Here is a 48,819-nt window from a genome sequence, read left to right as displayed (position 1 = left end):
GAGGGCGGCGAGGAAGCGGGTGGTGAGGTTTTGCAGGCGGGTCCAGATCAGATTGACCATCGGGACGGGGACGTAACCGGCCGGGCCGTGTTCGGCCACGGCGTCGCACAGCGCGTTCATCATGACGATGAAGCAGCGGATGACGAACGGGGGATTGGTTGGGGTTGCTGGCACGCGAGGATGATAGGACGCGGGACGGGGGGTGGGAAAGCGTTTTGTTAGAATTATTGTTAGCTATTGGGCCGGGGCTATTTTAGCCCCAAGCCCAAGTCCTAGATTAATAAAAGTTTTTTGCTTCTTTTTTACAAAAAAGAAGCCTTACTTCCTCCGCCGCCCCCCTGATCGATCCATTGCCGTGTGGCCGGCGGGTTGCCGTGATGCGGGAGGGTCGTGTGGGGTGATTGCGGGCGGTGCGGCCCGACGATCGGGACGCACCGCGCGCGGTGGGGCTGGTCAGGTGGTTTTGCGGCGGCGGCGGAGTACCAGGCCGAGACCGATCAGGCCGGTGCCGAGCAAGGCGAGAGAGCCGGGTTCCGGGACGTTCACCTTGTTGTCGACTTCGGCGAGCAGGATGTTGCCTTTGAGGGCGGTAACGTCGAGATAGCGGTAGGTGCCGATGATGTTGCCGGCGAGATTGCCAACGAGCTTATTATTGGTGCCGGTGGCGAGCTCAGTCGTGCCGAACCCGCCGGCGGCGTTGGAGCCGTAGACCGCCCATTCGTCGCTGCCGGTGGTGCTGCCGGCCTGGAAGCTGAGCGCCATGTTGGTGATCTGCGAAGAATCGGCCAGATTGATCAGGTCGAGCTGGATGAAGCTGCCGGGCGTGATTTCGTGATCGCCCGTCGGATCGTTCGTTAGGCCGACACCTTGTTCGCCGCTGTTGGGGCCGCCGTTTTTGCCGTAGAGGTCCTGAGCGACAACGCCGCTGTCGGAGCTGGTAAAGCCGCTCGCGGTGATGTCGATCGGCGGGTTGAGGACAGGGGTGCTTGCGTAGGTCTGGGTGGTTCCAAGGTTGGAATTGTTGCCGACGAAGTTCCAGACGACGTCGATCGTTCCGGCCTGAGCGGCGCCGAGGCTGACGACGGCCAGCGACGCTGACGCGGCAGTCAGAAGAAGCAGTTTTTTCAAATTTCGCATTCAATTAACCTTCCATTGTATTCGGCATGCAACCATGCACACTCGCAACGAAATCGTTGCAATTTATGTACCAATTTTTCATTTCAGTAAAAACAATGACATAAGCGTGTGCAATAATTTAGATGTAAAAGATTCCGACACTCAGGGCGTATGGGGATTGGTCCTTGTCGACCAACGACGACGATGAGCAGGCCGGCTTCGCTGCCGAGGCCGTCGGGCGGTTGCCGGATTTGGCGCGCGTGGCCAGCGCGCCGGACGGGGAAACGGTTTCTTTCAAAAAGAAGCGTTGATCTGCCTCTATTCCTGAAACACCCGCGCGAAGATGGTTTCGATCCGGGCGAGGTGGAGGTGCGGGTTCATCGCGGTGTCGATCGCTTCGGGGGTGATGCGGCCGGCGACTTCGGGGTCGGCGAGGAGGTGGTCGCGGAAGCGTTTGGCGTCGGGGTGGCCGAGGGTGATCCAGGTGGCCATGGCGTTGCGCTGGATGATTTTATAGGAATCTTCGCGCGAGATGCCGGAGCGGGCGAGGAGGAGGAGGATTTCGCCGGAGTGGACGACGCCGCCGAGGCTTTCGAGGTTTTCGGTCATGCGGTCGGGGTAGATGGTCAGTTTGTCGATCATGCCGGCGAGGCGGTTGAGGGCGAAGTCGAGGGTGATGGTGGCGTCGGGGGCGATCACGCGTTCGACCGAGGAGTGGCTGATGTCGCGCTCGTGCCAGAGGGCGACGTTTTCGAGGGCGGGGAGTGCGTAGCCGCGCACGATGCGGGCGAGGCCGGTGAGGTTTTCCGACAGGACCGGATTGCGCTTGTGCGGCATGGCCGACGAACCTTTCTGGCCGGGGTGGAAGAACTCCTCGGCTTCGCGGACTTCCGAGCGCTGGAGGTGGCGGATTTCGGTGGCGAGGCGTTCGATGCCGGAGGCGATCACCGCGAGGGTGCAGAAATAGGCGGCGTGGCGGTCGCGCGGGATGATCTGGGTCGAGACCGGTTCGACCGCGAGGCCGAGTTGGGCGGCGACATGGGCTTCGATGCGCGGGTCGAGATGGGCGAAGGTGCCGACGGCGCCGGAGATGGCGCAGGTGGCGATTTCGGTGCGCGCGGCGAGCAGGCGGGCGCGATTGCGGGCGAATTCGGCGTAGTGGCCGGCGAGTTTGAGGCCGAAGCTGGTGGGTTCGGCGTGGATGCCGTGGCTGCGGCCGATGGTGGGGGTGAGTTTGTGTTCGAGCGCGCGTTTTTTCAGCGCCGCCATGACGGCATCGATGCCCTGGAGGAGGAGGTCGGTCGCCTGGGTGAGCTGGACGGCGAGGCAGGTGTCCAGCACGTCCGAGCTGGTCATGCCGAGGTGGACGAAGCGGCTGTCCGGCCCGATCGGTTCGGCGAGCCAGGTGAGGAAGGCGATGACGTCGTGGCGGGTGACGGCTTCGATGTCGGCGATTTTGGTGACATCGGCCTTGGTCATCGCAGCGATCGCGGCGCCGCCGTGGGCGCGGATGGCGGCGGCGGCTTCGGCTGGGACATCGCCGGTGGCGACCATGGCTTCGGCGGCCAGCGCCTCGATTTCGAACCAGATGCGGTAGCGGTTCAGATCCTGCCAGATCGCCACCATGAGGGGGCGGGAATAACGCGGTACCATCGGGGTCTCCTTGCTCGCGCGGCGGTTTTGGGCGGGGGCGGTTGGGTTGGCAAGGGGTGGGCGCGGGAAAAGGGAAGGCTTCTTTTTTGGAAAAAAGAAGCAAAAAACTTTTTGACTCCGGGGCACGGGCGTTTGAGGCGGCACGGGCTCAGATTGGTGAAGTTTTTTTGCTTCTTTTTTGTTCGCAAAAAAGAAGAGCTACGCTGCCGTGACCTTGTCCTGCGGTGACCCGGTGTTGCCCGTATCGAGGATGATACGGTTTCGTCCCTGGTCTTTGCCGCGATAGAGGGCTTGATCGGCGCGGGCGACGGCGGCATCGAAGGATTCGCCGGGGGCTAGGGTGCTGATGCCCATGGTGAGGCTGATGCTGACGTTGTGCTCGCAAATCTGCGGCTTGAAGGCGGTGAAGCGTTCCTGAAACCGGGTTGCGAGTTCGGCGGCGCCTTCGATTGGTGTGTCGGGCAGGACGACGAGAAACTCTTCGCCGCCCCAGCGGGCCAGGATATCCTCGCCGCGGATCAGCTCGCTGAGTTCGGCGGCGACCGTGGTCAGGATGCCATCGCCCGCTTTGTGGCCGAACCGGTCGTTGATGAGTTTGAAATGATCGATATCGACGAGGATGAAGGATAGATCGGCACTGCCGCGCTCGGCGGCGGCGATGCTGCGGGCGGCCATTTCGATGGTAGAGCGGCGGTTGAGCAATCCGGTCAGGGGATCGGTGGTGGCGAGGCGCTGGAGTTTCTGTTCGGCGGCGATGGCGAGGCGGCGGTACATCAGGGTGAAGTAGGTGACCATGCCGATCAGGACCGTGGCGTTGTAGGCTTGCAGGAACACGAGGGCGGCGTGGCCGATCGGCGCGAGCGGGTGCAGTGTTGCGGCGAGGATCATCAGGGCGATGAAATAGGCCCATAGCCAGGCGATGAGGATGATGGCGCGCCGGCGCGGCATGCTGATGGCGATTGTGGGCACGAACATGAGGAGATAGAAGAAATAGCCGCTGTTCCATCCGCTGAGCAGGGTTCCGATGGTGGCGTGGCCGAAGACTTCCGCCCAGATCAGCGCGACGGCGAGGCGGTTGCGCCTGTGCTTGAGCAGGCGGTGGATGACGGCGTAGAGGCCAGCGCTGAACAGGTTCATCGCGGCCTGGGTGAGTGAATGCTCGGCGAGGAAGAAGGGGACGAAGAGCAGATCGTCGAGCCCGGCTACGATGACGATGCGTGCGAGCAGGACCCAGTTGTTTTTGGCGATGGCCGATCCGCGTACCTGGTGTGGCGGAGCCGCTTTGCTCGATTGGCCTGCCGCTGCGGAAGCGGTCTTCATCGGTCGCGCCCCTGGGGTTCGGAATCATCGCTGGTCTCATTTTGCTAGCACAGAATCTCAAGATCGGGTAAACAATATTGAGTTTGAGACGGTCGATCGGCACGGGCGCGAACGAACGAAGTTTTTTTTGCTTCTTTTTTGTTCACAAAAAAGAAGACCTTCCTGCCCCTGCCCTGGCGTTCCGGTTGACAACCAAGGACGCAGACGCGAACCACGCTGCATGAACATGGCTCTCGCCGATCTTGCCGTGCTGGCGCAGGTTTTGCTGATCGATCTGGTGTTGGCCGGGGACAATGCGATCGTGATCGGGCTCGCGGTGGCGCGGTTGCCGAAGGCGCAGCAGCGGCAGGCGATTTTGATCGGGGTGGGGGCGGCGACGGTCATTCGGATCGGGTTGGCGTTGGTGGCGTTGCGGCTGCTGGCGGTGATCGGGCTGACGTTGGCGGGCGGGATTCTGCTTTTGTATGTCGCGTGGAAATCGTGGCGGGAGTTTCGGCGCCAGCCGCTTGCGGTGAATGAGGCGGCGCCGTCGCGGCTGCGGGATGCGGCGATCCGGATCGTGATTGCCGATCTGTCGATGAGTCTGGACAATGTGCTGGCGGTGGCGGGGGCGGCGCGGGATCATCCGGTGCTGCTGGCGGGCGGGCTGGTGTTTTCGGTGGCGTTGATGGGGTTGGCCGCGAATATCGTGGCGCGGTTGTTGACGCGGCATCGCTGGCTGGTCTGGGTTGGGCTTGCCATCGTGCTATATGTGGCATTGACGATGATTCACGCTGGCGGCCTGCAGGTCGCTCATCATATGGGATTGCACGTGCCTGCATGGCTCGGATGACGGCGGTTCAGCTTGAGGTTGCCAGCGAGGGCGGCGGCACGGTGATCAGCCTGGCCGGGCCGCTGACCGCGACGGCGTTGGCGCCGGTATGGATCCGCGCGGTGGATGCGGCGCGGCGGGCGGGGGGTGGGCTCGCGATCGATGTTGCCGGGGCTGAACTGATCGATACATCGGGGGCGGCGCTGCTGCTGGCGCTGGAGCGGGATCATTCGGGGCGGATCGAGTGGCGCGGGCTGGGCGAGAAGCCGGCGCAGTTGATGGCGCGGCTGCGCCTGGCGGTGCCGGACGGGGTGACGGCGAAGGTGCCGGCGCGGACGGTGGCGCGCACCAGCGTATGGCGGACATTTTTGATCCGGGTGACGTTTTTCGGCCAGACGATTCTGGCGACGGCGCGCCTGCCGGGCAAGCTGCGGTTTTTGCGGGGGGGTAATTTTTTCCGGCTGGTGGAGCGGGCGGGGACGCAGGCGATGCCGCTGGTGGGGATGATGGGATTTCTGATCGGGATGATCCTGGCGTTCCAGTCGGCGATTCCGATGAGGCAGTTCGGGGCGGACATTTATGTGGCGGCGCTGGTGTCGCTGTCGTTGTTTCGGGAGTTGGGGCCGCTGCTGGGGGCGGTTATTCTGGCGGGGCGGACCGGGTCGGCGTTCGCGGCCGAATTGGGCACCATGGTGGTCAACGAGGAGGTGGCGGCGCTGACGACCATGGGGATCGATGCCGAGACGATGCTGGTGATTCCACGGATGGCGGCGGCGATGGTGGTGATGCCGGCGCTGGCGCTGGGGGTGGACATTGCCGGGGTGCTGGGCATGGGGCTGGTGATGATGATCCTGGGGTTTCCGCCTTCGGCGATTCTCAATCAGATCCAGATGGCGACCGGGCCGTATGATCTGTTGCTCGGGCTGTTCAAGGCGGTGGTGTTTGGGGCGGCGATCGGGTTGATCGGGTGCCGGGCGGGGTTGACCGCGGGGGGCGGGCCGCGCGCGGTGGGCGAGGCGGCGACATCGGCGGTGGTGGGCGGGATCGTGGTGACGATTTTGCTCGATGGGCTGTTCGCGGTGATTTTTTATCGGTTGGGCCTGTGAGCGCGGCTTGCGGGCCGGCGATCGTGGTGGATCATGCCGGGCAGAGTTTCGGCGGGCGGGTGATTTTCGAGGATGTGAGTTTTACGGTTGCGACCGGCGAGGTGTTCGTGGTGCTCGGCGGGTCGGGGTGCGGCAAATCGACGCTGCTCAAGCAGATGATCGGGCTGCTGACGCCGACCAAGGGGCATATCAGCGTGGGCGGCTATGATGTGGTGGAGCGGGTCGCAGCGGTGCGGCGCGAGATTGGCGTGATGTTTCAATCGGGCGCGCTATTCGGTTCGATGACACTGCTGGAGAACGTGATGTTGCCGCTGGCGATGTTCACGGATTTGCCGGCGCGGGCGCGGGCGGAGATTGCGCGGATCAAGCTCGCGATGGTCGGGCTGGCCGAGGCGGTGAATTTGCTGCCATCCGAGATTTCGGGCGGCATGGCGAAGCGGGCGGCGATTGCGCGGGCGCTGGCGCTGGACCCGCCGATTTTGTTTCTCGATGAGCCTTCGGCGGGGCTCGATCCGATCACCGGGGCGGGGTTGGACCGGTTGATTTTGGATTTGCGGGCGACGCTGGATTGCACGTTTGTGGTGGTCACGCATGAGTTGCAGTCGATTTTCGCGATCGCGGACCGGTGTGTCATGCTCGATCGCGAGGCGCGCGGCATGATCGCGCTCGGGGTGCCGCGCGATTTGCAGCAATCGAGCACGCACCCGACGGTGCGCGCGTTTTTCAACCGGGATGCCCCATGATGGATTGCGAGAGGAACGGCGGCGATGGAGGGTAAGGGGGCGGCGCTGCGGACCGGGTTGTTCGTGCTGGGCGGCATTGTCGTGCTGATCGCCGCGATTTTCATTTTGTCGGGCAATGCGTTCCGCTCGGGGCTGAATTATGAATCGTATTTCGCGGAATCGGTGCAGGGGCTCGATGTCGGCTCGGCGGTGAAGTTCCGGGGGGTGACGATCGGCAAGGTGACGGATATCGGGCTGGTTTCGGCGGAGTATCCGCCGGCCAATCCGGCAGATCTGGTCAAGCCGGTGTATCATCAGGTGGTGGTGCGGTTTCGGGTCGATCCGAAGAAGATCGGGCCGGATGCGAATTTCGGCGGGGCGATCGATCATGGGTTGCGGGTGCAGGTGGCACCGCAGGGGATTACCGGGCTTGCGTATCTGGAGCTCAGCTTCGTCTCGCCGACGCAGCATCCGGTCAAGCCGATCGCGTGGCATCCGCGCAGCGTGGTGATCCCCTCGATTCCGAGCACGCTGACGCAGGTGCAGGATGCGGTGCAGAATTTTCTGACCAATATGAACGGGGTGAAATTCGATCAGACGGTGAAGCTGCTGACCTCGACGATCGATACGCTGAATCAGGAGATTACCACCGGGGATGCGCATCAGGCGATCGCGAATGCCAACGGGTTGCTGGCGGAGTTGAAATCGCAGGTGGCGCAGGCGGATCTGCCGGCGACGACCGCTTCGATCCGTAATCTGGCGGATGGGGCGAAGACCAATGCGATTCTGGATCAGCTGGATCGGACCAGCCGTGAATTGGCGACCGCGACCGCCGCGATGCCGGCGCTGCTGGCGGATACCAAGGCGACGGTTGCGACGGCGAACCGGGCGACGGCGACGCTGACGCGGCAGATGATGCCGATTTTGCGCAATCTGGATCAGGCATCGTCCAACCTCGATGAGCTATCCGAGACGTTGAAGAATAATCCGGCGGTGGTGTTGCGGGGCGCGCCGCCGCCGCCGCGGACGCCGCGCTGATGTTTGGGAGCCGACGCATGATGAGCCTCGATCGCCGCCATTTTCTGCTTGCGACACCGCTGGCGCTGGCCGGGTGCGGCGGCATTCTGGCCAAGCAGCCATATGTCGCGCGGAGCGATTGGCCCTTGGCACCGCCGCCGCCGGTGGGTCCCGGGGTGGGTGGACGCGGGGTGGTGCAGGTGCAGGGGATTGCCGCCGGGCCGACGCTGAGCCAGCGCGGGCTGATCACGCTGCTGGCCGATGGCAGCATTCATCAGGGGTATTACAATCGCTGGGCGACCGCGCCGGCGCAGGCGAGCACCGCCGCGCTGATCGCCTGGTTGGAGGCTTCGGGCGCGTTTGCCGCCGTGGTGGGCGAGGGTAGTTCGCTGACGCCGGATCTGATCGTGGAGGGGACGCTGGATACGCTGTTGGCTGATCCGGCGGCTCATGTCGCGCGGGCGGCGTTGACGCTGGTGGTGGCCAAGCCGGTGGGGATCGGCGAGCGGCCGTTGGCGCAGCGGCGGCTGCGGGCGACGGCGCCGCTGGCGGGGGTGACGGCGCCCGATCTGGTTGCCGCGCAACGGGCGGCGCTGGCGGGGGTGCTGGGGCAGGCGGTGGCGCTGGTGCGGGGGTTGGGTGCTGCGGGTGGCGCGGACTCGCACTAAAAAATTGTCTTTGTGCTTTTTTTGTTCACAAAGCGCAGGACTTCTCATGATCTGTCGGTTACATCGTATCTCTGACATCTTTGAGCCAACGAGGGAGCGACAATGGCGGCAGGGTTCAAGCTACGGGCGGTACAGAAATCGGTGCGGGCTGCCTGGCAGGCATTGCCGGAACCGCGATCGACCGCCGAGCGGATTGCGGTTTATCAGGAAATCAAGGCGCAATACGAGGTTGGTGGCGCGCTGACGCGACGCCAGGATGCGGCGTTGGCGCGGATGGTTGCACTGCTGCCGGCGGCACCGCAGGCGCCGGCGGTGCCGCGCGTGGCGATGACGCTGGCTGTCCTTTGCATTATTTATGCCCTGTTGCTGTCGCTCAACGTGCTGGTGGTGGCTGATGCGCCGATGCTGCCGCCGGTCGCGCAGATTTTGCTTTCGCTGTTCATTCTGGGGTTTGCCGCGAGCATCGCGATGACCGGCTGGGGGGTTTACCGCCAGCCGACCGGCGTGGCGTTTGCCGGGCTGGTCGCGGTGTCGCTCATGTTGCTCGCGATGTCGCTGCGGGCGGGGCTCGGGCTGGTCGAGATCGATGGTGGTTCGATCGGGGCGATCGGGCTTCTGGTGAGCGTCGGTCTGCTGATCACGATTCAGGTGATGGCGCGGCGCGGCCGGGGGCTGGTGGCGGCGGATGTGACGTTTTTGATCGGCAATGCGCGCAAGGCCAGCGGCGGCGGCTGGGATTTCCGTACGAGGGCGGAGCGCGCGGCGTGAAGCCGGCAACAACGCGGGCGGACCGGATTTTCTACGCGCTGGTTGGGCTGTGGTGCCTGATGATCGCCGGTATTGCGGTTGTGAGCGGGCGGCATGGTCCGGCGGGATTGCCGAAACCCTATCCGGTCGCGGTGTGGCATCGCAGTGCGCTGTACGCGCCGAATGTTTCGGGCAAGCAGGCGCTCGCCATGGCACATTCGCCGGATGCACGGACCCGGGCGCTGGCCGATGTGTTCATCGCGGCGCAGCAGGTTTACGGCTATCGGCACGCGATTCCGGCCGATCGGGCGACGGGGCTTGCAACGCTCGCTTCACGCTGCGCGGCGGGGGATGATCGGGTTGTGCGAGTGGCGGCCTGTTCGTCGCTGGGGGACATCCGGCTGTTCGGGGCCGGTTCCGATCGGACGGTGGTCGATCTGGCGGCGGCGCAGCGGGCGTATGCCGCGGCGATTGCCGCCGGTTCGGCGCGCAGTGCCGCGCAGGCGGCGGTTCTGCTGCAACTTCATCCCAAGGTCGCGGTGCTGCCAGTGTTGAGCGCGGCGGCGGCGGGGGCATTGTCGGGCGCCGCCGCGGCGCCGACGGCCGGATCGCTGAGAGATGCACTTTATCATGTGTCGGCACTGCGCGGGTATCACAGGGGATGCTTTGCCTATGCGTCGCTGCTGATCCGCCGATACGCCCGGCTGAAAACCACCGACCCTACCCGTGCCGCCAAGCTGCATGGCGAGGGCGAGCGCTGGATGGTGACGGCGGCCACCCTGCCCTATCCTTCGGAGAGCGCCGAGCGATTCGTCGGGGATGCGTGGTTGGAGGGGTTTTGGAACCTCACGCGGTCGGATCGAGAGGCGGCGGTGTGGTACACGCGGGCGATGCACGACGGCAGCGCACGGGCGGCGTTTCAGCTTGCGCGGCTGTATGCGCTGGGCAAGATCGTGCCGGATGGGCCGCCCACGGCACCGGTGCGGGCGATCGCGGCGGCGGAGCTTGCGGCGCAGATGACCAAAAAAGGTACCGGGCTGCACCACCGGGCATCGGCGCTGGCGGTTGCGGTTGCGACTGATCAATCATCGGGCGTCGGCGACGAGGCGGCAAAATATGGCGCTACGTTGTTCAGGACATATCCGCGGCTGTCGTTCGCACTGAACGATTGAGCGCGGCGGGAGGGATCGACATGACCGTTGCACCAAGTCAGACTTCGCTAGTTCGTCTGGCCGGATTGATGGTGGCGGTGCCGGTGGCGTTGCTCGCGTTCGGCCTTTGGCAGGTGCCGGTGGTCGGGCATGGCGTGGCGCAACGCGTGCGGATGGCGCAGGGGTTCGACCGTGAGGTTGGGCAGATCGGCGCGGTGGTGACGCGTGATCCGCACACGGTGCTGACGTTTCGGGATGGTAGGCGGCTTGCGGCGTCGGACGCGCTGGCGCTGGTGCGCGGTGCGCGTGATCGGACCGGCGGGCGGGTGGTGATGGCGCGCATCCGGTTCGGGTTCACGGTGCTTGCGGTGGTGGCCGGCTTGGTGGCGCTGATCGCCGGATTGGCCGGGTGGCTGGTGGCCGCCGCGCTCAAGTTTGGCAGCGTGGTCTCGCGTGAGCGCCTCGTGATGGTGGCGGCGCTGACGTGGCGCACGCTGCCGGCGGTGCTGGGCGTGCAGTATGTCGCGATCGCGCTGGGTGTTGCCGGGGTGGTGTTCAGCCTGGTGATGGCGCTGTTCGGTGATCCTGGGGCGATCCTGGATGATCCGCGCGCGCTGATATTGGCGATTGCGCTGGCGGGGGTGCTGCTGGCGGCGGCGTGGAAAATCCTGCTGCGGCTGCGCGCGGCGTTCAGCCTGTTCGCCGCCGAGCCCTATCCGCTGCTGGCGCGCGAATTGGCCGATGCCGATGCGCCGGGATTATGGGCGCTGGTGCGCGATGCGGCGCAGCGGCAGGCGGCGCTGGCACCCGATCATATCGTGGTGGGGGTGACCGATGGGTTTCATGTGACATCGGGCGGGGTGCGTCTGCTGCCGGAGGAACGGGTGATCGAGGGGCGCACGCTGCATGTGCCGCTCACCACCCTGTCGCTGCTGGGGCGGGAGGAGACGCTTGCGGTGATCGGGCATGAACTCGCGCATTTCGCCGGGGAGGACACGGTTTACAGCCTGCGCTTCCTGCCGACCTACGCCAGCCTGCATCGCAGCGCGCTGGCCATGATGGTGGCGCAGCGCCGGCCACCGCGGACGCTGGTGCTGCTGCCCGGGCTTGCGCTCAGCCTGTTCGTGACCGCGTGTTTCGACGAGGCGGTGAGCCATTGGAGCCGGCAGCGCGAGTTGCAAGCCGACCGTGCCGGTGCGGCGCTGGTGACGCCGCTGCACGCGGGGAGCGCGCTGATCCGGATTGCGGCGAGCGATGATCTGACCACTTCCGTACTGCGCGACGATGCCGCACGGCCAATGGCGGATGCGCCGCATCTGATCGAAATCCTGTCACGCCGGATGGCCGCGTTCGGCGTGCCGGCGGCGGATGGGCATTTGCAGACGCGCCAGCCGCACCCGACCGATCGGTATGTGCGCGCGGCTTATGCGCGGGCGGCGCTGCGCGCGCGGGGAGCCGAGGGCGTGTGAAGGTAAGGTCTTCTTTTTTGTAAAAAAGAAGCAAAAAACTTTTTTGATCTGTGGCGGGGGCGGTTTCACCGGCACGGACTCTAATTGACAAAGTTTTTTTTGCTTCTTTTTTGTTCACAAAAAAGAAGTTCTTTCTTACCTCTCGCGCCGCCCTGAAGGGCTGGATGATTTGACATCACGGCCGTTCTGCGACACCCGACACCCATGCGTCATTTTCTCGATTTCGAAAAACCGGTCGCCGAACTGGAGGCCAAGATTGAAGAGCTGCGCCGGATGACCGATCCGGGCGAGTTGAACATCGCCCAGGAGGTATCGCAGCTTTCCGACAAGGCCGAGCGGCAGTTGCGCAATTTGTACGGCAAGCTCACGCCCTGGCAGAAGACCCAGGTGGCGCGGCATCCGGAACGGCCCAAGGCGAAGGACATGATCGCCGGGCTGATCACCGAGTTCACCCCGCTTGCCGGGGACCGGGCGTTTGCCGAGGATGCCGCGATCATCGCGGGGCCGGGGCGGTTTCAGGGTGAGCCGGTCATGGTCATCGCGATCGAGAAAGGGTCCGATCTCGATAGCCGGCTCAAGCATAATTTCGGCTCGCCGCGGCCGGAGGGCTATCGCAAGGCGCGGCGGATGATCGAGCTGGCGGGGCGGTTCGGCCTGCCGATTTTATCGTTCGTCGATACTTCGGGGGCGTATCCCGGCATCGATGCCGAGGCGCGCGGCCAGGCGGAGGCGATTGCGCGCGGGATCGATGCGTGTCTTGCGGCTCCGGTGCCGTTCATTGCGACCATCATCGGGGAAGGTGGTTCGGGCGGTGCGATTGCGATCGCCGCCGCCGATGTGGTTCTGATGTATGAGCACGCGATCTATTCGGTGATTTCGCCGGAGGGCTGTGCGGCGATTCTGTGGGAGGACCGGGCGATGGCCCCGCAGGCCGCCGAGGCGATGAAGGTGACGGCGCAGGATTTGAAGCGGTTGGGCATTATCGACCGGATCGTGCCCGAGCCGCTTGGCGGCGCGCATCGCGCGCCGGATGCGGCGGTCGCGCAATTGGGCGAGGCGATCGCCACCGCGCTCGCGCCGCTCAAGACGATGGCGCCGGAAGCGCTGCGCGCCAAGCGCCGGGAGAAATTCCTGGCGATGGGGCAGAGCGCGGTAGTGTAGCGCCGCGTGAGCGGCCGCGGTCAGCGGCCGGTCATGATCCGTTCGAACAATTGCTTCACGGTGGGGATGAAGCCGTTGGAATAGAACGGGTCGGTGGCGAAGCGGTAGCCGTTGTGGCCGCTGAACATCAGGTTGCGTTCGACCGATTCCGGGTTTTCGCCATCATGGGCGATGTCCTGGAGGGTTTTCTGGATGCAGAAGCTGCGCGGGTCGGCTTTTTTGCCGGTCGAGAACTCCGGGCCTTCCTGCGACCAGTTGGAAAACCGGCAGTGCGACAGGCAGCCCATGCAATTGACCTGATCGCGCTGGATGTCTTCGAGGGCGGCCTGGGTTTCGAACACCAGCGTCGAGTCGGGGGTGCGCAGGGCTTCGACGAAGCCTTCGCGTTCCCAGCCGCGCACGCGGGCGAGGTCGGTCGTGGTGAGCCAGACCGGGCGTTTGCGCGGGCCGACGCCGTATTCGGCGGTGTGGGCGCCGACCGGCTCGCCGGTGTAGGCGACCTGGCGTTCGGAGCGGGCGCGCAGGCTCTGGATGAAGTCGTTGTTGACCGCGCTGGAATAGAACCCGGTGGGCGAGAAGCGGTTGAGGAAGATGTCGCCTGCCTTGAGGGTGAGCAGGCGCTGTTTCCAGACATCGCTGATCGGGCTTTCCTGGGTCAGCAGCGGGCGGGTGCCGAATTGGAAGGCGATCGGGCCGACATCGGGGTTGTCCAGCCAATCCTCCCATTCTTCGAGCCACCAGACGCCGCCGGCCATGATGATCGGCGTGGCGTCGAGGCCGAATTCGCGCATCTGCTTGCGCAGCGCGATGACGCGCGGCAGCGGGTTTTCGGGTTTGGTGGGATCTTCGGAGTTCGACAGGCCGTTGTGGCCGCCGGCGAGCCAGGGGTCTTCATAGACGACGCCGCCCATCAGATCGGCCGCCTTGTGATAGGCGCGGCGCCACAGCGCGTTGAAGGCGCGGGCGGAGGAGACGATGGGATAGTAGTGGACGTTGAATTTGGAGGCGATTTCGGACAGTTTATAGGGCATGCCGGCACCGCAGGTGATGCCGCTGATCAGCCCCTTGGCACCTTCGAGAATGCCGGTGATGACGCGCTCGGCGGCACCCATTTCCCACAGGATATTGGCGTGGATACGGCCCTGGCCGTTGGATTCCTCGTGCGCGCGCTGGGCCTGGGCGATGCCGCCTTCGATCGCGTAGGTCACGAGTTCCTCGTGGCGGGCGCGCCTGGTGGTGCCGTGGTAGAGTTGCGGGATTGGCTTGCCGTCCGCATCGTAAGAATCGGCATTGACCGCGCTGAACGTGCCGACGCCGCCCGACGCCGCCCATTGGCCGGCCGAACGCCCGTTCGAAATTGCGACGCCTTTGCCGCCTTCGACCAGCGGCAGCACATCGGCCCCGCCCATCCGGATCGCGTTGATCGTTTTCATCGTGTCGGCAACCTGTTCATCGCGCTGCGATTGTTCCTGAAGTTCAAACCGGCCAGCCGGGGCAGCCGATCGGTGGTGATTTCGTCCCTGACGTTGATATGGTGCGTCGGCAGGTTGTGGAAACCATCGCCGTCCGTCCTTATCCTGTCCTACGTGTGCGTAGCACGGATCGGATGCGCCATACAGCGCCCGGGTGGCGCTGGTTAAACAAAATTGTCATGTTCCGTCCATGGTATCGCCGCCGGGCACAGCGCCGGCGCGATAGCGCGCCCAGCCGGCGGCCCGGAGATCGCACGCCGGGCAGGCGGCGCAGCCATAGCCCCAGTCGTGCAGGACCGCGCGATCACCCTTGTAGCAGCTATGGCTTTCGGTGCGGATGGTCTCGACCAGCGCGGCGCCGCCGAGGGTTTCGGCGAGGCGCCAGGTGGCGGCCTTGTCGCGGTACATCAAGGGGGTGTCGATGATGATCGGGCGGTCGAGCCCGAGGCCGAGGGCGGATTGCATGGCGCGCATCGTGTCGTTGCGGCAGTCGGGGTAGCCGGAATAATCGGTCTCGCACATGCCGCCGACCAGCACGCCGAGGCCGCGCCGGTAGGCGAGTGCGGCGGCATAGGTGAGGAACAGCAGGTTGCGCCCCGGCACGAAGGTGTTGGGCAGGCCGGCGGTGGTGGTGGCGATTTCGATATCCGCCGTCATCGCGGTTTCACCCAGCGCGGCGAGGGCGGCGGCGATGTCGAGCATGTGGTCGGGGCCAAAAGTGGCGCGCCAGGGTTGCAGCGCCGCGATCGTGCGGCGGAGCGGGGCGCGGCATTCGAGTTCGACGGCGTGACGCTGGCCGTAGAAAAACCCGATGGTCTCGACCCGGTCGAACCGGTCGAGCGCATCGGCGAGGCAGGTGGCGCTGTCCTGGCCGCCGGAGAACAGCACGAGTGCCGCTTGGCTTGTCATGGGCAGGCTTGTGCCCGCTCATTGTGGGGCAATCAAGGCGAAAGGCGGTCGGTTTCGGTGTTTTTCAACAACCGAACCCGTGCCGCCCTTCGCTCCACTTTTAGTAGACGGCGAGTGGCCCAGCCGTGTCAGCCTGGATCAGCCGTTCCGCGCGATCGCCTGCATCTGCTGGGCGTGGGCGGTGCGGCCGCTGGTGTTGACCGCCTTGTGCTGCGGCTGGGCATGCACGATCAGCGGGCCGGGCTGGTACATCGAGGTGCCGACCGAGCTGGCATTGGCGGCGAGCGGTGCGAAAGCGCCGGCAACGGCGAGGATGGTCAACAAACGGGTCATTTTACGCATGGTAGAAACTCCTGAAAACAAAACATTGGTGCAGGTGGTGTCCTGCTCGCTGCCAGAATTGGGGGTTATGCTGCGCTGCAATAACCCGCAGTTGCGGCGTAAGACCTATTCGGCCGGCGTATGAAACCAAACGGCGGGGTGCGGAAAGGCTTGGCGTGATCGAACTGGTGCGGTTATGCTGGCGCGCATGAACATCGACCCGCAATTGCACGACTGGACGCCCGAATTCGCCGCCTGGCGGCAGGATTTTCATGCTCACCCTGAAATTGCTTATCAGGAGCATCGCACCGCGGCCCTGGTGGCCGAGCGGCTTGCTTCGTTCGGGATCGAGGTGACCACCGGGGTTGGCGGCACCGGGGTGGTGGGCACGCTGCGGGGTGGCCGCTCGTCCGCGGGGGGCAACCGGGCGATTGCGCTGCGGGCGGATATGGACGCGCTGCCGATGGATGAGGCGAACGATCTGCCGTATAAATCGCAGAATCCGGGACGGATGCATGCCTGCGGCCATGACGGCCACACCACCATGCTGCTCGCCGCCGCGCGCTATTTGGCGGCGACGCGGGATTTTGCCGGGACGATCCATTTCATTTTCCAGCCCGCCGAAGAGGGTGGCGCCGGTGCGTTGCGGATGATCGAGGATGGGTTGCTGGAGCGGTTTCCGTTCGATGCGGTGTTCGGCGCGCATAACGACCCGACGCTGCCGGTGGGTGCGATTTCGGCTTCGACCGGGACGGTGCATGGGGCAACCGATGATATCGTGATCCGCCTGACCGGGCGCGGCGGCCATGCGGCACGGCCGCATGCGGCGATCGATCCGATCGTGGCGGGGGCGCAGATTGTGCTCGGGTTGCAGTCGATCGTGTCGCGCCGGGTCGATCCGCTGGAATCCACCGTAGTGTCGATCTGTACGTTCCACGCGGGTAGTGCGACCAATGTTATTCCGGAGATCGCGACGCTGAGCGGCACCGTGCGCAACCTGACGCCGGCCAATCAGGTGCGGCTGGCGCGCGAGATTCCCGAGCTGATCCGGCATCTGGCGCGGGCGGCGGGGGTTGAGGCGGAGGTGGATTACCAGAGCGGCTATCCGCCGGTGGTGAATGACGGCGCGATGGCGGGGGTTGTCGCGCGGGCCGCCGGGGCGGTGGTGGGGGCTGCGAACGTGCATACCACGCTGCCGCCGACGCTGGGGGGCGAGGATTTCGCCTATTACGCGATGCAGCGGCCGGGGTGTTTTTTCCGGATCGGGCAGGCGGATGGCGACAAGGGGGCGATGCCGCTGCATCATCCGCGCTATGATTTCAACGATGCGATCCTGCCGGTCGGGGCGGCGGTGTTTGCGTCCATCGCGGCCAGCGAATTGCCGGGCTGATGAACCTGCTGGCCGAGGCGGCGGACGCGTTTCTGCTCGCGTTCCCGGCCCTGCTCTCGATTGTGAACCCGCTGGGCGGGGCGATTATTTTCAACGAGATCACCGAAAGCCGCAGCCATCGGGTGCGGCTTAATCTGGCGCGCCGGGTTGGGCTGAACAGCGCGCTGGTGATGCTGATTTCGTTGTGGGCGGGCAGTTATATCCTGAGTTTTTTTGGCATTTCGCTGAATGCCCTGCGGTTGGCGGGCGGTGCGGTGGTGGCGGCGCGGGCGTTTCAGATGCTGAATGCGCCGGAAGAGCATGAGGAGCGCAAGCAGGCCCAGGCCGCGCACGCGACCGCGCAGGTGAGCGCGGGGGCCGAGGCCGAGGAGACCGCGGAAGATATATCGGGGTTTGCGTTCTTTCCGCTGACCCTGCCGTTTACCACCGGGCCGGGGACGATTGCGGTTGCCGTGGCGCTCGGCACGCAGCATCCGGCCTCGGGGGCGACGCTCGCGATGTTCTTTGCCGGCCTGTCGCTCGCGGCCATTGTCATGGCGCTGTTGATCTGGCTGTCCTACGCCACGGCGGATCGACTCGGGGCATTGCTGGGGCCGACCGGGCGGCGGGTTTTGTCACGGTTGGCCGCTTTTATTCTGCTGGGCATTGGCGTGCAGATCATGCTGTCTGGCGCGGTGCCGGTGCTGCATCAGGCGCTGCACGGGTGACGGTGCCAGCAAAAAGGCCAGGGGCTGTGCCACCTGGCCTGGTTGGGTTCACGCTGTAGCGAACACCGGGGGGATCAGAAATCCTCCCATTTTTCGGCGGTGTTGCCGACCACTTCGAGTTTGCGTCCACCGCCGGCGGCGGCGGCTTTTGGCGCGGCGGCGCGTACTGGTGGTGCGGGGCGGGGGGCAGGTTTGCGGGGTGCGTGGCGCACCGGTTGTTCGCTCATGGCTTCGCCGATTTGGAACTTGGCGATCAGGGCTGACAGATCTTGGGTTTCCTGGGCCAGAGCGTGGCTTGCGGCGGTGGATTGTTCGACCATTGCGGCGTTCTGCTGGGTGACCTGATCCATCTGGTTGACCGCCACGTTGACCTGATGCAGGCCGGTTGCCTGTTCCTGGGCGGATGCGGCGATCTGGACGACGACGCTGTTGATTTCGCCGACCTGGGTGACGATGCGCTGCAGGGCCTTGCCGGTCTGGCCGACCAGGTCGACGCCGGAGCCGACCTGCTGGGTCGAGGTCGAGATCAGGGCCTTGATTTCCTTGGCGGCGTCGGCCGAGCGTTGGGCGAGGGCGCGGACTTCGGAGGCGACGACGGCAAAGCCGCGCCCGGCATCGCCCGCGCGGGCGGCTTCGACGCCGGCGTTGAGTGCCAGCAGGTTGGTCTGGAAGGCGATTTCATCGATCACGCCGATGATGTTGCCGATCTGCTGGGAGGAGGTTTCGATGCCGCTCATGGCGGCGACGGCTTCGCGCACCACGACGCCGCTGCGTTCGGCATCGGCCTGGGCGGTGCCGACCACTTCGCGGGCGTGGTTGGCGCCTTCGGCGGTGCGGCGGACGGTTGCGGTGATCTGATCGAGGGCTGCGGCGGTTTGTTCGAGGCTGGCCGCCTGTTGTTCGGTGCGGCGTGACAGATCATCGGCCGCGACCGAGATTTCGCCGGTACCGGCGCGGATGGCGGCGGTGTTGGCGGTGATGATCTTCATGGTGTCCTGAAGCTTTTCCATCGCCGCGTTGAAGTCGCTGCGCAGGCGTTCGTATTCGGGTGCGAAGCTTTGGCCGAGCCGGAAGGTGAGGGCGCCGGCGGCGAGTTTTTCGAGGCCGGTGGCGAGGGATTCGACCACGAAGGCGAGCTGCTTGGCGGCGGTTTCACGTTCCGCTTCGCTGCGCTGGCGCAGGATTTCGGCCTCCTGGCGGGCTTGCGAAGCCTCGGCTTCGATGCGGACTTTCTCCAGGCCGGCGTCCTTGAAGACCTGCACCGCGCGTGCCATGCCGCCGACCTCGTCGCGACGGTCGCCGCCGGCGACTTCGGCGGTCAGGTTGCCGCCGGACAGCTCGATCATGACGTTCTGCAGGGCCTTGATCGGGGTGACCAGCCAAGTCCGGATCGCCAAGAAGCCACCGATGAGCACGACGGCCAGACCGATCAGGATTGCGGCGAAGGTGAGCAACACCGCGTGGGCGGCGTCTGCTTTCAGAGTGCCCGCTTCGGAATCTGCTTTCTCGCCCAGCCCCTTTGCGATGGCGGCGGCGCGCGCGACGATCGGCCCGAACGCTGGCTCGCAACCGGTCATGTAGGTTGCCTGCGACGCGATGACGGCCGCCGCCGCGGTGGCGGCGGCACCCTGTTTGATCGCGATGTCACAGGTCTGACTGAGCAGGTGATCCGCATCGGTCTTGATCGCGTTGAGCGCGGCGGCCTGGGATGAGCTAAGGGCGGCGGCCCGCGTATAAAAATCGTCCAGCTGGCGATGTGCCGCATCGAGCGTGTGGAGTGCGTTTTGATTGTCGGCCGTAGTCGTCGAGATCAAGAGGTTGCCGATCGAGGCTTCTGCCTCCGTCATTGCGCGATTGCCCTTGGCGACAAGAAAGGACGCTTTGTCGTCGTGGTTAATCAGATTGTCGTAGGATCGGGCTGTGCTGGAGAGTTGGCCGGTGGCGTAGAACGCCATGGCGATGGTGAAGACGCCGAACGCGCCCATGATGGAGAGGAATTTCAGGATGATCGACAGGTGCTTCATCAACGGCGCTCCGAATGCGGGCGGGCTTGCCCGGGGTTTCTGCGGATTGGAGACTACGGCAGAAGAGTTATGGTGCGGTTAACAGGTATGCATGGAAATGCGGGCTGACACGCGTTTTCACGCCAATGGCGGCCGCCGGCCGCCATTTTTCCGCCTATCGCGCCGCCGCAGAGCCCAATGCGAAAAACGCAGAACTGGGGCAGTGGCGCTTACTCGTATCAATCGCTATTATCACACGTGTAATGGACCCGAACACTTCCTGTGCGCCGCCGGGCGCCGAGACTGAGCCTGACATTTTGTATCTGCTGCATGATGTCGCGCGTTTGCTGCGTCGCGAGATCGACCGGCGGGCGCGGATGCATGACATGAACCGGGCGCAATGGGTGATGATGATCCGCCTGTCGCATAATCCTGGTTTGTCGCAGAAGGATCTGGCGGAGATCATCGAGGTCGAGCCGATGACGGTGGCGCGGCTGACGGATCGGCTGGAGGCGCGCGGGTTGGTGGAGCGGCGGGCGGACCCGCGGGATCGGCGGATCTGGCGGCTGCATCTGACCCCGCTGGCGGACCCGTTGCTGCGCGATATCCAGGCGCAGCGCGGCATTATTTCGGAATTCGTGACGAAGACCCTGTCGCCTGAAGTGATCGAGGCGACGATCGATGGATTGATGCGGATGAAAACAATTTTACTCACGGCCGATCGTGCGGCCGACACCTATATGATCAGTGCCGCCAAGGCCGAACAGGAGATGGCTTGATGTCGCAGACAAGTTCAACCGCCGGGGTCGTGACGCGCGATGCCGAGGGCCGCGAGACCACGGGGCGCGACAAGAAGACCCGGTCTGAGGGGCGTAGCCGGGGCGGCTCGAAGCTGCTGCGGCCGGTCTTGATGATCGGCGGGGTGCTGCTGATTTTGTTGGCGGTGCTGCTGTACTGGCTGTTCAGCGGCGGGTCGGTTTCGGTGACGGATACCTATATCAAGGCGGCGCGGGTCAATTTATCGACCGATGTGTCCGGCCTGGTCGATCAGGTCGATGTGAAGGACCATCAGACGGTTACCAAGGGTCAGATCCTGTTCCGGTTGCAGCCGACGCGGTTTGTGGTGGCCGAGGATCAGGCGCAGGCGAAGCTGGCCGAGGTGAAGCAGCAGATCGAGGGCGCGCGGCACGGCTATCAGGCGCAGATCGCGAAGATCAAGGTGCAGCAAGCGGTGGTCGAGAACGACCGGCTGAATTATCAGCGCTATGCCTCGCTGGTGCATGGCGGCGGCGTGACGCAGTCCGACTATGACAATGCGAAGTATAAATACCAGGGTGCCGAGGCCAATCTGGCGGCGATGCAGGCGCAGGCCGGGGTTGATCTGGCGAAATTGTCCGGCGATCCGAAAATCCATCTGGCCGATACGCCCCAGTACAAGGCGGCGGCGGCGGCGCTTGCGGCGGCGCAGTTGAACTACCGGCATTCGATTGTGCGGGCCCCGTTCGATGGCGTGGTGACCGAAACCGAGCAGTTGCAGCCGGGGATGTATTTACAGGCCGGCACGGCGGCGTTCGGGCTGGTTTCGAGCACGGATGTGTGGGTGCGCGCCCAACCGAAAGAGACCGCGCTGACCTGGGTGAAGCCGGGCGACAAGGTGAAGATCCATGTCGATACCTATCCGGGCAAGCTGTGGCACGGGGTGGTGGCGAGCATCGCACCGGCCAGCGGTTCGAGCTTTTCGATTTTGCCGGCGCAGAATTCATCGGGCAATTGGGTGAAGGTGGTGCAGCGGATTCCGCTGCGGGTAAACATTACCAATGGGCCCAAGCATCTGGTGCTGCGCAACGGCATGACGGCCGAGGTGGATATCATCACCGGCCATCAGCACAAACTGTCGAACCTGTTCTGATCGGCTGAATTTTCATGGCCGCAGGTGAGTCCAACAAAAACGAGGTGATGCAGGTTTCCGGCATGCCGCGGTTGATCGTGACCGCAGGATGCATGATCGGCACGTTGATGCAGGCGCTGGACGCGACAATCGCCAACGTGTCGTTGCCGTATATGCAGGGTTCGCTCTCGGCCTCGTATGACGAGATTACCTGGGTGCTGACCTCGTATGTGGTGGCGGCGGCGATCATGACCGCGCCGGTCGGTTGGCTGGCCGGGCGGTTTGGGCGCAAGAACGTGTTCATGGTGTCGATCATCGGGTTCACCATCACCTCGATGATGTGCGGCATCGCCACTTCGCTGGGTGAGATGGTGGTGGACCGGCTGCTGCAGGGCATGTTCGGCGCGGCGCTGGTGCCGCTCAGTCAATCGACCATGCTGGACATCTATCCACCGGAGAAGCGTGGGCAGGCGATGGCGATCTGGGGCATCGGCGTCATGGTCGGGCCGATCCTGGGGCCGACGCTGGGCGGGTATCTGACGTATTTTTACGACTGGCGCTATGTGTTTTTCGTCAATCTGCCGTTCGGCATCGCCGCGGTTCTGGCGCTCGGGTTTTTCATGCCGAAGCGCGGTGCGGCCAACCGCTCGACCGGGCATTTCGACTGGATCGGCTTTGCCGTGCTCTCGCTGTTTCTGGCGGCGTTGCAGATTCTGCTGGATCGGGGCGAGGAGAAGGATTGGTTCAGTTCGACCGAGATTGTGACGTATGGCGTGCTTGCGGCGATCGGGCTTTATCTGTTCATCGTGCATATGTTCACGGCCAAGCAGCCGTTCATTCCGCGCGGGGTGTTCAAGGATCGGAATCTGAATGCCGCGCTGGTCGCGATGTTCGCGGTGGGTTCGGTGCTGCTGTCGTCATCGACGCTGATGCCGCCGTTTCTGGAAAAACTCGGCAATTATCCGGTCGAGCTGGCGGGGCTGGTGATGGCGCCGCGTGGGTTGGGCACGATGGGGGCAATGGTGATCGCCGGGCGGCTGACCAACAAGGTCGATCCGCGCTATCTGATGTTCGTCGGGTTCTTGCTGCTGATCGTGTCGTTCTGGATGATGATGCAGTGGCTGCCGTCGTCGCCGCAATCGTATCTGATCGAGAGCATCGTGGTGCAGGGGGCGGGGCTTGGCTTCGTGTTCACGCCGTTGCAGGTGGTGGCGTTCTATACGCTCGATCCGGCATTGCGGACGCAGGGGACTTCGCTGCTCAGCCTGATGCGCAATGTCGGTATGGCGGTGGGGATTTCGGTGACCGAGGCGGTGCAGGTGCAGATGTCGCAGGTGGATCACCAATCCGTCTCGAACGCGATCACGCCGTTCAACCGGGCGCTGCAGGTGGGCGGGGCGGTGAGCCATTACCTCAACCCGATGACGAGCCGGGGTGCGGCGATGCTGAATACGATGATCGTGCAGCAATCGGACATCATTTCGTATCTCGATGCGTTCAAATTCATGCTGATGGTGAGTGTTCCCGCGATCTTCACGCTGCTGCTGATGCGCAAGCCGCCGGCACAGGCGGGGGTGAAGGCGGAGAAGCATGAGATGGCGGTGATGGAGTAAGGGTAGGAGAAGAAGGCTTCTTTTTTGTAAAAAAGAAGCAAAAAACTTTTTGACTCTGGGGCACGGGCGCTTTCACTGACACGGGCCCAATTTGAGGGAGTTTTTTTGCTTCTTTTTTTGCAAAAAAAGAAGTACTTCCCTATCCTTTACTTTGCTTCAGCCGACCACGCTCCATAACAAACACCCGATCCACCAGCCGCAAGCTCTGCGGCCGATGCGTGATCATGATCGTGGTACGCCCCTGCATCAGCACTTCGAGTGCGGCGAGGACATCGCGTTCCGACACGGCGTCGAGCCCTTCGGTCGGTTCATCGAGAATCAGGATCGGCGCGTCTTTCAGGAAGGCGCGGGCGATGGCGATGCGGCGGGCCTGACCGCCGGACAGGCGCATGCCGGTTTCACCGACGATGGTATCGAGCCCGGCGGGGAAGTTGCGGACTTCGTCGAGGATTTGCGCCTGGCGGAGGGCTTCGTGCAGTTCGGCCTCGGTCGCGCCGGGGCGGGCGAGGTGCAGATTGGCGCGGATGGTGGTGTTGAACAGATAGGTCTGCTGCGCGAGCACGGCGCAGACGCCGCGCGTGGTCTCGCCGCGCAGATCGCGCAGCGCGACGCCGCCGAGGGTGATGCTGCCCTCCTGAAACGCCCAGAAGCGGAGGATCACGTTGAGCAGGCTGGTCTTGCCCGAGCCGGTTTCGCCGATGATGCCGATGCGCCCGCCCTGCGGGATGGCGAGATCGATGTGTTGCAATGCCCAGGGGGCATCCGGCGTGTAGCGCATCGACAGGTCGGTGATCCGCAGGTCGAACCGGGTGGGCGGGTCGGCCGGGTGCGCGGGTTCGGCGATGGTGGGCTCGGTGTCGATGATGGAAAAGATGCGGCGCGCGGCGGCGAGCGTTTCGCCGAGCGCCTGGAACGCGATGGGCAGGGGTGCGACGGCTTCGAAACTGCCGAGTACGAACAGCGCGATCATCGGGAGATCGGGGCCGGTGAGATCGCCGCGGCGGACCAGCGGGATGGCGATGATGAGGGCGAATCCCATGGCGAGATTGGCGGCGAGGCCGGCGAGGCCGGCGGCGGGGCCGGCGATCCATGCCTGGCGGCGCTGGCTGGTGATCAGGCGATCGCTCAGCGCGGCGATGGTTTCGGTTTGGCGGGAGGCGGCCTGATAGACCAGCAATTCGCCGAGGCCGCGCGCGGTATCGGTGACGCCGGCGCGCAGATCGGCGCGGATGGCGACCGCCCGGCGGCCGGACCAGCGGGCAAGGCGCTGGGTGGCGAGCGGCAGGGCGACGCCGGCGAGAACCAGACCAGCGAGGTCGATCAGCGCGATTTTGACGCTGAAGGCGGCCATGAAGGCGACGATCAGGATGATGGTGACGGCGGCGGCGATGGTGGGGGCGAGGACGCGGAGATAGAGGTTATCGAGACTGTCGATATCGGCGCGGATGCGGCTGAGCAGGTCGCCGCCGCGATAATATTGCAGCCGGGCCGGCGCCAGCGGTTCGAGATGCTGGTAGAACCACACCCGTAACGCGGCGAGCAGGCGCAGCGTGGCCTCATGCGTGACCAGGCGTTCGGCATAGCGCCCGCCGGTGCGCAAAATGGCGAGGGCGCGGATGCCGGCGGCGGGGGTGAAATACTCGATCAGATGGCCGCTGAGGCCGGACAGCGCCATGGCGGCGATGAACCAGCCGGCGAGTGCGACCAGGCCGACATTGGCCAGGATGACCACAACCGACAGGCCGATGCCGGCGAGCAGCCACAGCGCGTAGGGCCGGAACAGGCGCAACAGGCGCAGCAGATCGGTCATGCCGGGACATCCTGACGCAGCGCGCTCATGGTAGCGTACAGGCCGTGGCGGGCGAGCAGGCTGGCGTGGTCGCCGGATTCGATGATGCGGCCGTGATCGATGACCAGGATCCGGTCGGCATGGTGCACCGATTCGAGGCGGTGGGCGATGATCAGCATGGTGCGGTCGCGCGCGAGGCGTTCGACCGATGCGGTGATCAGCGCGGCGGTGGCGGGATCGAGGCTGGCATCGGGTTCGTCGAGCACGATCAGTTCGGCGTTTTTCAGAAAGGCGCGGGCGAGCGCGATGCGCTGGATTTCACCGCCCGACAGGCCCTGGCCGCGCTCACCCACGATGGTGTCGTAGCCCTGCGGCAGGTTGGTGATGAAATGATCGGCGCCGGCCTGGGCGGCGGCGGCGCGCACCGCGGCGGCATCGGCGGTGAGGCCGAGCCTGATGTTGTCGATCACGCTGCCGTGGAACAGCGTCGGGCGTTGCGGCAGCCAGGCGATGCGGGCGAGCCAGGCGGCGGGCGGCAGGTCGCGCAGATCGATGCCGCCGATGCGGATGGCGCCGCTGCTGGGCTGAAGGAAGCCGAGCAGCAACTGGCTGATCGTGGTCTTGCCGGCACCGCTCGGCCCGACCAGAGCGAGGCGTTCGCCGGGGGCGAGGGTGAAATCGATGCCGGTGAGGATGGGTTCGCTGGGTTGATAGGCGAAATCGACCTGTTCGAAGCGGATGGTGAGAGCCGGTTCGGGGGCGGGTGTGGTTTTGGGTTCGGGCGGGGTGGGCGGTTCGGTCGCGAGCAGGCGGACGATCTGTTCGGCGGCGCCGATTGCTTCCATCCGCGCGTGGTAGGAACTGCCCATGTTGCGCAGCGGGCGGTAGAACTCGGGTGCGAGCAGCAGGACGAAAAACCCGGGCAGGAAGTGGAGGTCGCGGTAGTAGAGCGCGAAGCCGATATAGACCGCGACCATCGCGATGCTGATGGTCGCGAAAAACTCCAGCACCAGCGAGGACAGGAAGGCGACGCGCAGCACCGCCATGGTGGTGATGCGGTAATCGTCCGACACGTCGGCGATCATCTGTGCTTCGGCACGGCTGGCGCCGAACAGTTTGAGCGTGGTCAGCCCCTCGATCGCGTCGAAGAAATAAGCACTCATGCGGGCGAGCTTGCGCCATTGGCGCTGGTTGAGCCGCTCGGCGCCCTTGCCGACGATGATCATGAACAGCGGGATCAGCGGGGCGGTGATCACCATGATGATCCCGGCGACCCAGTAGGCGGGGAACACGAACACCAGAATCGCGAGCGGAATGAAGACGGCGAGCGCCATCTGCGGCAGGTAGCTGGCATAGTATTGATCGAGCGCCTCGATACCGTCGATCAGGGTGGTGGCGAGGTCGCCGCTGCGCTCACGGCGGCTCCAGGCCGGGCCGAGGGCGGTGAGATGGGCGTAGGCGAGGCGGCGGATGTCACGCTTGACGCGGGCGGCGGCCTCGAAGCCGATGATGTCGGTGAGTGAGGTGATGATCGCGCGGGCGATGAAGGTGGCCAGTAGGTCGATCAGCAGCGGCCAGACCTGGTGCAGCGCCCGGTGCTCGATGATCACGCCATCGATGATGCGGGCGAGCAGCCACGCCTGGAGGACCAGCAACAGGCCCCCGATCGCGCCGGTGATGATCGTGGCGGTGAGCGGGATGCGCACCCGGGCCGTAAAGCCACGCAGCCAGGCTTCGAGGCTTTTGGCCTCGGCGCGCGAGCGCGGGGCGTTGGCCATCGCTCAGCGCCGCGGCGCGCGGCGGACTGCGCGGTATTCGCCCTGGAGCAGAATGCCGAACAGGATGGCGGTGAAGCCGGCCATGCCGAGCGCCATCAACAGCAGGGCGCGCGGCAGGCCGAAGATCGCCTCGATGAGCAGCACACCGAGCGCGGGGCCGGCGAGGCACAGGGCCGCGAGGCGCTGGTTGCGCAGCGCCTGGAGCAGCGGCCGATCCGAAGGGGCTGCCTGGGCCATCGGGGCGCGATCAATGCCCGTAGGCGGCGAGTTTGGAGACGCGGGCGCGGAACACCCAGATCTGGTACCAGTTGTACATCAGCATCACCGGGAAAAATCCGGCCATCGCCAAGGTGAAGGTGATGATCGAGACCTGCGGGGTCGCGCCGGCATAGATCGTCCAGGTGTCCGGCACCATCCAGGGGTACATCGTCCACATCATGCCGGTCGCCATCAGGGCGATGGCGGCGTTGAGCCAGAGGATGGCCGCGATGTCGCGCTCGGCATTGGAGGCGGCGCGCATTTTCACGATGGCGAACAGCACCGCGAGGAAGCCGATGCCATAGACCCAGAAATACGGGCCGAACCATTTGCCCGAGACCCAGGGGAAGATGATCACGCTCCAGCCGATGGTGATCGCGACCGCGCCGATCGCGGCGTAGAAGGCGTAGTTGGTCCAGCGCGCGGCGTGCTTGCGGATATCTTCCTCGGGCTCGAACCGGGCGCGGACGAACAGGCCGCCGGCGAGCGAGACCGCGATGACCGCGGCAATACCGGTCCAGACGCTGAACGGGCTGATGAAGCGCAGCGCGCCGCCGACATAGGTGGGCACCTGATCGGGCACATGGGTGAGCGGAAACCCGTGCAGCGTGGCGCCGACCGCCATGCCGCCGAAGAAGGTGGTGGCGAGGCTGGAGATGCCGAAGGCGTAGTCGCTGAACCGCTGATAGCGCTTTTCCGCAAGGTGGCGGAATTCGAGCGAAACGGCGCGGGTGATGATGCCCCAGAGGGCGAGGGCCAGCGGCACCATCAGATAGCTGAACAGCGAGCCGTAGACGAAGGGAAACGTGCCGAACAGCACGCCGCCGGCCACGATCAGCCAGGTTTCATTGGCATCCCAGGTGCCGGCCATGGCGGACATGATGGCACCGCGTTCATCCTCGTCCGCCACGAACAGGGAGAATACGCCGGCGCCGAGATCGGCGCCGTCGAGGATGATGTAGAGCAGGATGCTCAGCCCCAGCGACATCCACCACACGATGGTGAGGAGGTGCTGGGTCTGCGTCAGGGCGTTCATCGTTTGCATCGGAACGGGTCTTTCATCGCGCGGGTCGGGTCAGGCGCGCTGTATCAAGCGGGCCGCAGGTATTCGGGCTTGCCGGGCTCGTGGTGGGCGGGCTCTTCGATATGGCCGAGCGCCTGGTGCCCGTCCTGCGCGACCGGGCTGACCAGATCGGGGCCCTTGCGGATGATTTTGGCGAGGAAATACCAGGTGCCGCCGAACACCGTCAGTTCGAACGCCATGTAGCCGACCAGCCAGAAGATTTCGAGCGGCACCGACATATGGCTGACGCCGGCCGATGTGCGCATCATGCCGTAGACGACCCAGGGCTGGCGGGCGACTTCGCGGGTCCACCAGCCGGTCCAGACCGCGAGATAGGGCAGGAAGGCGCTGGCCGTGACGGCGCGCAGGAACCATGGGTTGGCCGCGATGGTATCGGCCGACAGGCGCCGGCGCAGCGCCAGCCAGCCGCCCCAGAAGGCGATCAGCATCATGGCCATGCCCGCCGCGACCATGATCCGGAACGAATAGAACGGTACCACGACGGGCGGACGGTCCTGCGGCTTGATGCTGTTCAGCCCTTCGACCTTGCCGTTCCAGCTATGGGTTTCGAGCAGGCTGAGCACATGCGGGATGGTGATGGCGAAGGCGTTGCCGTCGCCCTTGGCGTTCGGCCAGGCAAGGATGTGCCAGCCGGTATTGACCGAGCCGTCCTTGTTATAGGTGTTGTAATGGCCTTCCATGGCGGCGAGCGCGGCGGGCTGGTCGTGCGCGATGGTGGCACCCAGGCCGTCGCCCAGATAGACCTGTAGCGGGGCGACTACGGCGAGGGCGAGCAACGCAAAGCGCAGCGGCCGGGCAAACAGCGTGACATGGCGGCGCTTCAGGACGAACCAGGCGCAGACGCCGGCGACAAAGAACAGCGCGAGTTCGAAGGTTGCCACCAGCATATGCGGGAAGCCGTACATGACATCCGGATTGAACAGGGCGGCGACCCAGTCGGTCACCTGGAACACGCCGTGTTTGAACACGATGCCGGCGGGGGTCTGCATCCAGGAATTCGCGACCAGGATCCACATCGCCGAAAACGAGGACGAGAGAGCGACGTTGAAGGTCGCGAACAAATGCATTTTTTTGCTGATCTTGCCCCAGCCGAAGATCATCAGCCCGATGAAACCGGCCTCGTACATGAAGGCGGTGATGGTCTCATAGCCGAGCACCTGGCCGAAGAACGGGCCGGCCGCCTGCGAGAACGGGCCATAGAGAATGCCGAACGCCATTTCCATGGTGATGCCGGTGGCGACACCGGCGCCGAAATTGACGATGAACAGCTTCTCGAAGAAGCGCGCCAGACGATACCAGCGCTCGTCATTGGTCGCGACCCAGCGCCATTCGAAAAAGAACAGAATGACCGCGAGGCCGATGGTGAGCGGCGGATAGAGGATGTGAAAACTGGTGATCCACGCGAAATCGAGGCGCGAGAGGAAGACCGAGAGTGAATTATCCGACATTTCTGGCTCTTTCGGGTTCGTTCGGGAGGCGGATGACGGCGCGGCCCGCGCCGGTGCGGCTGCGGGATGATCGGTTGATCAGGTGTGTCGGGTCGCTCATGTTTCCAGTTCCTGATCGTGGCTGCCATCAGAATCGTGACTCATGGCGGGCTCGCGGCGGCCCCGACCGATCAGCGGCAGGCGGTTTTTCAGCTCGAGCAGGGCAACGACGCGGCCGCCGAGCTTGAGCAGCTGGGTCAGATCGGCGGTATCGAGTTTCTGGACGTCTTCCGACCAGCGCATGATCAGTTCGATCAGATCATGCATTTCGCGCAGGCGGGTCTGGGCGTAGCGATCGGCCTCGCCGCCCGGGGTTTCCATGATGAGTTCGCGCAGGACGGACAAGGTGGGGTCGATCTCGCGGCGCCGCCGTTCCTCGGCGAGGACGCGGACGATCTGCCAGATATCCCCCAGGGTCGAAAAATGTTCGCGCCGGTCGCCGGGCAGATGTTGCAGCCGCACCAGGCGCCAGGATTGCAGCTCTTTCAGGCCAAGCGAGACGTTGGAGCGCGAGAAGCCGAGAATCTCGGCAATTTCATCGGCCGGCAGCGCGCGCTCAGAGACATAGAGCAGCGCATAGATCTGCCCGACGGTGCGGTTGATGCCCCAGCGGCTGCCCATTTCGCCGAAATGCAGGGTGAAGGCTTCGGTCAGCGGGGAGAGCTGCATTTTCGAAATTCCAGAAATTACTGGAATATGGATAATGCGGGAACGTCGCCTGTCAACCAGCGCCGACTGTGCCACTTAATGGACATGATCGGGCGTTATCCGGCTTCATACGTTCGACTATCATCAACCATTGGGATTCCGATCATGAAATTACGCGCTTTTGGTCTCATCGTCGTCCTCGCAGGCGCCACACTCGGCCTGTCGGGGTGCGGCTATACGCCGGGCAGCCGTGCGCTTTCCGGGGGTGCGATCGGCGCCGGTACGGGCGCGATCATTGGTGCGGCGACCGGCACCGGACCGGCCGGTGGTGCTCTGATCGGCGGTGCGATCGGTGCGATCGGCGGTGCTGTTACCAGCGCGCGCACGATCAATCTCGGTCATGGGCTCTGAAATCGTCGCGGCTCAATGAAATGTTAACCTTTCTGGTCGATACTGGATTGGCTCGGATCTGACCGGGCCGATCGTTTCGTGCAGATAAGGTTTGATATCGATGATGAGTTCCGAGGACGGGTCGGCTGAATCACTGCTCGCGCAGGCCGAAATCGACATGATCCTCGGCACGCAGTCCGATTCCGGCGCGCCCGAACCGGCCGCCCCGCCGCTGAACCGGCTGATCCATGGCAATGCGGTGCGCTACGAACGCCTGCCGATGGCGGAAATCGTGTTCGAGCGGCTCGCCCGCATCCTCGGCGGCAGCCTGCGCAACCTGTTTCAGGACAATGTCGATGTCAGGCTCGCCGCCCTCGCCTCGCAGCGCCTGACCGAGAGCATCGCCGGGGTCAGCGCGCCGGGCAGCGGGCAAGCCTCGCTGCTGGCGGTGTTTCGCGCGCTGGAGTGGGACAATCTCGGTATTTTGGTGATCGATTACGACACGATCTATAATCTGACCGAAATCCTGCTCGGTGGCCGCAGCGTGCCGGCGGGCCAGCCGCACGCGCCCCGCCCGCTCACCTCGATCGAGCGCAATCTGACCGAACGGCTCATCCGCATCGTGCTGCAGGATCTGACGGTGAGTTTCGCGCCGATCTGTGCGGTGACTTTCGAGCTGGAGCGCACCGAGACCGACCCGCGCTTTGCCGCGGTGGGCCGCAATTCGGGCGCCGCACTGACCGCGCGGATCGGGATGACGACGGCGAGCCGGCAGGGTTCGGTCGGCATCATCCTGCCCTATGCCACGATCGAACCGGTGCGCGAGTTGCTGTTGCAGCAGTTCATGGGCGAAAAATTCGGCCGGGATTCGATCTGGGAGGCGCATCTGGCCGAGGAGCTTTGGCATACCGACATCGAACTGGAAGCCGTGCTCGATCAGCAGACCATGAAGCTCAGTGCGTTGATGGCGCTGAAAGAGGGCGACATCATGCCGCTCGGCACGCCGAAAGGCGCACCGATTGCATTGCGCTGCGGCGAGATCAGCCTGTTCGATGCGCAGCTTGGCGTGCGCAACGGCCGGATCGCCGCCGCGATCGACCGTAAGGTGACGCCGGTGCATCAGCGCGGATGATCGGCGCGGGCATGGTCCGGCAAATTGGTGTAGCGGCTCATGAATCGCCGGTCGATCTGGTCTTTCCAGAGCCAGACCCAGCGTCCTTCGGCGCTCCAGCTGCCTTTCACGGCGATCGCGCGGCGATCGCCGGTGCCGATCAGCGCGAGGGCGTGGCGCTGCGGCTGAAACGGCACCAGCGCCTGGCCGGACAGCGCGCGACGCAGATTGGCGGCGAGCGGCTTGCCCTGCCTGACCGCGTAGACACCGGATTTCGGCGATGGCCGGCCGATCACGCTCGCGATATCGCCCGCCGCGAACACCGCTGGGTGCGAGGTCGATTGCAGCGTGTCGTGCACCGCGATGAAGCCCTTTGGATCGAGTGCAAGACCCGTTTGCGCCAGACCCGATCGCGCAAGCCAGGGCGCGGGCGCGCCACCGGTTGCCCAGATCACGTCATCGAGCGCGAACCGCATGCCGTCCGCGCGTTGCAGCACGCCGTCCGCCGCGGTGCCGATCGGCTGGCCGGTGAACACGCCGATGCTGCGGCGGTGCAGGATGCGTTCCAGACGGCGGCGGGCTGGCTCTGCGAACCCGGGCAGAATGGTGGCGGCCTGGCCGAACAGGCTGAAGCGCGGCGCATCGTGCGGCCGGCCGGCGGCGCGCAGCAATCCTTCGAGCCGGAATTGCAAGGCGAGCACCAGTTCGACACCACCGGCCCCCGCGCCGACCACGCCGATGTGCAATCGCTCCGGCGTTGCCAGCGCGCGCGCACACAGCGCCTCCCAATGCGCAAGAAACGGTGCGATCGGTTTGATGCCGATGCCCGACGCGCGCAGCGCTGGGCTGGCGCCGATATCGATCGACAGGCAATCGTAGGGCACCGGCGCGCCTGTGCGGCACAGCACACGCTGACAAGCCAGATCCAGCCCGGTCGCTTCGTCATGAATGAAGCGGATGCCGGCGAAGCGGCACAGCACCGCGATATCGATATGAGCCTCGGCATTTGTGTAGTGCCCGGCGATCAGGCCCGGCAGCATGCCCGAATAGGGCGTTTTGGCATCGCGGCCGATCACGATGATGGTGGTGCCAGCCGGAGGGTTTATGGCAAAGGCGCGGATCACCGCAACGTGACTGTGGCCGCCGCCGAGCAGGACGAGTGTGCGGGCGGCGGGGCGCATGGCGCGGTCTTTCGGCGGGGTTGCAGGGGAAGGCAAGGCAGTACCGTTTCGTCAAAAAAGAGAAGCCTTACTCCCCTGCCAACGCGGCTCCCAGGGCTGCCTGATCGAGCAATTGCTGTGTAGCGGCCTGGACCGCGGTGAGTTGGGCCTGGCGCCAGGTGATCTGGGCGGTGAGGACCGTGTTGTAGCTGGCGGCGCCGAGTTTGAATTGCTGGCGGGCCAGGGTGTAGGCGTCGTCCGCGGTTGCGGCGGCGGCGTTGCTCTCGGCAACCGAATCACGATCGTCAGCGGTGCGGCGCAGGCCGTCCGCCACCTGCTGGAAGGCGGTGAGCACGGTGCTGCGATAGGTCGCGAGCGCGTTGGCCAGGGTGGCGCGCGCCGCGGCTTCGTGCGCGTGCAGCACGCCGCCGTCGAAGATCGGGGCGAGCAGCGAACCGGCGAGCGTCCATAGCGCGGCGCTTGGCTCGAACAAGGTGTTGAACGTCTCCGAGGCGTAGCCGCCCTGGGCCGACAGGGTGAGGCTGGGGTAGAGGGCGGCCACCGCCTGGCCGACCGCGGCGTGGTCGGCTGAAACCAGCGCGCGGGCCGCCATGATGTCCGGCCGGCCGGCAACCAGCGCCGAGGGCACCGAAGCCGCGCTGTCCGCCGGCACGGTGAAATCGGTCAGGCGGAAATGACCGCCCGCGAAATCGGCCGGGGCGACGCCGCTGAGCACCGCCAGCGCATGGCGCTGCGCGCTCGCCTGCGCCAGCAGACCCGGCAAGGCCGCCATGGTCGCCTGCACCTGCGCCTGTTGCTGCAATACCGGCAGGCGCGCGATGGCACCCGCGGCATATTCACCCTGTAACAAGGTCAGCAGGCGCTGCTCGCTCGCCGCCATCGCCCGGTCGGTCGCGATCTGTGCCTCCAACCCGGCCTCGGTGATCGCCGCGACCACGATATTATCGGCCAGCGTCAGCCGCGCCGCCGCCGCATTGGCGCGCTGGTAGGCAGCGAGCGCGCGACCGTTGCGGAACGCGTAGGACCGCGCACCGAACAGACCGGGATTATAGGTGATCGCGCCGGCGAACTCGTCGATCGTATAGGCGCCGTACCCGTTCGGGCCGGTCGGGAACGACTGGCGCGAGACGTTCGGGTTCAACGACACCTGCGGCAGAAACACCCCCGTCGCCGCCGCCTGGTTTGCCGCCGCCTGCGCCACCAACGCATCCGCCGCCGCGACCGTGGGCGATCGGCGCTCCCCCAATGCCACCAGATGATCGAGCGACGGATCGGCAAAGCCGCGCCACCAGGCGGATTGCAACCGCGTACCGGCGGTCGGCACACTGCGCAGATACGACGCCGGCGCTGGTGGGATGGTGACCGGCTTGATCGGCACGGCACAGGCGGTGAGGATGAGGGCGGTGAGAAGGATGGGGCTTCGCCCCATGCCCCACCAAGGGGCTTTGCCCCCTGGACCCCCACTAAGGGCGAGGCCCTTAGAACCCGCTAGTTTTAGGTAAGGGGAGGGCGCTGCCTCGCACTTGTCACGTGTATGGACTGGACCGCCCTCCCCTTGCCTAAAACTAATGGATTTTAAAGGCTCCGCCTTTAACGGGGTCCAGGGGCAGAGCCCCTGGTGGGGTTCGGGGCGAAGCCCCGTCTTGCTCACGGCCTTCATCATCGCCGCCCGTGCACGAGGCAATACATAGCGGGCACGGCGAACAGGGACAGGAGGAAGCCTGAGGCCATGCCGGTCGCGAGGATGGCCCCGATATCGTAGCGGATGACGGCTTGGGGTCCGTTGGCGAGCATCAGGGGGACGGCGCCGCCGATCAGGGCGAGGGTGATCATGAGGATGGGGCGGAAGCGGAGGCGGGCAGCGTCCATGGCGGCTTCGCTGATTTTATGGCCTTCGCGGGCGCGTTCGTGGGCGACCTGGACGAACAGGATGCCTTGGCGGGCGATCAGGCCCCAGACGGCGAGGAGGGCGATTTCGGTGACGATGTTGAGGGTGGCGCCGCCGAGCGCGATGAGGGTGAGGGGGCCGAGGCTGGCGAGCGGGACGGTGGTGATGACCACGAACGGGTCGCGCAGCGAGCGGAACTGACCGGCGAGCAGGAAGAACAGGCCGGCAAATCCCATCAGGAACAATAGGTTGTTTTCGTGTTGCGAGCGGCGGAAGGTGGCGGAGGGGCCGGCGTAGCCGAACGAGAGGCCGGGTTTGTGCAGGGTGGTGAAGCCGTGGTGCAGGGTTGCCAGCGCATCCGACAGGGAGACGCCGAGTTTGGGCTGGCCCTGGATGGTGACGGTGGGCAGGCCTTGCCAGGAGCCGATCGCGTTGGGTTCCTGGCGGAGGGCGATGCGGGTGACATCGGCCAGCGGGACGAGGCTGCCGGTCGCGGTTTTGACCGTGTAGGTGCCGAGGCCGGTGGGGGTGGAGTCGCGCGGGCCGGTCGGGATGACATCGAGCGTGGTGTGGCCGAGGCTGACGTGGCCGATGGTGCCGCCGGAGAGCGCATCGGCCAGGGCATCGCCGATCGCGGCGGTGGGGATGCCGAGGGAATCGGCGAGGTTGCGGCGGATCGAGATGCCGTATTGCGGTTGGCTGGCACCGGGCGAGGCTTGCAGGAAGTCGAACTTGCCGCTGGCGTAGCCGGCGTCGATCACGCTCTGGGCGACGGCGAGCAGGGTGCGGTAGTTGGCCTGGCCGGAGATCAGCACGTCGATCGGCAGGCCGTTGAGGCCGGGCAGGCCGTTGTTTTCGTTGACATAGGCTTTGACGCCGGGGAGTTTGCCGAGTGCGGCGCCGAGGATGGCGGTGGCGTGCAGCGCATCGTCCGGCGTGTTGAACGTGTAGCCGCCGAACAGGCTGTGGGCGTTTTCATCGGCGACCATCCAGTCCGGCGTGCCGGGTTCGAGGCGGTCGAGCACGGTCTGGATCGCGTGGTACTGGGTTTTCAGATAGGCGAGCGAGGCGCCGTAGGGGCCGGCGGCGAAGATGTTGACCGAGAGGCCATCGGCCGCGGGGGTGAGGTTGCGCGGGGCGCGGGCGTAGAGAACGCCGCTGAAACCGGCGAGGCCGGCGGCGATGAGGACGACGAGCGCGGGGTGGCGCAGGCTGGGGCGCAGCAGGCGGGCGTAGAGATCGCGCAGGCGATCGAGCGGGCCGGTCTGGGCTTCGCGGGTGGAGTGGCGGCCGGCCCAGAGGGCGATGAGCGGCACGATGGTGAGGGCGATGATCAGCGAGAGCAGGAAGGCGGTGATCAGCACGGTGGCGAAGGGACGGAACAGCGCGGCGGTGAGGCCTTGCAGGAACACCAGCGGCAGGAAGGCGACCACCAGGGTGGAGGAGATGGCGGCGAGGACCGGTGCGAGGCGGGTGACGCTGGCGGAGGCGGCATCGAGCGGAGATTCGCCTTCGTTGATGCGGCGGAAGATGTCTTCGACCACCACGATGGCATCATCGACGACCAGGCCGACGGCGAGGACGAGGGCGATGATGGTGAACAGGTTGAGGCTCTGGCCGAGCAGATGCATCACGATGGCGGTGCCGAGCAGGGAGAGCACGATGGCGAGGAAGGGTGCGACGGCGGCGCGGGTGGTGCCGAGCGAGAGGCGGACGATGACGATGACCAGGGCGATGGTGATCAGCAGGGTGAAGGCGAGGTCGCGCAGGGAGCGGGTGATGCTGACCGATTGGTCGTAGATGAGCGGCAGTTTCAGCCCGGGCGGGGCGGTGGCGCGGATGGTGGTGAGCATGTGGCGGAAGGCGCGCGAGACGGCGATGATGTTGCCGCCGGGGGCGACGCCGGCGGCGAGGTAGACGGCACGCCGGCCCTGCCACCAGTTTTCGAACGTGTCGGACGGCGGGCCGATCGCGACATCGGCCACGGTTGCGAGCGGGATGGTGACGCCGGCGCGGGTGACGATGGGGATGTGGCGGAAATCGGTGATCGCGCCGAGGCCGGTGCGGGCCTGGACCGGGATGACGCCGGCCTGGTTGCGCAGCGAGCCTGCGGCGGCGAGGCTGGCGGCGCTGGCGAGGGCGTTGGTGATATCGGCCGGGGTGACGCCGAGGGCGGCCATGCGGGCGGGGTTCATGGCGACGCGGATGGCGGGGTCGGGCGCGAAGATGGTGACGGGGCCGATGTCCGGCACGGTTTCGAGCCGGGGGATCACGTCGGTTTTCAGGTAGCTGGTGACGGCGGTTTCCGAGATGCCGGGGGCGAACAGGGCGGCGACGTTGAGTTCCTGATTGGCACTTTGGCGGCCGACCAGGGCGACGCTGGGCAGGCGGGCGGCGCTCGGCAGGTCGTTGCGGGCGGCGTTCACCGCCGAGAGGACTTCGGCGTAGACCGTGTTGGGATCGACCCCGCCGCCAAGATAGGCGCGGACGGTCGAGCCGCCTTCACGAGAGGTGCCGGTGACGTAGGACACGCCGTTGACCGCGGCGACGCTTGCTTCGGTCGGGATTGTGACGAAGCGGTTGACCACCGAGGCGGAGGCGCCTGGATAGTCGGTATGGATCTTGATCCGGTTGGCCGGGATGGGCGGGCTGGGGCGGATGGGCAGCGTGAGCAGCGAAATCGTGCCGAACAGCAGCAGCGCGGCGACGCCCAGCCCGACCAGGATGGGATGGTTGAGCAGGCGCGCCCACGGGCTGGTCCAGCCGCGTTCGGGGGTCATGATTTGCGGCCGGCGGCGGCGGGTGTGGCCTGGAGCGCGGTGGCGGGCGCGGCGGGGATGATGGTTTCGCCGTTGTCCAGTTTGAAGCCACCGATCGCGACGATGCGGCGCGGTGCGGCCGGAACCGGGGTGGCGATGGTGGTGGTGGCACCCTTGGTGGCCAGCACGCGGACGTAGACGGCGTGGACGACATCGGCGCTGCCGTGGTGATCGACCGCGTAGACGAAGCTGCCGAGCGGGCCGTAGTTGATGGCGGTGGCGGGGACATCGAGCGCGGCGGTGGCGCTGCCGGTCGCGATTTCGACCTGGCCGAACGCGCCGGGCAGCAGGGTGCCGGCGTTGTTGGCGATGCGGCCTTCGACCATGCGGGCGCGGGTGGTGAGGTTGAGCGAGGGGCTGAGGGCGAGAATGCGGCCCTGGTGCGGGGTGGCATCGGCGCTGGGGAGGGTGAAGGTGAAGGCGTCGCCGAAGGCGATACCGGTGAGTTCGGTTTCCGGCACCGCGAACAGGATGCGGAGCGGGCTGGTCTGGGTAATGGTGGTGATGATGGCGCCGGCGCCGATGTAGTCGCCGGCCGAGAGGCGGCGGATGCCGAGCACGCCGGCGAAGGGGGCGCGGATGGTGCGGCGGTTTTGCCGTGCGGTGTCGAGCGCGAGTTGGGCGGCGGCTTCGGCGCGGGCGGCCTGATCGGATTCCAATTGGGCGATGGCGATGCCGGAGATGGCGCGCAGGCGGAGATCGCGCGCGACGGTGCGGCCCGCGGCATCGAGCTTGGCGCGGTCGAGGGCGACCTGGGCGCGCTGTTCGGTATCGTCCATGCGGAGCAGCACGGCGCCTTTTGCGACGGTTTCACCGGAATGGAACAGCACCTGGGCGGCGACGCCGGCGCGCTGGGCGGCGAGAGTGGCGGATTGGACGGCGGCGATCTGGCCGGAGACCGCGATGGTCGGGCGGAACATGGTGGCCTGCGGGGTTGCGACCGGCACGTGCGGGGTGGGCTGCGGTGCATCGGCCCGGGCACAGGGGGACGCGACCGCCATGAACAGGGCAGTCAGGGCGCAGGCGGGGAACGGGGCCGGTGGGCGGCCTGGCATTGAACTCTCCTGTGTGAAGCCGAATTGACTGCCTGCCCGGCCGTTCGGGCGCCGGGGGAGGGTTGTTTCGCGCAATTCGGGGGGGGTGGTAAAGCGATAAACCACCGCGACATCGTGTTACGTTTCGATGACCGGCTGCGACGCCTCCCGCAAGATGGGGACGGATTTGCGACATGATGTTGCGTGCGGCTGGAAATCGGCCGGGCGATGTTGGCGATGAGGCGCGCGCGGGGTGTGGCATTTGCGCGGTGCGGGATCGGTCTGGCTTGCAGGACGCGGTCTGGCTATCATCTATCGATCACTATGGATGGATCGACGATCATGGACCAAGTACCTGAACTGAAACCGGACCCGCGCGAGGCTGCGATGATTATCGACGGCACGCAGGCGAGTTTCATGAGCGACGTGATCGAGGCGTCGCGCGAGCGGCCGATCCTGGTCGATTTCTGGGCGACCTGGTGCGGGCCGTGCAGGACGCTGACGCCGACGCTCGAGAAAATCGTGCGCTCGATGGGTGGGCGGATCGGGCTGGTGAAGATCGATATCGATCAGAACCGGGCGCTGGTGCAGCAGCTGGCGAGTTTGGGGCTGCCGCTGCAGTCGGTACCGACGGTGGCGGCGTTCTGGCAGGGGCAGATTGCGGATTTGTTCCAGGGCGCGCTGCCGGAGAGCGAGGCGCGGCGGTTCATTGATGCGGTGCTGAAACTGGCCGGTTCGGCGGCGCCGGCGGCGGATGTGATTGCCGAGGCGCGCAAGGCGGCGGAAGCGGGCGAACATGAACGGGCTGCCGAGTTGTTTGCTGCGGCGTTGAACGATGATCCCGAGCGGCCGGAGCCCTGGGTGGGGCTGGTGCGTAGCTTGATCGCGCTGGGGGACGACGATCAGGCGGAGGCGATTCTGGCGGATGTGCCGGCGAAGCTTGCCGAGCACGCGGATATCGCCGCGGCGCGGACGGCGCTGGCGGTGGCGCGTGAGGGCCGCGCGGCGGCGGGGGCGCGGACCGAGCTGGAGGCGAAGCTGGCGGCGGACCCGAATGATCATGAAGCGCGGTATGCGTATGCCACGGCGCTCAATGCATCCGACGACCGGGAGGGTGCCGCGACGGCGTTGCTCGAGATCATGCGGCGCCAGCGCGGCTGGAACGAGGATGCGGCCCGGTTGCAATTGTTGAAGTTTTTCGATGCCTGGGGGATCGATGCGCCGGAGACGATGGCGGCGCGGCGAAAACTTTCGACGTTGTTGTTCAGTTGAGCCGGACGCTGGGCATGAGTGCGGGCGTGAGCAGGATCGAGGGTATTCCAGAAATATTCCCGATCTTTCCGCTGACCGGCGCATTGTTGCTGCCCGGCGGGCGGTTGCCGCTGAACATATTCGAGCCGCGCTACCTTGCGATGGTGGATGACGCGCTGGGGGCGGGGCGTATTCTGGGGATGATTCAGCCTGATTACGACGCGCCGCCGGGCGAGACCGGGCCTGGCCTGTATCGGCACGGGTGCCTCGGGCGGATTTCCGCGTTCAGCGAGACCGATGACGGGCGCTATCTTATCACGCTGAACGGGCTGGTGCGCTACAGCGTGGTGGAGGAGGCGGAGATGCGCCGCGGCTATCGGCGGGTGCAGGGCGATGTGACGAAATTTCGCCACGACCTCGGCACGGCGCCGGCACCGGCCGCTGCCGCGCAGGCGGTGACGCGCGATCAGTTGATGGGGGCTTTGCATCGGTATTTCGTGGCGACCGGGGTGGATGCGAACTGGGATGCGATCGAGGAGATATCCGAGCCGGCGCTGATCGTGACGCTGTGCATGGCCTGTCCGTTCAGCCCGATCGAGAAGCAGGCGCTGCTCGAAGCAAAGACCGAGGCCGACCGCGCGGCGGCTTTGCTGGCGCTGCTGGAAATCAACGGTCACGACAGTCACACCTGAAACCGGGCCGCGTTGCGCTCGGCCAGCTTCCAGACATAGGCGATGACTTCGGCGACCGCGCGGTAATGTTCGGGCGTGATTTCGCTATCCTCGTCCAGCGTATAAAGTGCGCGGGCCAGCGGCGGGTTGGCGACGATTGGTAGGTTGAGCTCGGCCGCCATTTCGCGGATGGTCTTTGCCAGATGATCCGCCCCTTTGGCGACCACGCGCGGCGCTTGCGTCTGTCCGGCCTGATATTCGAGCGCGACGGCATAATGCGTGGGGTTGGTGACGACGACGGTTGCGCGCGCCATGGCGGCGCGAAGGTTCCGCTTCGCCTGCTGCGCCCGCAGCGCCTTGAGCTTTGACTTGATGATGGGGTCGCCGTCGGATTCGCGTTGCTCGTCCTTGACTTCTTGCTGGGACATCTGGTTGCGGGTGGCGAATTGGCGCTTTGACCACGTGAGATCGACAGCACCGATGACGCCCTGGACTATGACGCCGGCAATCGCGACCGCGAGAAGCGCACCGCCGATCGCTGTCGGCAGATCGGTCACCGGCAGGACCATCTGCGCGCGTAATGGGCCGATTTTCTTGCCGATAACGACATACATGATGATGCCGACGAGGATAATTTTGACGATCGATTGCGCCGACGCGATTGTATGACGGAGTGAAAACAGGTTGGAAAATCCGGTCAGCGGATTGAGCCGGCCCAAGGTGAACCCGATGGCATTGGTGCGGAGTTTGAAGCCGGTTTGAAACAAGGTCGCCGCGATCGCGCCTGCGACCGTCAGTGCACCGGTGAGTAAGACGATTTCGAATCCACGTTGCACCACGGGTTTAATCAAAAGCAGCATGCCGGCGGTGGTGTCGGTCGGGCCGGCTCTTGATAGCAGCGTGGCGAAGGCGCGTTCGAGTTGCGCGAGCAGGGTTGGCAGCAGGATGGCGAGCGCGACCACGCCGCCGCCCAGCGTTGCGAATGCGGTGACTTCGCGCGAGACGACGATGTCGCCCTGCGAGATCGCCTTGCTCATGCGCGCCGGTGTGGCGGCTTCGGTGCGACCGTCGGATTCAGCCACGATGATGCACTTGCGTCATGGTAAACTTGCGATTTTCACAGGGCGACATAGTGCAACAGCATACGGCCGGCATCGGCCTGCCACGTCGCCAGAATCGGGCCGAGGAGTGCCGCCAGCATGCCGAGCCCGACCAGGATTTGCAGCGGTGCCGCAACGAAAAATATCTGCATTTGCGGCGATGCCTTGGCCATCAAGGCCAAACCCGCCTGCCAGATCATGCCGATTGCCAGGAACGGCGCTGCAATCTGGGTTGCCAGAAGGAATTCGAAGGCGACCGATTTGATGACGAGTTTGATCAGCAGAACCATCAAGCCGGCACCATGCGACTGCCCGATGAAATCGGCGGGAATGCGGTGGAACGAGTGGACGAGCGCGATGATCGGCACGATCATCAGGGTCGAGCTGAAAAACAGGACCGGCAGGAGCATGCTGAAGATGCTCGAAACGAGCGTGCTCTCGGCACCTATGTCGTTGCTCGGCAGCAGCACGCTGGATAGGCCGATCTGATACGAAATTGCCTGTCCGGCGATCGGCAAAGCGTACAAGATCGTGTTGACCAACCAGCCGATCGTAATCCCGACCACGAGTTGCCCGACGATCATGGCGACGAGCAGTGCCGGCGTCTGCGGCATCAGCGGCAGAGCCGCGGCAACAAGGGGGGCGATGATGGTGGTCAGCGCCAGAGAGATGCCGATTTTTGCCATCGCGGGCATGGTGCTTGCCCCCAACCCCGGCAGGACCATGACCATGCTGCTGACTCTGACGAAGACGATCAGAAAGTCGAAGACCGTGTTGGTCAGCAGCGCCTGGCCTGCGTCAGCCGACATGGACCATTGCCGAGAATATGTTGTGGGAAAACTCGGTCAGGAGGGTCACTGCGTATCCCCCCAACATCATCACGGCACCGGCGACGGCGACGACCTTGGGCAGAAAGATCAGGCTGGGTTCGTTGATCTGCGTGACTGACTGCAGAACCGAGATGATCAGACCGGTTGCGAGAGAGGCAAGCAGCGGGGGCGCGGCCAGCCGGGCCGTGATGTAGAGCGCCTCGTGCAGCACGATGGCAATCGACGGGTCGGGCATTGGTCCCTCATTCCTGGTTTGTCGCGTGCGGCAAAGGGGTTGGAGCTGGTCGGTGGTTCGGGGCGGTCAAATCGGCATACTCATGATCGATTGGTAGGCGGTGATCAGGCGATCGCGGATGGCGACCGTGGTCTGCAGGGCCAGTTGCGCCTGTGCGACCGACGTGACCACCTGTGTGAGGTTGCCGTTTCCCATCAGGCCGTTCTGGGCGAGTGTTTCCGCACTCGCGCCTTGCTTGACGGTATTAGTCAGCACGCCAGAGATGTAACTCGCGAAATCGGTGCCGGAGGCGCCGCTTGGACTCGTTGCCGCATCGGTCGTTTGATAGGCGGCGAGGCCGTGTACGGCCTTGGCGATTGAACTGACGGTGCCGGACATCAGATCAGCCCCAGGGTGCGCGTCAACATGCCGCGAGTGGCATTCATGACGGATAGATTGGCATCGTACGAGCGTTCGGCCTGCTGCATATCCATCAATTCCACGAAACTGTTGACGTTTGGCAATTTCACATAACCCTGCGCATTCGCGGCCGGGTTGGAGGGATCGTATTTGGTCGGGAACGAGGAACTATCGGTGCCGATATTGGCGACGGTGACGAGATCGGCGTTGAGTTTCTGATTGTAGGCGTCCTGGAATGTGATGGTCTGGCGCCGGTACGGGTTACTTCCCGGTGTCTGGCCGGTGCTGTTGGCATTTGCGAGATTTTCCGCGATGACGCGCAGACGGGCGCTTTGCGCGGATATGCCCGACGCGGAAATTGCGAGTGATGTGCCGAATTCCATTGAAGACTCCTTCTGGGACTATTTTGTCCGATTAAATGTTCGGGCCGAGTGCTGTGGTGAACATGCCAATATACGATTTGTATATATTGACGCTGTACTGTTGGTCGATTTGCGTCTTTGCGACGGCGGCGAGTTCCTGGGTCAGTGAGACTGCATTGCCATCGGGCGCGCGCTCACTCATGGCAGCCGGCGTGGTGCCCGATGCGGGATCGGACTGCCCAGGCAGATCGTCGGCGTGGGTCACGGTTGGGGTAATCTGTGTGGTGCGGTCGAGATAGTCTTGAAACGGTGTCATCGATTGCGGCGTAAAGCCGGGCATGTCGATGTTGGCGATGTTGCGCGCCAGCACGTTCTGGGAGTCCGCCAGGTAGGATATGCGTTGCGCGGCGATTGCCATCAGATTGGTTGCCATGGTGTCCTCATGATCTCTCGACGCTATTTAGCGGACAAAAGTAAACGAATGACTAACTTGCAACGGGAACAGCTTTTTTAATTCGGTTGTCCTGGCGAAATCTGGAAACAGAAAATTAATAAGTTGCCGCTAGTCTGATAATCACCTGATCGCGTTGTGCGGAACTTCGAACATTCGACACAAGTTACTGCGGACAGGCTGAGGAGAGCGATGCGGCCATGATGCAACCCGACCTGTTGAATGCGACAATCACGCTGATCGCGATCGTGGGGATCATGATCGGGCTGTGGTACGTCGCCAAGCGATCTGGCGTGTCGCGGCACCTGGCCGGGCGCATATCGCCGCGCCCGGGCTCGAACGGCCGGACCGTCGTGCAGATCGATCGACTTCGAAAATTGTCGATCGTTCAGCTGGATGGATACCGCTTTGCCGTGCTGACCGGCGGGCGCTCGGACCAACTGGTGCGACTGGCCGATGCGCCCACGCCGGAGCCGATGTGATGCGGCGCGTGTTGCGAGCGGGCTGCGCCGTTCTTCTGGCATCGTTCGGCGCGGTGGCGGTGGCCCATGCGCAGTCGGTGTCGGTCGATCTCGGGCATGGCGGCGCGCCGGAGACGGCGAAGCTGATCCAGCTGGTGCTGTTCATCGGGCTGATGGCGCTCGCGCCGAGCCTGCTGGTGATGCTGACGGCGTTCACCCGCATTATCATCGTGCTGTCGATCCTGCGCATGGCCCTGGGTTTGCAGACGACGCCGCCGAACACGGTGCTGATCGGGCTCGCGCTGTTTTTGACCTATTTCGTGATGCAGCCGGTGTTTGCCGAGGCGTGGCAGGCCGGATTGCTGCCGATGACGCAGGGTAGCGTCGATACCTTGACCGGCATTCGGCAGGCGGCGGTGCCGTTTCATGCGTTCCTGGCGCAGAACGCACGCGCGCCTGATATTCGCATGTTCTCCGCCATCGCCCATGCCCAGATCCCGGCGCACAAGGCCGATGTGTCATGGCGAATCCTGATTCCCAGCTTCGTGGTCGGCGAACTGCGGCGCGCCTTCGAGATGGGCTTCATGATCTTTCTGCCGTTCATGGTGATCGATCTGGTCGTATCGGCCATTCTGATGAGCCTGGGGATGATGATGCTGCCGCCTACCGCCGTGTCCCTGCCGTTCAAGCTGATCTTTTTCGTGGTGATCAACGGCTGGCAATTGATCTGCGGCAGTCTGGTGCGCAGTTTTCCGGTGCCGCATCTATAATGCGTTACATCGAAACCATACATGTGAAATTATTCCATACTCACATCGAACCGAGTTCTTGCGTCTGTTTTAGAAAAGACGTGCTTTCCATCGCCCGCGATCGGCTTGTCATTGCCGGTGGGGCGAGGCAGACTCGGCACGCTGCCGGTGACGTAGCGATCGGCCAACGAGGATAACGAACATGCAGAACCCCGATACGATCTGGTCGACCCTTGGCGCCGCGGCGCGGTCGGCCGCTTATGACAATACCAATGCCGTGGCGAACAGTGCGGCGCTGAACCAGGAGCGGATCGCGGCTTCGGCGGCGTATCGGGCGGCGCATGGCGGCGCGCTCGATCTGGCGTATCAGCCGGGCGAGCGGACGGCGTGGGATTTGTATCCGGCGGCCGATCCGGCGGCGCCGTGCCTCGTGTTCATTCATGGCGGCTATTGGTGGAAGAACCGGCGGCAGGATTTTGCGTGCCTCGCCGCGGGCATTGCGGCGCATGGCTGGTCGGTCGCTGTTCCGGGGTATGATCTGGCACCGGCGGTTTCGGTGAGTGCGATTGTGGCGCAGATCCGCGCTTCACTCGACTGGTTGCAGGCGCATGGCGCGGCGCATGGTATTGCGGGGCGGGTGATCGTGTCGGGCTGGTCGGCGGGGGGGCATCTGGCGGCGATGGCGCTCGATCATCCGCTGATCGCGGCAGGGATGGGGATTTCCGGGGTTTATGAGCTGGGGCCGCTGCGTGATACCAATCTCAACCAGTATCTGCGCCTGAGCGATGATGATTTGACGCAAGCCTCGCCGCTGCGGCTGCCCGTGGTGGACAAGGAGTTTGCGATTGCCTACGGCGCGGCGGAATTGCCGGCGCTGATCCATAGCAGCCGGGATTTTCACGCCCACCGTGCCGCCAGCCAGGCGCCGGGCGTGCTGCTGCCGGTGGCCCATGCGGATCATTTCACGATCATTGCGCAGTTGCGCGAACCGGACAGCCGGTTGATCCGCTGTATTCTCGATCTTGAACGGTTTGCCGCACGGTAGGAGGATCATTTGATGGCTGCTTCGACACCGACCGGGACGGCGCTGATCATTGGAGCATCGCGCGGCCTTGGCCTTGCGCTGGCCGAGACCTATCTGGCGCGCGGCTGGCACGTGATCGGCACGGTGCGCCGTGCCGCGGGTACCGGGCTGCATGCGCTCGCCGCCACTGCCGGGGGGCGACTCGAGATCGAGCCGGCTGATATCAACGAACCGGCGCAGATGGAAGCGCTGCGCGCGACGCTGGCGGGGAGGGTGATCGACCTGCTGTTCGTGAACGCCGGGATTTCGAACGGCGCGGCTGAAACCATCGCGACGGTGAGCACCGAGAGTTTCACCCGCACGCTGGTGACCAATGCGCTCAGCCCGATGCGCGCGGTCGAGGCGTTCGAAAGCCTGGTGCCGCAGAGTGGGACCATCGCGGTGATGTCGTCGGGGTTGGGCAGCGTCGCGGATAACACCGCCGGCGGCTGGGAAGTGTATCGGGCGAGCAAGGCGGCGCTGAACACGCTGATGCGCAGCTTCGCCGCCCGTCATGCAGGGGATGCGCGGAGCATGGCGATTATCGCGCCCGGCTGGGTGCGGACGGACATGGGCGGGCCGGGCGCGTCGCTCGCGATCGAGGAGAGTATTCCCCGCGTGGTCGATGTGCTGACCGCGCATGTCGGCAAGCCGGGGCTGCGCTATCTCGATTATCGGGGACAGACCGTGGCGTGGTGATCGCCGGCGCTTTGGGGCTGGAATCGATCGGCCCGGTGTTCGAGCGGCAGCGCCTGCGGGCGCTGGCGCTGCGGACTTCGTCGGCGGCGGTGCGGATTGCGACGCTGCGACGGCTCGAGGCGGAGATTTTTCGCCAGCGTGCGGCCTTGTATGAGGCATTGCACGAAGATCTGCGCAAGCCGGAGGCTGAGGTCGATCTGTCGGAACTGATGCCGGTGATCCAGGAAATCCGGCATGCCTGCCGTCATTTGGCGGGCTGGATGGCACCGCGCCGGGTGCGCCCGACGCGGGTGATGTGGGGAACAAGGGCAAGCGTGCGCGCACAACCGCGCGGGGTCGCGCTGATCATCGCGCCGTGGAACTATCCGTTCAACCTCGCGCTCGGCCCGCTGGTTTCAGCGATCGCGGCAGGCTGCACCGCCATCATCAAACCCTCGGAATTCGCGCCGCGCACGGCTGCGCTGATCGGCGCCATCGTCGCGGCGTGTTTTGAGACTGATGAGGTCGCGCTGTTCGAGGGTGACGCCGCAATGGCGACTGCGCTGCTCGACCTGCCGTTCGATCATGTTTTTTTCACGGGCAGTCCGGCCGTCGGCAGGATCGTGATGGCGGCCGCTGCGCGGCACCTCGCCTCGGTCACGCTGGAACTGGGCGGCAAGAGCCCGGTGATCGTGGACCGGACCGCCGATCTGGACAAAGCGGCGCGCAGCATCGTTTGGGGCAAGTTCGCCAATAACGGGCAGACCTGCATCGCACCCGATCATGCCTATGTGCATCGGGACAGCGTGACGCCGTTCATCGCGGCGGTGCTGCGGCATCTGACCGCGATGTATGGCGAGGGCGGCCGCAGCCCGGATTACTGCCGGATCGTCACGCCACAGCATTTCGAGCGGATCAGGCGGCTGATCGAGGACGCGCGCGCCCGGGGCGCAACCGTGCATGCCGGTGGCGTGTACGACGCGGCGGACAAGTTCATTGCGCCGACCTTGCTGTCCGGCGTGCCGGCGGATGCCTTGATCATGCACGAGGAGATTTTTGGCCCGGTGCTGCCGATCGTGCCGTTCGACGATATCGGCGAGCCGATCCGCGCGATCAACGCGCAGCCGAAACCGCTGGCGCTGTATGTGTTTTCCCGCGATGCGGCCGCCGCCGAGCGAATCATTGCGCAAACCGCAGCCGGCGGGACCTGCGTGAACGCGGTGATGGCGCAGTATCTGCACGCCAACCTGCCGTTCGGCGGCATCAACAATTCGGGGATCGGCAGTGCCCATGGCCACTATGGTTTCCGCGCCTTTTCGCATGAGCGCGCCGTGTTGAACGACCGGTTTAGTGCGGCACCGATGCTGTTTCCGCCCTACTCGCGGGGTGTGCGGCGGATGATCAAGCTGATTTTGCGGTTCCTGACTTGAGAGCGAGACGTCAGGGGTAGGAAGGACTGTTTTTTTGGAAATGAGAAGAAAAAACACTCTCAATCGCTGAATGTAGGCCTGGGGCGCTGGGATCGCCCTCGCTCCTTTTGTGGCGGTTGATCTGGATCAATGACGGTTAGGCCGCCGCGGCGCATTGTGCGGTGCAAAGAGGGGCTATTCCAATGATTATCAGATCGATACAAAATCGAACCACAGCCGCCGTATTTGGGCTGGGGCTGCTCGCTTTAGCCCCCACCACTGCGCAGGCGATCCCCGCGTTCGCCGCACAGACGGGTGAGGAATGTTCCGCCTGTCACATCGGGTTTCCACAACTCACCGCCTATGGCCGCGAATTCAAGCTCGAAGGGTATGTTGCGGGCGGCACGTTTCCGACCTGGAAAAACTTCGCGCTGATGTCGCAGATCGGG

At 65.0% G+C, this 48,819-nt stretch carries 47 protein-coding genes and 1 pseudogene; 25 read left to right on the top strand and 23 right to left on the bottom strand.

The genetic code is table 11. The annotated features are described in order from the left end of the window. Positions 1 to 453: 453 nt before the first annotated feature. Positions 454 to 1,137, bottom strand: coding sequence for a PEP-CTERM sorting domain-containing protein (locus tag B7X49_RS01410; RefSeq protein ID WP_286838089.1), 684 nt, complete (start codon positions 1,135 to 1,137; stop codon positions 454 to 456). A 164-nt stretch (positions 1,138 to 1,301) separates the two neighbouring features. Here B7X49_RS01410 and B7X49_RS01405 point away from each other — a divergent pair, with 164 nt between their 5' ends. Continuing rightward, a complete protein-coding gene (locus B7X49_RS01405) occupies positions 1,302 to 1,427 on the top strand; it encodes a hypothetical protein (protein ID WP_286702978.1) in 126 nt (41 codons plus the stop codon). A 7-nt stretch (positions 1,428 to 1,434) separates the two neighbouring features. Here B7X49_RS01405 and purB read toward each other — a convergent pair whose 3' ends face one another. Both purB and B7X49_RS01395 read right to left on the bottom strand, forming a co-directional pair. After that, the gene (purB, locus tag B7X49_RS01400) at positions 1,435 to 2,769 is read right to left on the bottom strand and encodes an adenylosuccinate lyase (protein WP_286702977.1); all 1,335 of its coding nucleotides are present in this window, start codon (positions 2,767 to 2,769) and stop codon (positions 1,435 to 1,437) included. Between the two features lie 198 nt (positions 2,770 to 2,967). Then, positions 2,968 to 4,089, bottom strand: a complete 1,122-nt coding sequence (locus B7X49_RS01395; protein WP_286702976.1) for a GGDEF domain-containing protein — start codon at positions 4,087 to 4,089, stop codon at positions 2,968 to 2,970. Positions 4,090 to 4,309: 220 nt separating this feature from the next. On the opposite strand from B7X49_RS01395, the gene B7X49_RS01390 reads away from it, so the two are divergent. The 9 genes from B7X49_RS01390 to B7X49_RS01350 all read left to right on the top strand — a co-directional run bounded on the left by B7X49_RS01390 (position 4,310) and on the right by B7X49_RS01350 (position 12,941). Then, positions 4,310 to 4,921, top strand: coding sequence for a YjbE family putative metal transport protein (locus tag B7X49_RS01390; protein WP_286702975.1), 612 nt, complete (start codon positions 4,310 to 4,312; stop codon positions 4,919 to 4,921). Continuing rightward, a complete protein-coding gene (locus tag B7X49_RS01385) occupies positions 4,909 to 6,006 on the top strand; it encodes an ABC transporter permease (RefSeq protein ID WP_286838085.1) in 1,098 nt (365 codons plus the stop codon). The genes B7X49_RS01390 and B7X49_RS01385 overlap by 13 nt, the downstream gene beginning before the upstream one ends. Next, entirely contained in the window at positions 6,003 to 6,749 is a 747-nt protein-coding gene (locus B7X49_RS01380) for an ABC transporter ATP-binding protein (RefSeq protein ID WP_286702973.1), read from the top strand. The genes B7X49_RS01385 and B7X49_RS01380 overlap by 4 nt, the downstream gene beginning before the upstream one ends. Before the next feature lie 24 nt (positions 6,750 to 6,773). Further along, on the top strand, positions 6,774 to 7,766 hold the full coding sequence (locus tag B7X49_RS01375; protein WP_286702972.1) for an MlaD family protein: 993 nt from the start codon (positions 6,774 to 6,776) through the stop codon (positions 7,764 to 7,766). Between the two features lie 17 nt (positions 7,767 to 7,783). Then, complete coding sequence (locus B7X49_RS01370) at positions 7,784 to 8,413, top strand: ABC-type transport auxiliary lipoprotein family protein (RefSeq protein ID WP_286702971.1); 630 nt, start codon at positions 7,784 to 7,786, stop codon at positions 8,411 to 8,413. A 102-nt stretch (positions 8,414 to 8,515) separates the two neighbouring features. Next, positions 8,516 to 9,181, top strand: a complete 666-nt coding sequence (locus B7X49_RS01365) for a hypothetical protein (protein ID WP_286702970.1) — start codon at positions 8,516 to 8,518, stop codon at positions 9,179 to 9,181. Beyond that, the gene (locus tag B7X49_RS01360; RefSeq protein WP_286702969.1) at positions 9,178 to 10,332 is read left to right on the top strand and encodes a hypothetical protein; all 1,155 of its coding nucleotides are present in this window, start codon (positions 9,178 to 9,180) and stop codon (positions 10,330 to 10,332) included. The genes B7X49_RS01365 and B7X49_RS01360 overlap by 4 nt, the downstream gene beginning before the upstream one ends. 20 nt (positions 10,333 to 10,352) lie before the next feature. Further along, entirely contained in the window at positions 10,353 to 11,780 is a 1,428-nt protein-coding gene (locus B7X49_RS01355; RefSeq protein ID WP_286702968.1) for a M48 family metallopeptidase, read from the top strand. 204 nt (positions 11,781 to 11,984) lie between these two features. Continuing rightward, positions 11,985 to 12,941, top strand: a complete 957-nt coding sequence (locus B7X49_RS01350) for an acetyl-CoA carboxylase carboxyltransferase subunit alpha (protein WP_029313001.1) — start codon at positions 11,985 to 11,987, stop codon at positions 12,939 to 12,941. Positions 12,942 to 12,961: 20 nt separating this feature from the next. Here the strand turns inward: B7X49_RS01350 and B7X49_RS01345 are convergent, their stop codons facing one another. From B7X49_RS01345 to B7X49_RS01335, 3 genes are all read right to left on the bottom strand, one after another. Next, entirely contained in the window at positions 12,962 to 14,374 is a 1,413-nt protein-coding gene (locus B7X49_RS01345) for a nitronate monooxygenase family protein (protein WP_286702967.1), read from the bottom strand. Positions 14,375 to 14,590: 216 nt separating this feature from the next. Further along, positions 14,591 to 15,322 carry a 7-cyano-7-deazaguanine synthase QueC gene (queC, locus tag B7X49_RS01340; RefSeq protein WP_286702966.1) on the bottom strand — a complete coding sequence of 244 codons (732 nt, stop codon included), beginning with the start codon at positions 15,320 to 15,322 and terminating at the stop codon, positions 14,591 to 14,593. A 138-nt stretch (positions 15,323 to 15,460) separates the two neighbouring features. Next, positions 15,461 to 15,664, bottom strand: coding sequence for a hypothetical protein (locus tag B7X49_RS01335; protein WP_286702965.1), 204 nt, complete (start codon positions 15,662 to 15,664; stop codon positions 15,461 to 15,463). 187 nt (positions 15,665 to 15,851) lie between these two features. On the opposite strand from B7X49_RS01335, the gene B7X49_RS01330 reads away from it, so the two are divergent. Together B7X49_RS01330 and B7X49_RS01325 are read left to right on the top strand one after the other, a co-directional pair. Then, positions 15,852 to 17,033 (top strand): amidohydrolase, encoded by a 1,182-nt coding sequence (locus B7X49_RS01330; protein ID WP_286702964.1) that lies wholly within the window; start codon positions 15,852 to 15,854, stop codon positions 17,031 to 17,033. Beyond that, a complete protein-coding gene (locus B7X49_RS01325) occupies positions 17,033 to 17,740 on the top strand; it encodes a MarC family protein (RefSeq protein WP_286702963.1) in 708 nt (235 codons plus the stop codon). Before B7X49_RS01330 ends, B7X49_RS01325 begins: the two co-directional genes overlap by 1 nt. A 74-nt stretch (positions 17,741 to 17,814) precedes the next feature. Here B7X49_RS01325 and B7X49_RS01320 read toward each other — a convergent pair whose 3' ends face one another. After that, positions 17,815 to 19,764, bottom strand: a complete 1,950-nt coding sequence (locus tag B7X49_RS01320) for a methyl-accepting chemotaxis protein (protein ID WP_286702962.1) — start codon at positions 19,762 to 19,764, stop codon at positions 17,815 to 17,817. Positions 19,765 to 20,006: 242 nt separating this feature from the next. Between B7X49_RS01320 and B7X49_RS01315 the strand changes: the two genes are divergently transcribed. Genes B7X49_RS01315 through B7X49_RS01305 form a run of 3 tightly spaced genes read left to right on the top strand, consistent with a single transcriptional unit; the run spans position 20,007 to position 23,244 of the window. Beyond that, a complete protein-coding gene (locus B7X49_RS01315) occupies positions 20,007 to 20,522 on the top strand; it encodes a MarR family winged helix-turn-helix transcriptional regulator (RefSeq protein WP_286702961.1) in 516 nt (171 codons plus the stop codon). Beyond that, complete coding sequence (locus B7X49_RS01310; RefSeq protein WP_286702960.1) at positions 20,522 to 21,652, top strand: HlyD family secretion protein; 1,131 nt, start codon at positions 20,522 to 20,524, stop codon at positions 21,650 to 21,652. The genes B7X49_RS01315 and B7X49_RS01310 overlap by 1 nt, the downstream gene beginning before the upstream one ends. Before the next feature lie 14 nt (positions 21,653 to 21,666). Further along, positions 21,667 to 23,244 carry a DHA2 family efflux MFS transporter permease subunit gene (locus B7X49_RS01305; protein WP_286702959.1) on the top strand — a complete coding sequence of 526 codons (1,578 nt, stop codon included), beginning with the start codon at positions 21,667 to 21,669 and terminating at the stop codon, positions 23,242 to 23,244. A gap of 139 nt (positions 23,245 to 23,383) precedes the next feature. On the opposite strand, the gene cydC is transcribed toward B7X49_RS01305, so the two are convergent. The 6 genes from cydC to B7X49_RS01275 form a co-directional block, all read right to left on the bottom strand. Then, positions 23,384 to 25,054, bottom strand: a complete 1,671-nt coding sequence (gene cydC, locus B7X49_RS01300; protein WP_286702958.1) for a thiol reductant ABC exporter subunit CydC — start codon at positions 25,052 to 25,054, stop codon at positions 23,384 to 23,386. Then, complete coding sequence (gene cydD / locus B7X49_RS01295) at positions 25,051 to 26,811, bottom strand: thiol reductant ABC exporter subunit CydD (RefSeq protein ID WP_286702957.1); 1,761 nt, start codon at positions 26,809 to 26,811, stop codon at positions 25,051 to 25,053. Before cydD ends, cydC begins: the two co-directional genes overlap by 4 nt. Positions 26,812 to 26,814: 3 nt before the next feature. Beyond that, positions 26,815 to 27,048 carry a hypothetical protein gene (locus B7X49_RS01290; RefSeq protein ID WP_029312990.1) on the bottom strand — a complete coding sequence of 78 codons (234 nt, stop codon included), beginning with the start codon at positions 27,046 to 27,048 and terminating at the stop codon, positions 26,815 to 26,817. A 10-nt stretch (positions 27,049 to 27,058) separates the two neighbouring features. Beyond that, a complete protein-coding gene (locus B7X49_RS01285; RefSeq protein ID WP_286838051.1) occupies positions 27,059 to 28,105 on the bottom strand; it encodes a cytochrome d ubiquinol oxidase subunit II in 1,047 nt (348 codons plus the stop codon). 53 nt (positions 28,106 to 28,158) lie between these two features. Further along, positions 28,159 to 29,601: a cytochrome ubiquinol oxidase subunit I gene (locus tag B7X49_RS01280; protein ID WP_286702955.1), complete on the bottom strand. Its 1,443-nt coding sequence runs from the start codon at positions 29,599 to 29,601 to the stop codon at positions 28,159 to 28,161. 96 nt (positions 29,602 to 29,697) lie between these two features. Beyond that, complete coding sequence (locus tag B7X49_RS01275) at positions 29,698 to 30,309, bottom strand: GbsR/MarR family transcriptional regulator (protein ID WP_035229840.1); 612 nt, start codon at positions 30,307 to 30,309, stop codon at positions 29,698 to 29,700. A gap of 144 nt (positions 30,310 to 30,453) precedes the next feature. Here B7X49_RS01275 and B7X49_RS01270 point away from each other — a divergent pair, with 144 nt between their 5' ends. Together B7X49_RS01270 and B7X49_RS01265 are read left to right on the top strand one after the other, a co-directional pair. Then, positions 30,454 to 30,699 (top strand): YMGG-like glycine zipper-containing protein, encoded by a 246-nt coding sequence (locus tag B7X49_RS01270; protein ID WP_029312986.1) that lies wholly within the window; start codon positions 30,454 to 30,456, stop codon positions 30,697 to 30,699. A 103-nt stretch (positions 30,700 to 30,802) separates the two neighbouring features. Then, entirely contained in the window at positions 30,803 to 31,810 is a 1,008-nt protein-coding gene (locus B7X49_RS01265; RefSeq protein ID WP_286702954.1) for a FliM/FliN family flagellar motor switch protein, read from the top strand. Here B7X49_RS01265 and B7X49_RS01260 read toward each other — a convergent pair. The 4 genes from B7X49_RS01260 to B7X49_RS01245 form a co-directional block, all read right to left on the bottom strand. Next, positions 31,798 to 32,970, bottom strand: coding sequence for an FAD-dependent oxidoreductase (locus tag B7X49_RS01260; RefSeq protein ID WP_286702953.1), 1,173 nt, complete (start codon positions 32,968 to 32,970; stop codon positions 31,798 to 31,800). The two genes, B7X49_RS01265 and B7X49_RS01260, sit on opposite strands and share 13 nt — an antisense overlap. A 67-nt stretch (positions 32,971 to 33,037) precedes the next feature. Continuing rightward, positions 33,038 to 34,399: an efflux transporter outer membrane subunit gene (locus B7X49_RS01255; protein ID WP_286702952.1), complete on the bottom strand. Its 1,362-nt coding sequence runs from the start codon at positions 34,397 to 34,399 to the stop codon at positions 33,038 to 33,040. Positions 34,400 to 34,629: 230 nt separating this feature from the next. After that, positions 34,630 to 37,638 carry an efflux RND transporter permease subunit gene (locus tag B7X49_RS01250; protein WP_286702951.1) on the bottom strand — a complete coding sequence of 1,003 codons (3,009 nt, stop codon included), beginning with the start codon at positions 37,636 to 37,638 and terminating at the stop codon, positions 34,630 to 34,632. Beyond that, positions 37,635 to 38,732, bottom strand: coding sequence for an efflux RND transporter periplasmic adaptor subunit (locus tag B7X49_RS01245; RefSeq protein ID WP_286702950.1), 1,098 nt, complete (start codon positions 38,730 to 38,732; stop codon positions 37,635 to 37,637). Before B7X49_RS01245 ends, B7X49_RS01250 begins: the two co-directional genes overlap by 4 nt. A 321-nt stretch (positions 38,733 to 39,053) precedes the next feature. On the opposite strand from B7X49_RS01245, the gene B7X49_RS01240 reads away from it, so the two are divergent. Both B7X49_RS01240 and B7X49_RS01235 read left to right on the top strand, forming a co-directional pair. After that, positions 39,054 to 39,983 carry a tetratricopeptide repeat protein gene (locus B7X49_RS01240; protein ID WP_286702949.1) on the top strand — a complete coding sequence of 310 codons (930 nt, stop codon included), beginning with the start codon at positions 39,054 to 39,056 and terminating at the stop codon, positions 39,981 to 39,983. A gap of 14 nt (positions 39,984 to 39,997) precedes the next feature. Further along, positions 39,998 to 40,654, top strand: coding sequence for an LON peptidase substrate-binding domain-containing protein (locus B7X49_RS01235; protein WP_029311784.1), 657 nt, complete (start codon positions 39,998 to 40,000; stop codon positions 40,652 to 40,654). On the opposite strand, the gene B7X49_RS01230 is transcribed toward B7X49_RS01235, so the two are convergent. The 6 genes from B7X49_RS01230 to B7X49_RS01205 all read right to left on the bottom strand — a co-directional run bounded on the left by B7X49_RS01230 (position 40,645) and on the right by B7X49_RS01205 (position 43,992). Further along, positions 40,645 to 41,715: a flagellar biosynthesis protein FlhB gene (locus B7X49_RS01230; RefSeq protein ID WP_286702948.1), complete on the bottom strand. Its 1,071-nt coding sequence runs from the start codon at positions 41,713 to 41,715 to the stop codon at positions 40,645 to 40,647. The two genes, B7X49_RS01235 and B7X49_RS01230, sit on opposite strands and share 10 nt — an antisense overlap. Before the next feature lie 35 nt (positions 41,716 to 41,750). Further along, a complete protein-coding gene (locus tag B7X49_RS01225) occupies positions 41,751 to 42,542 on the bottom strand; it encodes a flagellar biosynthetic protein FliR (RefSeq protein WP_286702947.1) in 792 nt (263 codons plus the stop codon). Beyond that, positions 42,532 to 42,798 (bottom strand): flagellar biosynthetic protein FliQ, encoded by a 267-nt coding sequence (locus B7X49_RS01220; protein ID WP_286702946.1) that lies wholly within the window; start codon positions 42,796 to 42,798, stop codon positions 42,532 to 42,534. Before B7X49_RS01220 ends, B7X49_RS01225 begins: the two co-directional genes overlap by 11 nt. Positions 42,799 to 42,864: 66 nt before the next feature. Beyond that, on the bottom strand, positions 42,865 to 43,176 hold the full coding sequence (locus B7X49_RS01215; protein ID WP_286702945.1) for a flagellar hook-basal body complex protein FliE: 312 nt from the start codon (positions 43,174 to 43,176) through the stop codon (positions 42,865 to 42,867). Next, positions 43,176 to 43,580 (bottom strand): flagellar basal body rod protein FlgC, encoded by a 405-nt coding sequence (gene flgC, locus B7X49_RS01210; protein WP_029311779.1) that lies wholly within the window; start codon positions 43,578 to 43,580, stop codon positions 43,176 to 43,178. The genes B7X49_RS01215 and flgC overlap by 1 nt, the downstream gene beginning before the upstream one ends. A gap of 31 nt (positions 43,581 to 43,611) precedes the next feature. Then, positions 43,612 to 43,992: a flagellar basal body protein gene (locus B7X49_RS01205; RefSeq protein WP_286702944.1), complete on the bottom strand. Its 381-nt coding sequence runs from the start codon at positions 43,990 to 43,992 to the stop codon at positions 43,612 to 43,614. A 218-nt stretch (positions 43,993 to 44,210) separates the two neighbouring features. On the opposite strand from B7X49_RS01205, the gene B7X49_RS01200 reads away from it, so the two are divergent. The 6 genes and pseudogenes from B7X49_RS01200 to B7X49_RS01175 form a co-directional block, all read left to right on the top strand. Next, on the top strand, positions 44,211 to 44,492 hold the full coding sequence (locus B7X49_RS01200) for a hypothetical protein (protein ID WP_286702943.1): 282 nt from the start codon (positions 44,211 to 44,213) through the stop codon (positions 44,490 to 44,492). Beyond that, positions 44,492 to 45,241, top strand: a complete 750-nt coding sequence (fliP, locus tag B7X49_RS01195) for a flagellar type III secretion system pore protein FliP (protein ID WP_286702942.1) — start codon at positions 44,492 to 44,494, stop codon at positions 45,239 to 45,241. The genes B7X49_RS01200 and fliP overlap by 1 nt, the downstream gene beginning before the upstream one ends. A 181-nt stretch (positions 45,242 to 45,422) precedes the next feature. After that, positions 45,423 to 46,265 (top strand): alpha/beta hydrolase, encoded by an 843-nt coding sequence (locus B7X49_RS01190; protein ID WP_286702941.1) that lies wholly within the window; start codon positions 45,423 to 45,425, stop codon positions 46,263 to 46,265. A 12-nt stretch (positions 46,266 to 46,277) separates the two neighbouring features. Continuing rightward, positions 46,278 to 46,982: an SDR family NAD(P)-dependent oxidoreductase gene (locus B7X49_RS01185; protein WP_286702940.1), complete on the top strand. Its 705-nt coding sequence runs from the start codon at positions 46,278 to 46,280 to the stop codon at positions 46,980 to 46,982. Beyond that, positions 46,976 to 48,391 (top strand): aldehyde dehydrogenase family protein, encoded by a 1,416-nt coding sequence (locus tag B7X49_RS01180; protein ID WP_286702939.1) that lies wholly within the window; start codon positions 46,976 to 46,978, stop codon positions 48,389 to 48,391. Before B7X49_RS01185 ends, B7X49_RS01180 begins: the two co-directional genes overlap by 7 nt. Before the next feature lie 182 nt (positions 48,392 to 48,573). Further along, a pseudogene (locus tag B7X49_RS01175) lies at positions 48,574 to 48,819 on the top strand (hypothetical protein); the annotation flags it as partial.

This window comes from Acidiphilium sp. 34-64-41, from assembly GCF_002282635.1.
Lineage (GTDB): Bacteria > Pseudomonadota > Alphaproteobacteria > Acetobacterales > Acetobacteraceae > Acidiphilium > Acidiphilium rubrum.
The sequence above is the reverse complement of the archived record's forward strand: the minus strand, read 5'-3'. Positions and strand labels throughout refer to the sequence as shown.

What these genes read in the sequence shown, in the direction of transcription:
- B7X49_RS01410 (WP_286838089.1), bottom strand. Translation starts at nt 1,137, where the DNA reads ATGCGAAATTTGAAAAAACTGCTTCTTCTGACTGCCGCGTCAGCGTCG.
- purB (WP_286702977.1), bottom strand. Translation starts at nt 2,769, where the DNA reads ATGGTACCGCGTTATTCCCGCCCCCTCATGGTGGCGATCTGGCAGGAT.
- B7X49_RS01395 (WP_286702976.1), bottom strand. Translation starts at nt 4,089, where the DNA reads ATGAAGACCGCTTCCGCAGCGGCAGGCCAATCGAGCAAAGCGGCTCCG.
- B7X49_RS01390 (WP_286702975.1), top strand. Translation starts at nt 4,310, where the DNA reads ATGAACATGGCTCTCGCCGATCTTGCCGTGCTGGCGCAGGTTTTGCTG.
- B7X49_RS01385 (WP_286838085.1), top strand. Translation starts at nt 4,909, where the DNA reads ATGGCTCGGATGACGGCGGTTCAGCTTGAGGTTGCCAGCGAGGGCGGC.
- B7X49_RS01375 (WP_286702972.1), top strand. Translation starts at nt 6,774, where the DNA reads ATGGAGGGTAAGGGGGCGGCGCTGCGGACCGGGTTGTTCGTGCTGGGC.
- B7X49_RS01370 (WP_286702971.1), top strand. Translation starts at nt 7,784, where the DNA reads ATGATGAGCCTCGATCGCCGCCATTTTCTGCTTGCGACACCGCTGGCG.
- B7X49_RS01365 (WP_286702970.1), top strand. Translation starts at nt 8,516, where the DNA reads ATGGCGGCAGGGTTCAAGCTACGGGCGGTACAGAAATCGGTGCGGGCT.
- B7X49_RS01355 (WP_286702968.1), top strand. Translation starts at nt 10,353, where the DNA reads ATGACCGTTGCACCAAGTCAGACTTCGCTAGTTCGTCTGGCCGGATTG.
- B7X49_RS01350 (WP_029313001.1), top strand. Translation starts at nt 11,985, where the DNA reads ATGCGTCATTTTCTCGATTTCGAAAAACCGGTCGCCGAACTGGAGGCC.
- B7X49_RS01345 (WP_286702967.1), bottom strand. Translation starts at nt 14,374, where the DNA reads ATGAAAACGATCAACGCGATCCGGATGGGCGGGGCCGATGTGCTGCCG.
- queC (WP_286702966.1), bottom strand. Translation starts at nt 15,322, where the DNA reads ATGACAAGCCAAGCGGCACTCGTGCTGTTCTCCGGCGGCCAGGACAGC.
- B7X49_RS01335 (WP_286702965.1), bottom strand. Translation starts at nt 15,664, where the DNA reads ATGCGTAAAATGACCCGTTTGTTGACCATCCTCGCCGTTGCCGGCGCT.
- B7X49_RS01330 (WP_286702964.1), top strand. Translation starts at nt 15,852, where the DNA reads ATGAACATCGACCCGCAATTGCACGACTGGACGCCCGAATTCGCCGCC.
- B7X49_RS01325 (WP_286702963.1), top strand. Translation starts at nt 17,033, where the DNA reads ATGAACCTGCTGGCCGAGGCGGCGGACGCGTTTCTGCTCGCGTTCCCG.
- B7X49_RS01320 (WP_286702962.1), bottom strand. Translation starts at nt 19,764, where the DNA reads ATGAAGCACCTGTCGATCATCCTGAAATTCCTCTCCATCATGGGCGCG.
- B7X49_RS01315 (WP_286702961.1), top strand. Translation starts at nt 20,007, where the DNA reads ATGGACCCGAACACTTCCTGTGCGCCGCCGGGCGCCGAGACTGAGCCT.
- B7X49_RS01310 (WP_286702960.1), top strand. Translation starts at nt 20,522, where the DNA reads ATGTCGCAGACAAGTTCAACCGCCGGGGTCGTGACGCGCGATGCCGAG.
- B7X49_RS01305 (WP_286702959.1), top strand. Translation starts at nt 21,667, where the DNA reads ATGGCCGCAGGTGAGTCCAACAAAAACGAGGTGATGCAGGTTTCCGGC.
- cydC (WP_286702958.1), bottom strand. Translation starts at nt 25,054, where the DNA reads ATGACCGATCTGCTGCGCCTGTTGCGCCTGTTCCGGCCCTACGCGCTG.
- cydD (WP_286702957.1), bottom strand. Translation starts at nt 26,811, where the DNA reads ATGGCCAACGCCCCGCGCTCGCGCGCCGAGGCCAAAAGCCTCGAAGCC.
- B7X49_RS01290 (WP_029312990.1), bottom strand. Translation starts at nt 27,048, where the DNA reads ATGGCCCAGGCAGCCCCTTCGGATCGGCCGCTGCTCCAGGCGCTGCGC.
- B7X49_RS01285 (WP_286838051.1), bottom strand. Translation starts at nt 28,105, where the DNA reads ATGAACGCCCTGACGCAGACCCAGCACCTCCTCACCATCGTGTGGTGG.
- B7X49_RS01280 (WP_286702955.1), bottom strand. Translation starts at nt 29,601, where the DNA reads ATGTCGGATAATTCACTCTCGGTCTTCCTCTCGCGCCTCGATTTCGCG.
- B7X49_RS01275 (WP_035229840.1), bottom strand. Translation starts at nt 30,309, where the DNA reads ATGCAGCTCTCCCCGCTGACCGAAGCCTTCACCCTGCATTTCGGCGAA.
- B7X49_RS01270 (WP_029312986.1), top strand. Translation starts at nt 30,454, where the DNA reads ATGAAATTACGCGCTTTTGGTCTCATCGTCGTCCTCGCAGGCGCCACA.
- B7X49_RS01265 (WP_286702954.1), top strand. Translation starts at nt 30,803, where the DNA reads ATGAGTTCCGAGGACGGGTCGGCTGAATCACTGCTCGCGCAGGCCGAA.
- B7X49_RS01260 (WP_286702953.1), bottom strand. Translation starts at nt 32,970, where the DNA reads ATGCGCCCCGCCGCCCGCACACTCGTCCTGCTCGGCGGCGGCCACAGT.
- B7X49_RS01255 (WP_286702952.1), bottom strand. Translation starts at nt 34,399, where the DNA reads ATGGGGCGAAGCCCCATCCTTCTCACCGCCCTCATCCTCACCGCCTGT.
- B7X49_RS01250 (WP_286702951.1), bottom strand. Translation starts at nt 37,638, where the DNA reads ATGACCCCCGAACGCGGCTGGACCAGCCCGTGGGCGCGCCTGCTCAAC.
- B7X49_RS01245 (WP_286702950.1), bottom strand. Translation starts at nt 38,732, where the DNA reads ATGCCAGGCCGCCCACCGGCCCCGTTCCCCGCCTGCGCCCTGACTGCC.
- B7X49_RS01240 (WP_286702949.1), top strand. Translation starts at nt 39,054, where the DNA reads ATGGACCAAGTACCTGAACTGAAACCGGACCCGCGCGAGGCTGCGATG.
- B7X49_RS01235 (WP_029311784.1), top strand. Translation starts at nt 39,998, where the DNA reads ATGAGTGCGGGCGTGAGCAGGATCGAGGGTATTCCAGAAATATTCCCG.
- B7X49_RS01225 (WP_286702947.1), bottom strand. Translation starts at nt 42,542, where the DNA reads ATGTCGGCTGACGCAGGCCAGGCGCTGCTGACCAACACGGTCTTCGAC.
- B7X49_RS01220 (WP_286702946.1), bottom strand. Translation starts at nt 42,798, where the DNA reads ATGCCCGACCCGTCGATTGCCATCGTGCTGCACGAGGCGCTCTACATC.
- B7X49_RS01215 (WP_286702945.1), bottom strand. Translation starts at nt 43,176, where the DNA reads ATGTCCGGCACCGTCAGTTCAATCGCCAAGGCCGTACACGGCCTCGCC.
- flgC (WP_029311779.1), bottom strand. Translation starts at nt 43,580, where the DNA reads ATGGAATTCGGCACATCACTCGCAATTTCCGCGTCGGGCATATCCGCG.
- B7X49_RS01205 (WP_286702944.1), bottom strand. Translation starts at nt 43,992, where the DNA reads ATGGCAACCAATCTGATGGCAATCGCCGCGCAACGCATATCCTACCTG.
- B7X49_RS01200 (WP_286702943.1), top strand. Translation starts at nt 44,211, where the DNA reads ATGATGCAACCCGACCTGTTGAATGCGACAATCACGCTGATCGCGATC.
- fliP (WP_286702942.1), top strand. Translation starts at nt 44,492, where the DNA reads ATGCGGCGCGTGTTGCGAGCGGGCTGCGCCGTTCTTCTGGCATCGTTC.
- B7X49_RS01190 (WP_286702941.1), top strand. Translation starts at nt 45,423, where the DNA reads ATGCAGAACCCCGATACGATCTGGTCGACCCTTGGCGCCGCGGCGCGG.
- B7X49_RS01185 (WP_286702940.1), top strand. Translation starts at nt 46,278, where the DNA reads ATGGCTGCTTCGACACCGACCGGGACGGCGCTGATCATTGGAGCATCG.